We start from the raw sequence: 57,096 nt of genomic DNA, 5'->3' as shown, positions 1-57,096 counted from the left end.
CCAGCGATCCCACGGCAATCCAGGCAATGGCGCTCATCCGCCGCAGTCTGCCCCACCCCGGCGCCGCCGCAAGGGCGGTCGACTATGGTGACCGGGTGAAGATCGCGCTCATGGACTCGGGAATCGGCCTGCTCGCAGCGGCCGCCGCGGTACGTCGGCTGCGGCCCGACGCCGATCTGGTCCTCTCCTCCGATCCCGGCAGCATGCCCTGGGGGCCGCGTACGCCGGCCGACGTCACCGCGCACGCGCTCGCCGTGGCGCGGGCCGCCGCCGCGCACCGGCCCGACGCGCTGATCGTGGCCTGCAACACCGCTTCCGTACATGCCCTGCCCGCGCTCCGAGCAGAGCTGGAGCCCGGTATTCCGGTCATCGGCACCGTGCCCGCGATCAAGCCGGCCGCCGCGGGCGGCGGCCCCGTCGCCATCTGGGCGACCCCCGCCACGACCGGCAGCCCCTACCAGCGCGACCTCATCCGCGACTTTGCCGGCGGCGTCGACGTCACCGAAGTGCCCTGCCCCGGACTCGCCGACGCCGTGGAGCAGGCCGACGAGGAGGCCACGGACCGGGCCGTCGCCGCGGCCGCCGCCCTCACCCCCCGCGAGGTAAGGGCCGTCGTCCTGGGCTGCACCCATTACGAACTGGTCGCCGAACGCATCCGCACCGCCGTCCGGTCGCACGGTCTGCCGCCCGTCGTGCTCCACGGATCCGCCGAAGCCGTGGCCGCCCAGGCGCTGCGCCGCATCGGCGCGCAGCCCGCCCCCGCGGCCGCGCCGGGCGCCGGTCTCACCGTGCTGCTCAGCGGCCGGCACTCCGCACTGCCCGGCCCTGCTCTCGCGTACGCCGAAGGCCGTCTGCTCGACACGGCCGACGTCGCGCGCTGACCCCCACCGGGCCCGGGGGCCCGGTCCGGCGCTGCCCCGAACGCGGAACGTCAGTACGCTGCTCGTATGAGTGACCACTCCCGCGGCACGGTGCGCAGGGCAGAGCCCACTCCCGTGATATGGAGCGGCCGCGCGACCAACCGCGCGCAGTGGCTGCTCGCGGTCGCCGGCGGCGGCTGCCTCGCCCTCGGTGTCCAGCTGGCCTTCGGCTCCCCCTGGAGCGCCCCGCTGCTGATGTCGGTCGTGGGCTGCCTGGCGGCCGGCCTGCTCATCCTGTTCGGGACCCTGGCCTTCGTCCATGTGGCGGTCAAGATCGACAGCGACACGTTCGAGGTGCGCTGCGGCCACATGGGCCTGCCCCGTCGGCGCATACCGCTCGCCCATGTGGTGGGCGCGGAATTCGCGCCGAGCGTCACGCCACGGCAGTGGGGCGGCTGGGGCTACCGCTGGCGCCCCGAGAAGGGCATGGCCGTGATCGTCCGCAGGGGCGAGGGGGTCGTCCTGCGCCTTGGCGACGGCCGGATCTTCACGGTGACCGTCGACGACGCGGAAACGGCGGTACGCGTCGTCCGCGCGCGCCTGTGCGCCGCCGCGACCAGCAAGACGCCGTAAGCCCGGCAAGACCCCGTAACCGGGTCCGGAACCGGGGGAGGGCCGGGGAGGAGAGCACCGCCGGGCGGGCTCTGCGGCGGACGGCTGCGCGCCCGCGCCTTCGCACCCGCAGCGGCTGCGCCGCTCCCGGCGACCAGACGGCGCAGCCACCGAGGATCACGACGCCGGCGGCACCGGTGAGGGCGCCGCGTTCGGGCGCCGGGGACGGCACTACCGGTGCAGCCGATGCAGCCGTCCCGTCGCCCCCCGACCTGAGACGGATCCCGTCGGCCACGGCCCGGACCGGCCGGGTGCCAGGGACTGGCGCACACGGCAATGGCAGGGACGGTCATGTGTGTACGGGTTGCGCAGGAACGTTTCCTCAGCTGCCGAGGTCGCCCACTCCGGACCCCGCCCCGCCACCGTAGACTCCGCTGCGTGAGCGCCACCCCCACTGCCGTGGACCAGCCCGCAGAACAGCTGGCCCCGCACTCCGATGCCCCCTCGCGCGGGAGAAGCATGCTGACCCGGCTCGCGGCCCCCGCGGCAGCCGTACTCTCCGGCCTGCTGCTGTACGCCAGCTTCCCGCCCCGTCCGCTGTGGTGGCTGGTACTGCCGGGCTTCGCCCTGCTCGGGTGGTGTCTGCACGGGCGGCGGGCCCGGGCCGCGTTCGGTCTCGGCCTCCTCGCCGGTCTCGGCTTCCTGCTGCCGCTGCTCAGCTGGACGGGCGAGGAGGTGGGCCCGGTGCCGTGGCTCGCGCTCGCCGCAGCCGAGGCCCTGTTCGTCGCCGTGTGCTGCGTCGGTATCGCCGTGGTGACCCGGCTGCCGCTCTGGCCGGTGTGGGGCGCCGCCGTGTGGGTCCTCGGCGAGGCGGCACGCGCGCGCGTGCCGTTCGGCGGTTTCCCCTGGGGCAAGATCGCCTTCGGCCAGGCGGACAGCGTCTTCCTGCCCCTGGCGGCGGTCGGCGGCACGCCCTTCCTCGGTTTCGCGGTCGTGCTGTGCGGCTTCGGGCTCTACGAAGCGCTGCGGCAGTTCCAGACGTACCGCTCGACCCGCCGCGTACCGCGCGGGGGAGCGGCCCTTGCGGCACTGGGTGTCGTCCTACCGGTCACGGCCGCCCTGGCCGCCCTGCCGCTCGTCGACAACTCCGCGCAGGACGGCACCGCGACGGTCGCCGTGATCCAGGGCAACGTGCCGCGGCTGGGCCTCGACTTCAACGCCCAGCGCCGCGCGGTGCTGGACAACCACGCACGGCGTACGGAAGAGCTCGCCGAGGACGTCGCGGCCGGCAAGGTGCCCCGGCCCGACTTCGTCCTGTGGCCGGAGAACTCCTCCGACCTCGACCCCTACCGCAACAGCGACGCCCGCATGGTGATCGACCGCGCCGTGCGCGCGATCGGCGCCCCGACGGTCGTCGGAGCGGTGCTCACGCCGGACGAGGGCAAGCTGCGCAACACCCTGATCGAGTGGGACCCGGAGCGCGGCCCTGTCGCGACGTACGACAAGCGGCACGTCCAGCCGTTCGGCGAGTACATTCCGATGCGTTCCTTCGTACGGCTCTTCAGCTCCGACGTCGACCGCGTCCGCAGGGACTTCGGTCCCGGCGACAAGGTGGGCGTCTTCGACCTCGCCGGCACCGAGGTGGGGCTTGCCACCTGCTACGAGGCGGCCTTCGACTGGGCGGTGCGGGACACCGTCACGGGCGGCGCCCAGCTCATCACCGTACCCAGCAACAACGCCACCTTCGGACGCAGCGAGATGACCTACCAGCAGCTCGCGATGTCGCGGGTGCGGGCGGTCGAGCACAGCCGGGCCGTCGTCGTTCCCGTGACCAGCGGGGTCAGCGCCGTCATCCGGCCGGACGGCAAGGTCGTGCAGAAGACACGGATGTTCACACCGGACGCACTGGTCGCCGAGGTGCCGCTGCGTTCCTCGCTGACCCCCGCGACGCGCCTGGGTACGCTTCCCGAGGGCGTACTGGTGGCGCTCGCCGGAGCCGGTCTCGGGTGGGCCGTTCTCCGTGGTGTACGGGCCCGCAGGCGTACGTCGGAGTGAGCTCCGGGTGAGCTCAGGGTGAGTTCCGTCCCGGGAACGGCCCGTTAGGGTCGGATCATGGCAACTCCCGAATTCATCCGCGAGCTCCGGGCGACCGCGGGTCACCAGCTCCTCTTCCTGCCGGGCGTCAGCGCCATCGTCTTCGACGAGGCGGGCAGAGTGCTGCTCGGACGCCGCACCGACACCGGGAAGTGGTCGGTCATCGGCGGCATTCCCGAGCCGGGGGAGCAGCCGGCGGTGACGGCCGTGCGGGAGGTGTACGAGGAGACCGCCGTGGAGTGCGTGGCGGAACGCGTCGTTCTCGTACAGGCCCTGAAGCCGGTCGAATATCCGAACGGCGACCGGTGCCAGTACATGGACATCACGTTCCGGTGCCGGGCCGTCGGCGGTGCGGCGCGCGTCAACGACGACGAGTCGCTGGACGTGGCCTGGTTCTCGGTGGACGCGCTCCCGGACCTCAACGAGTTCTCCCTCCTGAGGATCAAGCAGGCGCTCACCGACGAACCCACATGGTTCGAGCCCACCACGCAGTTCTGAAGTATGGGCCGCGACCACATGGGTGGTGGGGTGAGCACTGCTTAGTGTCGTGACTATGACCGCGCCCACCACACCCTCACCGCACGCACCCGGACCCGACCTCGGCGGCCGTACCGCGCTCGTCACCGGGGCTGCGGGCGGCATCGGCCGCGCCTGCGCGCTGCGGCTCGCGGCCGCCGGCGCCAAGGTCAGAGCCGTGGACCGGGACGCGGAAGGGCTCCAGGCCCTCACCGGGCAGGCACAGGGCCTGGCGGGCACGGTGGAACCGCGGGCCCTGGACCTCATCGACCTCGACGCGGCGGAGCAGGTGGCGGCGGGCACGGACATCCTGGTGAACAACGCCGGACTGCAACTGGTCCGCGCCATCGAGGAGTTCCCCCCGGACGTCTTCCACACCGTCCTGACCGTGATGCTCGAAGCGCCGTTCCGGCTGATCCGGGGAGCGCTGCCGCACATGTACGGGCAGGGGTGGGGGCGTATCGTCAACATCTCCTCCGTGCACGGGCTGCGCGCCTCCGCGTACAAGTCGGCGTACGTCGCCGCCAAGCACGGCCTCGAAGGGCTCTCCAAGACCGCGGCGCTCGAAGGCGCCGAGCACGGCGTGACATCGAACTGCGTCAACCCCGGGTACGTCCGCACCCCGCTCGTCGAGCGGCAGATCGCCGACCAGGCCGCCGTCCACGGGCTGCCGGAAGAACGCGTGCTCGCCGACGTACTGCTCAAGGACACCGCGCTCAAGCGTCTCCTCGAACCGGAGGAGGTCGCCGAGGCCGTGGCGTATCTGTGCGGCCCCCAGGCGTCGTTCATCACGGGAACCTCGCTGCCCCTCGACGGCGGCTGGACCGCTCACTAGCTGGTTGAGTGTGCCCATGTTCCACGACCAGCCACAGAGCGGCAGCGAAACCCCGTACCTGGAACTCCTCGCGCGCGGGGCCGCCGCCGACGCCTACGAGCGGCCCGTGCTGGTCGCCCGCGCGGACGGCGCGACGCCCGAGGCGCTCGCCGCACTCGAAACCGCGAAGCTCCACGCGCTGCGGGTGCGCGCCGAACTGGAGGGGCGGCGGCGCCGCGAGGCCGAGCTGTCCGCGCTCTACGAGACCGCCCACGACCTCGCCGGACTCCGTGATCTGGACGCCGTACTGGCGGCGATCGTGCAGCGGGCACGGTCGCTGCTCGGCACGGAGGTCGCGTATCTGAGCCTCAACGATCCGGTGGCGGGCGACACATACATGCGGGTCACCGAAGGGTCGGTGTCGGCGCGCTTCCAGCAACTGCGCCTCGGCATGGGGGAGGGGCTGGGCGGGCTGGTCGCCCAGACCGCCCGCCCCTACGCGACCGAGAGCTACTTCGACGACCCCCGTTTCCAGCACACCTGGACCATCGACTCGGGCGTACGCGACGAAGGGCTCGTCGCGATCCTCGGCGTACCGCTCACCCTCGGCAGCCAGGTGATCGGTGTGCTCTTCGCCGCCGACCGCCGCGCCCGTGTCTTCGAGCGCGAACAGATCGCCCTGCTCGGGTCGTTCGCCGCGCATGCCGCTGTCGCCATCGACACCGCGAACCTGCTGGCGGAGACGCGTTCCGCGCTCGCCGAACTGGAGAAGGCCAACGAGATCATCCGTGACCGCAGCGGCGTCATCGAGCGCGCCTCGGACGTGCACGACCGGCTCACCGAACTGGTGCTGCGCGGCGGCGGCGTCGACGACGTGGCGCGCGCGGTGTCCGAAGTACTGCACGGAACCGTGGAGTTCGCGGACGCGGACGGGGAGCCGGCGGGAGCGGACGGCCATGCGGTACGGCGCGGCGACGACTGGGTGGCCACCGTATCGGCCGGCGGGGAACTCCTCGGCGCGCTCGTCCTGCACGGCCACCCCGCCCTGGACCCCGTCGACCAGCGCACGCTCGAACGCGCCGCCATGGTGACGTCGTTGCTGCTGCTGGCCAGGCGCTCGGCGGGTGAGGCCGAGCAGCGCGTACGGGGCGAACTCCTCGACGACCTCCTCGACGCCCCCGACCGCGACCCCCGCCTGCTGCGCGAACGCGCCGCCCGGCTGCACGCCGACCTCGACGCCTCTCACGTGGTGCTCGCTGCCCGCGTCGAAGCGCCGCGGACGGCCGGCGTCGAACGGGAGGGCGCGGACCGCAGGCGGCTCTGGTCCGCGGCCTCGCACCTGGCGGCGACCGGGCAGGGCCTCGCCGCGGCCCGCGACGGCGGCACCGTACTGCTGCTCCCGCTGGACAGCGGTGACAGCGCCGCGGCCCTCGCACGCCGGACGGCGAAGCACCTGGGAGGCGCCCTGCGCGAGCCCGTCACGGTCGGAGCCTCGGGACCGGTGGAAGCGCCCGCGGCCCGCCCCGGAGCGGTGGCGGGGGCGTACGAGGAAGCACGCCGCTGCGTCGACGCGCTGCGGTTGCTCGGCCGCTGCGGGGAAGGCGCCGCAGCGGAGGATTTCGGCTTCCTGGGCCTGCTGCTCGCGGACAGCGGGGACGGCCGTTCCGGCGGCGCCGTCGAAGCGTTCGTACGCCGCACGATCGGCGAGGTCGTCGCGTACGACCGGCGGCGGGGAACCGACTTGGTGCGCACCCTGGACGCCTACTTCGCGTGCGGGATGAGCCCTGCCCGTACGAAGGACGAACTGCACGTCCACGTCAACACGGTGGCGCAGCGCCTGGAGCGCATCGGCAGGCTGCTGGGTGCGGACTGGCAGTCGCCGGAGCGGGCCCTGGAGGTCCAGCTGGCGCTGCGGCTGCACGGACTGCTGTCGGCGATGACGCGCTGAAAGCCACGCGCGGGAACGTCCGAAGACCGTTCCCGCGCGTGGCTGTTCTGCCGTCGCTCGCGTCTGCCGCGTTCGCGTCTGCTCCGTTCGCGGCGGCTCAGACCGTACGAGCGTCGGCGGTCCGTACGGCGGGCCCTTCCTCTTCCTCGCCCGCCCCGGCCTCGATGTTCCCCAGATCCCGGTTCCGGGTCTCCTTCGCGCATCCGATCGCGACCACCGTGACCAGCGCGGCGGCGATGACGTACAGGGCGATCGGTGTGGAGCCGCCGTAGTGGTGGAGGAGGGCGGTGGCGATCAGCGGCGCCGGGGCACCGGCCGCGACCGAGGAGAACTGCGCGCCGATCGAGGCACCGGAGTAGCGCATCCGGGTTGCGAACATCTCGGAGAAGAAGGCCGCCTGCGGCGCGTACATCGCCCCGTGGAACACCAGCCCGACCGTGACGGCGAGGAGGAGGTTGCCGAAGCTCTTGGTGTCGATGAGCATGAAGAACGGGAACATCCAGAGACCGACCCCGACCGCACCGATCAGGTAGACGGGCCTGCGCCCGAGCCGGTCCGACAGGGCGCCCCAGGCGGGGATCACCGCGAAGTGGACGGCCGAGGCGATCAGTACCGCGTTGAGCGCCGTCTGCCTGCTCAGCTCCGCCGCTGTCGTCGCGTAGACGAGGATGAAGGCGGTGATGACGTAGTAGCTGATGTTCTCCGCCATACGGGCGCCCATCGCGATCAGCACATCGCGCCAGTGGTAACGGAGGACGGCGACCAGCGGCATCTTCTCGGCGACGGCGGAGGTGCTCTTACGGGCCTCGGCCTGGGCCAACGCGGCCTTGAAGACGGGGGACTCATCGACAGAGAGACGAATCCACAGGCCGACGATCACCAGTACACCCGAGAGCAGGAAGGGTATGCGCCAGCCCCACGCGAGGAAGGCGGAATCCGACAGCAGGGCGGTCAGCGCGGCCAGCACTCCGGTGGCGAGCAGCTGTCCGGCGGGCGCTCCGGTCTGCGGCCAGGAAGCCCAGAACCCACGCCGCTCGGCGTCCCCGTGCTCCGAGACCAGCAGCACCGCCCCGCCCCACTCGCCACCGAGCGCGAAGCCCTGGACGAGCCGCAACACGGTGAGCAGGACGGGCGCGGCGGTACCGATCGAGGTGTGTGTCGGCAGCAGACCGATGGCGAAGGTGGCACCGCCCATCAGCAGCAGACTCAGGACGAGCAGCTTCTTGCGGCCGAGCCGGTCGCCGTAATGCCCGAAGACAAGTGCCCCGAGCGGCCTGGCGGCGAAGCCGATCGCGTAGGTCAAGAAGGACAGAAGAGTTCCGACGAGGGGGTCGGACTCGGGGAAGAAGAGCTCGTTGAAGACCAGCGCGGCTGCGGATCCGTAGAGGAAGAAGTCGTACCACTCGATGGTGGTCCCGATGAGGCTCGCGGCGACGATGCGCTTGAGTGAACTGGGCGCTGGCGGGGCGGATGCTGGGGCGGCCATGAGTACCACTTCCGGACAGTTGGCGGGGACGTTTCCGTGTCGCCACACCGTAGGAACACGCAGGTCAGTGGCACATGTGGCGGGACACCATAGTTCCGGGGGCAGCTGTGCCCGCGGCCACCATGACAGGCACTTCGACGCTGTTCCGGCCGGCCGCGGCGGTGCCCGGTCACGTGCCTGCCGGCCGGCGGCGCGAAAGCGCGCTCCGGCGCACTCCCGGCGGCGGCTGCCGGGACGGGGAGCAGGCCGCCTGTCACCCGCCGTCCACTCGGTCCGGCGGGATCTGACACGACCGCGCCGGTGGGTGCGGGCCGTTCGCGCCACTCGCGGGGATACCCCACCGGTAGCTCCCCGAAGCGGGCGCCTCGCGCAAGGTGGTTCGCGGGATGTGCGGATGGCCGTAAACCATCGCCGTCGCGCGGAAGTGGCGTCGGGGATCCTGGCGGGGTGACGCCCGGTGGCGCTGACGCGAGCCCGGCACCAGGCTTCACAGCCGGCGTGGGGGGCGTAGGGGGCGGGTCGAGGAGGTACTCGTCGGTGCACACCACACCGGTGCTGTGAGCGTAAGCCAGGCCCTCTTCGCGGGTGGCGTGCCCGGTCGGCAGGAAGCTGCAGTCGTAGAGGAGTCACCACGGCATCGCCGAGGCGACGGCCCGGCTGAGGGACGCCGCCCCTACCCGGCTCCACCTCGCCCGCCCACTGGCCGAGGAGCTGCGCCGCCCCTGGGAACGCCCCGCCGAGCCCCGCCACCTCACCCGCCTCCACTCCCGGCCGGGTGCGCCGGGGGTTTCGCGACGTCCGCGAACAAGCACAGCGTCCAGCGCCATGACATCGGCAAGACGGTCGGACGCGCCGCATCGGTCAAGGAGCACCAAGTCCGGCGAGGTCAAACGCCAAGCCAGTACCCACGGGAGGGGACCCTGCACGCAGGCACCAGTACTGGTGACGCACAGAGCCATCCGGCGGGCAGGTGGATCGTTGCACGCACGATGATCAACATGCAAGGTCCTGTGTCATTTGACACTGCGTCAAGACCCCTAATTTTACGATTCGATGGCGCATCTGTATGCCGGCCGATGCTTTGAGTCTCATCACTTGGGACTCACCTGCCAATGCTTGACATGATCCATTGGCGCCGACCTAAATTTGCCCGAGTGTCAGCACTCCGGTCTCCGGCCGACAGGCCATCCAGGTGACCGCCCCGCCCCAATGACCCGGACACCTATAGGGATTGACGATTGCTCAGGTACGCCCGACTATTCAACACGGCCGACGTGGGACCACCTGAAGCAGATTCCCGCCGAGACCGACCTTGCCTGCCGGCAGCGGCTCGCCGCTTTGTCGGCACCCGCCTGACCAGGAGCAATGACACGAACGACAGGAGGAGGGCCGCCCCGGCGCGGTCGGAGCCGGAGCACACCCGGGCACACCCGTACACCCCGACGGAAGGAGAAACGGACATGGAGTCCAAAAACAGACTCCAGCGCACATCGGTAACCAGGCCCCAAGGTGCCTGAACGATTGAGATGAACAGGGCCCAAACACTGCGACAACCCTAGCCGTTAGTGCCGAAACGGACAGAAGAGCAGTATTTTCACGGACCACCATTCTGGGCGCAGTCAAGAGAGACCAGATTGAATACCGCACGAGTCGTAAAGCGGATGAATGCCTTCCGCATTGACGATCTGAGGCAGTTCGGAGGCGAACGAGCGCATGATGGAGATGGCCGACTACCTGCGGGCGGGGAACGCCGTCACGTGAACCCGCTGACGTACTCACCACGCCTGGTCAAGGCGCTCCCACCGCTGGATGTGTCCGGCCGGGTTCTGAAGGTGTACGGGATGTTCGCGGAGCCGGAGCGCTGCTCCACCCTCCCGGCGCCGGAGCGGCTGCAGCAGCAGGTCGCCTCGGTACTGCGCGAACCCCCGCAAGAGGGGGACCACCCCGTCGGCTTCCTGATCCTGCACTACGGAGAGGAAGGCGACTACCTGCTGGTGAGCCAGTGGTACGACGCCAACATGCTCAAGCACTGGGTGCGCGGCACGGCGGTCGACGCCGAGGGGAACACCACGGTCGCTCCCCTCGCCCAGCGTGACCTGATCGCCTGCGTCTGGGAGCTCGAGGTCATCAAGTTCGAGCGCGACGCCTGGGTCAACACCGTGCTGGCGCAAGGCCGTCTCGACCAGGCCTCGCTCGACGCGTACCTGGCCACGACCTTCTCGGGGTGGGTATGAGCCGCGACATCAAGGTGCAGCCGATCGAGCCGTGCCACCTGGACGCGCTGCTGGCGCTGTGTCGCGAGCACGCGGCATACGAGAAGGCGGACTTCCGTGAGAACGGCCAAGTCGAGCGCTGGCGTGCGGCGCTGTTCTCGGAGCGGCCGGCGCTGTACGGCTGGGTGGCGACGGACGGCGAGGAGCCCTGCGGCTTCATGACCGTCACCATCGACTACGCCACCTGGAGCGCCGAACCGTTCGCCTACATGGACTGCCTCTACCTCCAGGAGCCGTATCGCGGGATGGGGCTCGGCCGCATGTTCTTCGAGCGACTGCGGGAGTTCGCCGTCGCCCGTCGATGCGGCTGGGCCGAGTGGCAGACCCCTCCGCACAACGAGCTCGGCATCGGCTTCTACCGGCGGATGGGCGCCGGGGCCAAACCCAAGGTCCGCTTCCACTACGACGTTGAAGGGAAGGGTGTCTCGTGACGGATACTTCTCTGCCGGTGGCGTTGCCGACACCGCTGCCCCCATGGTCGCTCGACCCCGCGGACCAGGCGTTCCCGCCGCCGGCGCTCGGCGACATCGTCCGAGCGGCGGCGAGCAACTGGCCGGACCGCCCGGCGGTCCACGACGGACGAAGCGGTCTCACCTTCGCCGAGCTGGAGCGGCAGGCCCGAGCGCTCGCGGCCTGGCTGAGCGAGCAGGGCGTCGGCCGCGGGGACCGGGTCGCGATCCTGGCCGAGAAGTGCGCGATCATGCCCGTCCTGGCCATCGGGATCTGGAAGTGCGGCGCTGTCTATGTCCCGCTCGACGCCGCGCAGCCGGTCCCCCGGCTGCGCAGCCTGCTCGGCCGCCTGCGGCCGCGTGTCGTGATCGCGCTGGACGAGCGGGAGCCGGCGGTCGCCGACGTCCGCTGGGTGGGCCGGACGCAGCTTGACGCGGCCCTGTCGGGACCGGCCCCGGAACGGCCGGCCGTGGCGCATCGGCCCGAGGACACGGCGTACATCATCTTCACGTCGGGGTCGACGGGAGAGCCGAAGGGCGTCGAGATCAGCGTCGCCAACCTGGTCGCGTACTTCGGGAACCACAACGAGGTGCTCCGGTTCACGCCGGCCTCACGGGTCTTCAGCCTGTCGCCGTTCCACTTCGACGTGTCGATCGAGGACACGCTGCTGCCCCTGTCGCTGGGCGCGTTCGTCCACCAGTTCCGCGGCGTCCATGCCGGCGCCATCATGCGCGCGATCATCAAGCGCGAGCGGATCACGCATCTGATCGCGGTGTCCACGCTCCTGACCATGATCACGGAGAACGGGCGTCACGTCACAAGGGAGAACTTCCCCTGCCTGCAGATGGTGATGACGGGCGCGGAGGTCTGCGACCCCGGTGTCATCAACGTCTGGAAGACCGGCCTCCCCGAGGTACGCGTCATCAACGCCTACGGGCCGACCGAGGCGACGATCGTCTGCGTCACCCATGAGATCGAACGGGCCGACGCGGAGCGGACGAGCTCGTACCCGATCGGCCGGCCCCTGCGCGGCGTGGCGGCGCGGATCGTGGAGGACGGGGCCGAGGTCCACGAGCACGGCCGGGCCGGCGAGTTGTGGATCGGTGGCGAGCAGGTGATGCGCGGCTACTTCGGTCAACCGGAGGAGACCGCCCGCCGCGTGGTCGAGGTGGACGGCGTCCGCTACTACCGCACGGGCGACATGTGCAGCTATGACGAGGACGGCAACATCGTGTTCCGCGGCCGGAACGACGACGAGGTGAAGCTGGCCGGCCGTCGGATCCACCTGGGTGAGATCCGGCAGATCGTGCTGGGCTCCCCGGGCGTCGAGCGGGCGGCCGTCGCGCTGGTCCCGCGCCACGGCCACGACGTGATCGCCCTCGTGGTGATGGCGCCGGACCGGGCGGTGGTGGAGGACGTCGAGAAGCGGCTGGTGGACCTGCTGCCCGCGTACATGCGCCCGGCCCTCGTCGCCTGGTCGCCCGTGCTCACCGTGTCCTCGACGGGCAAGACGGACGAGAAGCTGCTGATGCGGCGGCTCGCCGAGGCGGCTCGGGGGTCGACCGCGACCCACTTCGCGTTCACGCCTGCCGGGGACGTCGAGCCCGTCGACGGGGACGGCGATGTCTGACACGCAAGTGCGGTCCTTGAACGCCGAGTTCGGCCGCCTGGCCGCCGCCAGGAAGATCATGGCGGTGAGGACGTCCACGGGCTCGCTCGCGGACGACCGGGTGAACGCCGAGCGTTGGATCTCGCGCTTCGGAAGCGCGGACGAGCCTGACGACGGCGCGGCGATCGACGCGGGTGAGCATTCGGTGATCATCCGGCCGGCACAGGAGGACGCGGCCGCCCCGTATGTCATGTACATCCATGGCGGCGGGATGGTCTACTACTCGACGGCCGTCTTCCGGCCTTTCCTGCGGGACTTGGCGAACACCCTGCACGCACCCGTGGAGGCGTTCGAGTATCCGAAGGCGCCGGAGCACACCGTCGAGGAGGCGGTGGAGCGGCTGGGGAAGCACATCGCGGCACGGTGTCGCGCGCTGGGGGACCGGCAGCTCGTCCTCGCCGGTGACAGCGTCGGCGGACTGCTCTCGCTCTACCTGGGCTTACGAGTCCTGCCCGGGGTCTTCTCGCGCATCGTGCTGATCTACCCGGTCCTCGACCTTCGGACGGAACGCGAGTCCTACCGGACGTTCGGCGAGGGCCACTTCCTCGACGGCGCCGCCATGCGGCTCTTCAAGTCGCTGCTGAACCCCTTCTTCTCGGAACGGGCCTTCGATCCGTTCGCCCTGCCGGAGAGCGATCTGACCCGGTTGCCGGCCTGCTCGATCGTGACGGCCGGCTGCGACGTACTCCGTGACGAAGGACTCGCCTGGGTGGAGCACCTGGCCGGTCGGTCGGTCGGGCTGCGGCATCAGCACTTTCCGGATCTCCCGCACGACTTCTGCCTGTACGCCGGCAAGCTGAATTCAGCCAGAAGTGCCGTGGCCGAAATCGCCGGGGCCGCATTTCGTCTTGAGGAGGGACATGTCTAGTCACTCATCGAATTCGCGGCGACGGTGGAGTTATGGATTTGCTTGACGGACGATCTTGCTGGTCAATAAAATTAGTACAAGAAATGCGAACGGAAGGGCAGGATTGAGAGTGGTAGTAAAAGCTGAGGCGGTAGCACTACCACCCTGGTCGATCGATCCTGCCGACGAGACCAACCCGGCGCCCGCTCTCGGTGATCTGCTGGTGGCTCCGGCCCTCAGGTGGCCGGACCGCGTCGCGATCAACGACGGCGACGTCGACTACACGTTCGCCCAGCTCGAACAGGGTGCCCAGGCGGTCGCGGCCTGGCTGTCCGGGCAGGGGGTCGGCGCCGGGGACCGCGTGGTGGTCTTGGCCGAGAAGCGCGCGGTCATGCCGGTACTCGCCGTCGCCATCTGGAAGTGCGGGGCCGTCTACGTCCCCCTCGACGCCGCTGAACCGGTGCCCCGGCTGCGAGGGCTGCTCACGCGCCTGCAGCCGGCGGCCGTGATCGCGCTGGACGACCGGGATCCGGTGGCTCCCGTCGGCTGCCGGCTGGACAGGGAACAACTGGCCAAGATTCTTTCCGGACCGGCGGCGACCCATTCCACTGTGGCCCATCGACCGGAGCAGGCCGCGTACATCATTTTCGCGTCCGGTGCGACTGGTGAGCCGCAAGGGGTCGAGAACAGCGCCGCCGGCCTCGTCGCCTATTTCGGCAACCACAATCAGGTGCTGCGGTTCACATCGGAATCTCGCGTTCTGAGCCTGTCGCCGTTCAATGTGGATGTTTCGATCGAGGACACGCTTCTTCCCTTGTCGCTGGGAGCCTTTGTCCACCAATTCCGCAGCCTCCCCGCCGGCGCCGTCATGCGCGCCGTACTCGGCCGGGAGCGCATCACGCACCTGATCGCGGTCTCGATGCTCTTGGCCATGATCACCGGGGACGGGCGTCAGATCACCCGGGCCAAGCTGCCCAGTCTGGAAACGGTGATGACGGGCGCCCAGGTGTGCGACCCCGCCGTCATCAACACGTGGAAACAGCAACTGCCGGAGACCCGTGTCATCCACGCCTTCGGCCCGCCCGAGGCCACGATCTTCTGCTTGACCCATGAGATCGAGCACGCGGATCCGGAACGCACGACCGCGTATCCCATCGGCCGGCCCCTGCGGGGCATGGACGCGAAGATCATGAAGGACGGGGTCGAACTCCATCAGCCCGGCGTGCAGGGGGAGCTCTGGGTCGGCGGTGACCAGGTCATGCGCGGCTACTTCGACCACCCCGAGGAAACCGCGCGTCTCGTCGTCGATCTGGAGGGGACGCCCTACTTCCGGACCGGGGACGTATGCAGCTACGCGGAGGACGGCACCATCGTGTTCCACCGTCACGGCGACGAGGAGATCACGTGGTTGGCGGGCCGCCGTACCCACCTGAGTGAGATCCGCCGGGCTGCGCTGAGTTGTTCCGGCGTCGACCGGGCGGCTGCCGCCGTGATCCGGCGCAACCAACGCGACGTGGTCGCTCTCGTCGTCACGTCGGAGGAACGGCAGGTGGTGGCCGACGTGGAGGCGCACCTGCGCGGTGCGCTGCCCGACTACATGCGTCCGGCCCTGATGGCCTGGTCGCCTGCTGTATCAACCCCATCGACTGCGCAGACCGATGAACGTCAACTGATCGAGCGGCTCACGACAGCAGCTCAGCAGTCGAACTCCAACTATTTCGCACTGTCGGCCGATGGCGCCGTCGAGCCTATTGAGAAGGTGTAGCGATGTCTGTAGCGGTGAAGGACAAGGTCGCCGAGAACTTGGAGGCGGCGCTGGGCAAGCCGGTGGACCTCGACCCGCTGCCCGACGACACGCCCCTCAGCACCCTTGGTCTGGACTCCCTCCTGACCATCAGCGTCCTGGTCACGCTCCTGGAGGACTGCGGCGTCGACCTGGGAGAGCACGCGGACTCGCTGGTCACTCCGAGCACCCTCGGCGATCTGTATGCCATAGCCGGCCGGTTCATGGGAGACGAGGACTCGGCCCCGAGCGAGAGCGGCATGTCCCGAGAGCAACGATCCCAGTTGGACTACTACCAGGAAAAGCTGGCCTACGAGATCGACTCCGCGGATCTGAAGGCGGCTCTCGAAGAAGGCCAGGAGCTGGTCGTCGTCGACGGCCGCAGCACCGAGTCCTACGAGAGGGAGCACATTCCCGGCGCGATCAGCATTCCTCATCGCTCGATCTCCCAGGATTCGCTGGCCGGCCTCTCCAGGACACCGCTGTACGTCGCCTACTGCGACGGCATCGGCTGCAACGCCTCCACCAAGACGGCAATCAAACTGGCGACCTCGGGCTTCCGGGTCAAGGAGCTGATCGGCGGCCTGGACTGGTGGAAGCGTGATGGCTATGCCACCGAAGGACACGCGTCTCGACACGATGCCCACGCCCACGTCGACTGCGGGTGTGCCGGCTAGGCAGCGGGGAGAGAGTCAGCCCGAGCAGAGAGATGGTAGTCAACCTGTGAGTAATCCGAAGTTCGACCAGTCGCAGTTGGACGTGGCGGTGGTGGGCGGGAGCATCGCCGGCTGTGCCACCGCGATCCGCTTCAGCCAGATGGGTTATCGGGTCGGGATCTTCGACAAGAAGGCGATGAACGACCAGTCCCACAAGCGGCTCTGTACCCATTTCATCCAGCCGCACGCGGTGCCGCTGCTGGCCGAGCTCGGGCTGGCCCATCTTTACGAGCCTGCCTGGTCCGTGCCCACCAAGGCCGTCTTCGTCACGCCCGGGGGCGTGGTCGAGGGACCCGGGGGCTACGTCCCCGGGCCTCCGGATTCATACGCGCTCAATCTGGAACGGCGCGTGCTCGACCCCGCGCTGCGAGCAGCCGCGCAGAAGCAAGGCGTCCAGTACATCGACTCCACCACCGTGGAGAGCATCGAAGAAGACGAATCCGGCTGGAGCCTCGATACGCGCGGTGAGACCGGTCCCCACCGCTTCCGGGCCCGTCTGGTGGTGGCTGCGGACGGGCGCCGTTCGCGGCTGGCCAAGGAGCTCGGCAACCCGACCGAACATCATCCGAACGAGCGGGCAGCCCTCTTCGGCTACTTCTCGGGGATCAAGACCCGAGAGGACAATCGCTCGGTCTTCATCATGAACGACCGGGACCTGGCCTGCGTCTATCCGCTCGTCGAGGGCAGGACCCAGCTCGTCCTCTTCGCGGACAAGTCACGGGTCGAGGGTTGGCACGGGGCGGACGGCCGGCTCCAACAGTTCTTGGACTACTTCGGTGAACTGCCGGACGCGCCCTCGGTGGCCGATGCGGTCCCGGAGACGGGCCTGCTGGGCTACAGCGACTATCCGAGCCAGATTCGTCAGCCGGTGGTGGGCTCGGTTCCCTTCGTCGGGGACGCGGCCCTGTCAGTGGACGCCATGAGTGGCGTCGGCTGTGGATTCGCGTTGGTGTCGGCCGATCTGCTGGCTCGCTCGTTCACCGACCGGTCGTTGGACAAGGCTGATCTCGGAGACGGACTGGCCGAATACCGGCAGCGGTTCGAAGGCGCCATCCTCCCTCACGTCGAGGGCATATGCGGGGACTCCCTCGTCGACAAGAACGAGGCGTCCCGGCAGAGGATGTTCCAGACCATCAGCGGCAATCAGGAACTGAGCCAGAAATATCTGGCCCTCACCGGCCGCATGCTGATGCCAGGAGAATTCCAACGAGACCTCATGCGTGCACTGATGACCCGGGGTGCCGCTGGTCTCAAACGCTAGCCCGGCCCATACGCCCCGTAGAGTCAAGAAACAGTGATATTCGTATGAAACAAGCTCCGTCACTTCTCATCGGGGTGCTGTGCGGCGTCAGCGCCAACCTGATCTGGGGGCTGGCATTCCTGATGCCGGTACTGCTCCCCGACGCGGACGCTGTCGCACTCGCGCTGGGACGGTACCTCGTCTTCGGACTGGTCTCGCTCGGCATCGTGCTCTTCACACGCGGCGCCGGGATGCGCGGCCTGGGCCGGCGAGTATGGTGCACGGCCCTGGCGTTCGCCTTCGCCGGCCACCTGGGCTACTACTTCTTCCTGGTGCAGGGGATCAGGCACACCGGGGCGCCCATCACCACCGCGATCATCGGAACGCTCCCCGTGACCGTCGCGCTGACGGGCAACTGGGTCCGCAAGGAGTTCCCGTTCTCGCGCCTGCTGATTCCTCTCGGATTCATCACGGTCGGTCTGGTCCTGGTCAACCTCGTGGAGGTCGACTGGGGAACTGCCCTCAGCGGTCACTCCGGAACGACTTGGGTGATCGGCATCGCGTCGGCGCTGACGGCGCTCGGCCTGTGGACGTGGTACGCGGTGTCCAATGCCAGCTTCCTCAGAAGGCACCCGGAGATCTCGTCGTCCGCCTGGTCCACGCTCATGGGCGTGTGCACGCTGGCGCTCTCGTTGGTCGCCCTGCCGATCGCCGCCGTGTCCGGCGGAGTGCACATCGAAGGAACGGGCTCGCTCCTTCCTCTGGTCATCGGCAGTCTGGTTCTCGGCCTGCTCGTCTCATGGGTCGGAACAGTGCTCTGGAACCGTTCCTCGGGACTGGTGCCGATTTCCATCGCGGGGCAGCTCGTCGTCATCCAGGTGATTGCCGGACTGCTCTATGTCTTCACGTGGGACGGCCGCATGCCACCGCCGTTGGAGCTGGCCGGAATCGCACTGCTCATCGGTGGCGTGCTGTTGGCCATCCAGCGTACCCGCAGAAATCCGCCGGCCGCTGAGACCCGACTCACCGAAAAAGCCGAGGTGAGTTCATGAACCGCGGGGCGCTGCGACGGTGAAGAGCGACCTTCAGGGCCGAAACCCGGCCGGGTACACACAAGGGGAGGACAGAGACTGATGTCGCGCGTCGCGTTCACGACTTTCGCCATCCTGAAGAAGCCGTACGGGAATCCCGAGGTTCAGGAGTTCGACGACCTGACGCCGCCCACGTTCGAAGAGGCGGAACGCAGCCCGGGATTCATCGCCCGGGCGAAAGAGGACCCCGACCAGAGTCATCTCACCAACTTCGAGCGGGACTGGGGCGACTGGGGCAAGTTCGACGTACCGCGCTTCTACACGGGCGGCCGGACCAACGAGACCGACAGCCGTGCTTCCACCCTGTCACTGTGGAACGATCTGGAGTCCGCCTTCTCCTTCGTCTACACCGGCCTGCACCGCAGCACGTTGCGCAAGCGGCACGAGTGGTTCCTCAAGCCCGAGTGGCCCTCCTACGCGATGTGGTGGGTCTCCGATGACACCATCCCCACCTGGTCGGACGCCTGCCACCGGCTGGAGCACCTGCACGACCACGGTCCGACTCCCGAGTCGTTCAGCTTCCGCCGGCCCTTCACCGCCGACGGCACTCCGACTCGGCTGCGCGGCATGGCCGAGCGGCGTGGGGCCGATGCCTGATCGTCCTCCCGGTCCGCGCCCATGACGCGCTCGGCTTCCCGCACGGCATGACGCGTGCGGAGATCGAGCTCTCCTCGCGCGGACCGGTGGTGATCGAAGCGCTGCCGCCGGCCCGGGTGGGCACCGAGTCTCGCCGTCCACCCGCCGAGTACACGCCACGCTTCGCCCACCGTGTCGCCGCAGGAGCCGGCCTCGAAGACCGCACGGCTCATCTCGACCGTCGACAGGCCGTCCGCCTGCTCAACGCGCCCGCGGTCCGCATCGCCGGCGCGCTGATCCACCTCATCCACTCCACACCACCCAGGGATTTTCTGTGATCACGCGTGCCTTCGACAGATCGGCGATGAGCTGGTCCTATGAGATGCACCTCCAACCCATGCTGTCCGCCACCGACATCGAGGGGCTGCCGTTCGGGTCCGTCTTCGGCAGTGTCCCCGCGCACACCGTCTCGAAGCGACACGCCCACCAGGACGGCGAGATGTTCATCGTCCTGGCCGGCAAGGCCGCCGTAGTGCTCGGAGACGAAGAGCGCGAACTGGGACCCGGCGAGGTCGTCTACCTGTCGCCCTTCGGCTACCACGAGATCCGCAACGAGTCCGACGAGGCGTTCGACATCGTCTCGATCTACTGGGAACACATCCCGAGCGCCGTCAAGGCCCTCGAGCAGGCCCCCCCGCGCGACGGGTTCCCCGAGCGGATGCTGGTCTTCTGCCCCCCGCCCACGCCCAACGGCGGCTTGCACCTGGGCCACCTCGCGGGTCCGTACGTCCGGGCCGACATGCTGGTGCGCGCGCTGCGCAGCATGGGCCGCGACGCCCGGTACGTCACCGGCACCGACGACCACCAGTCGTATGTCGCCGCCGCCGCGCGACTGCGCGGTACGGGCCCGGCCGACGTGGCCACGGCCGAAGGCGACGCCATCCTGGCGACCCTGCGCGCGGCCGGCATCGGCTGCGACCGGCTCACTCGCCCCGCCGGAGACCCTGAGCACGCCGACCGGATCCGGGAGCTGTTCGCCCGGGTGGCGGCCTCCTCCGCCGTCACGGAGGAGGAGCGGGAGACGGCCTACTGCACGACGTGCGACCTCTCGCTGCACCAGGCCTTCGCCCGCGGGGCCTGCGGGCACTGCGGCGCGGCCAGCGACGGGGAGATCTGCGAGGCCTGCGGCCGGCCCAACGAAGCCCGGGAGCTCACCGGCCCGCAGTGCCGGATCTGCGGCGCCCCGGCCGTCACCCGCCCGGAGCGGGCGCTGTGGCTGGACCTCAACGCCTACGCCGAGCAGTTGCGGGACTACCTGCGGGACTCCTACACCTCGCCCGACCTGCAGGCCCTGGTGGAGAGGCTGCTGGACGAGGGGCTGCCCCCGTACCGGCTCGCCCGAAGCAGCGAGTGGGGCGTCGCCGTGGGGGACGGCCAGGCCGTCGACGCCTGGGCGGACCTCGCGCTGACCTTCCTGGACGCTGCCCGAGCCGAGTCCGAGCAGGGAGGCCCGGCGAGGATCACGCTCTTCCTCGGCTACGACAACAGCTTCTACTACGCGGTCCTCCTGCCGATCCTGGCCTTCGCGGCCGAACTCACCGAGCACCTGCCCACCGCGTTCGTCACCAACCAGTTCCTGCACCTGGAGGACGAGAAGTTCTCCACCAGCCGGGGCCACGCGGTCTGGGCCGACGACGCCCTCGCCGCGGCGGGCCCGGACGCCGTACGCCTGGCCCTGCTGCGCAACGCCCCGGAAGGACGCGTCACGCGGATCACCCAGGAGCGCGCCGGCCAACTCGCGCGGGACCCGCTGTATCTCGACGCCCAGGAGTGGCTGGCCGGCTTCGCGGCCCTGACCGAGCAGTCCGGCGGCCAGGTGCCGGGTACCGGTGCCTGGACGGACGCGCACCGCGAGTTCTACCGGTACCTCAACCTGGCCACCCGGCAACTTGACGGCCTGCTGCTCCCGGAGTCGTTCAGCGCGCGTGGATACGTCCGCCTGCTGGAGTCCTTCGTGGCACGCTCCGCCGAGTTCCGGGCGACGGAGGAGGCGCTGCGCCAGGTCCCGTCACTGGCGGAGGAGGCGCGCACGAGCCTGGCCCTGGAGTACCTGGCGGCCAAGGTGTTCGCCGCGCTGGCCTGGCCGGTCGTCCCTGAGCTGTCCCAGCGGGTCTGGGACTGGCTGGGCCTGCCCGCGCAGCCGGTCCGTGAGGCCGACTGGTCCTTCCTGCCCTCCGGCACCCGGTGCGTGTCGGCCGCTCCCGGCCTCGCGACGGCTGCCGTCTCTTCCGCGGACGGACGAGCGTGAACCAGGCCGGCACGACAGCGCATCCTCGCGGTGGGGACGTGCCCGCCCGTGCGGACGTCGTGGTGGTGGGCGCCGGGATCACCGGTGCCTCCGTCGCGCACCACCTGGCACGCCGGGGTGTGTCTGTCGTCGTGATCGAGCAGTCGCCGCGGTCGGGTGCCGGGGCCACCGGCCGCTCCGGCGGCATGGTGCGTGCTTTCGACCCCGACACGGCGATCGCGGAACTGGCGCTGCCGAGCCTGGCCGCTTACCGGGACCCCGGGCGCTGGGCGTCGGGGCAGGCTCCGCTGCACGCCGTCGGCGCCGTGACCGCGGCCGACCGTGCCCAGGAGCCCGCCCTCCGGGAGGCCGCCGGGCAGATCAACGGCGCGTTGCGTACCTCGGCGCACGTGGTGGCAGAGCGTGAGGAGGTGGCGGGGATACGCCTGGCCGGCGGCGTTGCCCTCGTCGAGCCGGAAGCGGGCTGGGTGGCGCCGGCGGAGGTCACCGCGGACTGGCTGGCACAGGCACGCGCCGACGGCGCCGTGGTCTGCCACGGAGTCCGCGTGCTCGAAGTGGAGGAACGCGGCGGACGCCCGGCGGTGCTCACGGACGCGGGCGTGGTCAGTGCCGGGGCCGTGGTCGCGGCAGTCGGGCCCTGGGCGGCCGACCCGGTGCGCGGATTGCGGCCGGCTTCGCCGGTCCGATCGCGATCGATCCAGGTGAGCACCGTCGAGCGCCGCCCTCCTGCGCCGCCCCACGCGACCTTCGTCGACCTGCGCACCGGGCTGTACGCCAAGCCGGTCGGCACGGACCGGACACTGATCGGCATGCCGCACCTCGTGTGGGACGCCCCCTTCGACGCGCAGCCGGACCCCGCGCACGCGCAGGCCACCGTATCCGCCCTCACCGCCCATTTCCCGTGGCTCACGACAGCGGTGCACCTCAGCACGGTCCGCGCCACGGACGCGTACGGCTCACCCGGGGACGGCGGGCCGGCGACCGGGCTGCTGGAGGGCACCGGGGTGCCGCACGTGTGGTCGGTACGGGGCTGGAACGGCGGCGGCGTCAAGACGGCACCGGAGGCCGGCCGCCGCATCGCGGAGGCGTGCGTGGCCGACGCCTTCTGCGAAGTCGCCTGACAGCCGCCCGCCCGGCGGCACAACACCTGCTATCGACTCCCTCCCACCACAGCAACGAGGTGCCCCATGCCGGACGCAGCCGCTCCACGCTTCCTCATCGAGCGCGTGGACGCGTCCAATTTCGAGGCGATCCTGCCGCTCGTCGCCGAGTACCAGAGGTTCTACGGCCGAGAGCCCGACGACTCCGGGAACCGGCGGTTCTTCGGTGAGCTGCTGGGGGACAACCCCCACGGACTCCAACTGGCCGCGCGCCAGGGGCCGCACGTGATCGGCTTCGCCACCCTCTACTGGGCGCGCGTCTCCACCAGGGCCGCCACCGTGGCCCTCCTCAACGACCTGTACGTCCGTCCCGACCACCGGGGCGGTCGGGAAGCCGGCGTCGGAACGGCGCTGCTGCGCGCCGCCGCACGCGAGGCCGGCGACCGTGGCTTCTCCCACCTCACCTGGGAGACCGCGCCCGACAACCGATCGGCGCAGGCACTGTACGACCGCTTCCTGCGCGAGGCCCCGGAACCCGGGGCGCCCTCGACCTGGATCCACTACTCGTATCCGCTTTCCACCAAGGGGGAACAGTGACCCACTGCCACGATGTGCTGGGCATAGGCTTCGGCCCGGCCAACCTGGCCCTGGCCATCGCCTTCGAGGAAGAAGGCCACGATCTCGACGTGCGCTTCCTGGAAGCCAGACCGGGCCCGTCCTGGCAGAGCGCCATGATGCTCCCCGGGTCGGACATCCAGAACCACCCCGTGCGCGACCTCGTGTCGCTGCGCAATCCGCGCAGTCGCTACAGCTTCATCAACTACCTCTTCGAGAACGGGCGGCTGCTCGATCACCTCAACCTCCCGGTGGAGTTCCCGCTGCGCAAGGAGTACGCGCAGTACGTCTCCTGGGCCGCCGGCCACTTCAGCCACCTGGTCGACTACGGCGTGCACGTCACCGGCGTCACCGTCGACCGCGATGCCGAGGGCCGTCCGCTCTACACCGTCACCACCTCCGCCGGAGGCACCCTCCAGGCGCGCGCTCTCGTGGTCGGCACCGGGCGTACCCCCTTCATCCCGGAACCGTTCGACGCGGTGGACTCCCCGCGCGTCTTCCACCTGACGCGCTACCTGCCGGCTCTGCGGGAGCTGGAGGAGCTGGGCGTGGCCGGAGAAGGCGACCGGTCGCCGCGCGCGGTGACGGTCATCGGGGGCAGCCAGAGCGCGGTGGAACTCACGCTCGACCTCGCGCGGCGCTTTCCCCGCGCCCGGGTGACCACCCTCGTACGGTCCCTGACGCTCCGTCAGAAGGACACCAGCCCGTTCAGCGAGGAGGGGTACTTCCCCGGCTTCACCGACTACTACTACCGGGCCTCCCGCGAGCGCAAGCACGTCCTCGACGCGTACATGCGCCCGACGAACTACTCGTCGGCCGACGGAGATGTGCTGCACGAGTTGTACCGGCTCATCTACGAGCAGCGCCTGGACGGCGACCAGAAGGTGTTCGTCAGCGGCAGCCGCCAGGTGCAAGACCTCGACGTGCGAGAGGACGGCGTCCACCTCGGTGTCGAGGAGCTGAACACCGGGGAGACCGAGGAGCACCAGGCCGACTTCGTCGTCCTGGCCACCGGATTCCGCGATCTCGGCCCGGCTGCCCACCAGGACCGCGTCCCCGCTCTCATGCGTGACATCGCCGACGACTTCGTCTTCGACAGCCACGGGTACCTGGCCGTCGGCCCGGACTACGAAGTGCAGCCGCTGGACGCCGGCATGCCCGCGCTCTTCCTCAACGGCCTGTGCGAGTCCTCCCACGGAATCGGTGACGCCGGCTCGTTCAGCCTTCTGTCGCTCAGAGCCAACGTCATCGCAGAGGGCCTCCGGAAGCGTCTTCCGTAATGGAGCCGGCAGGCACCTCTGTCCCCGGCGCGGCGGTCGCGCCGCGCGGACCGGGAGCGGATACGGGCGGCCGAACGGCGCGAAGGCCGGAGCTGGAGATCGCCGCACACGTCTCCAGCGGTGTCCTCGGCGCCGGGATGGTGGTCATGCCGTCCGTCGTCGCGGCCCTGACCGGCGGGCGCAGCCTCCTCGTCTGGTCGGCCCACATCCTGCTCGGCGGATCGGTCAGCCTCATGCTGGCCATGGTGGTCCGCGCGAGGGTGCGGTCGACCTCGTTGGCGGGTGCCGTCGGGGCCCTGCTGGGCTCGTGGGCGGAACGGGCGGTGGACGGCGCCTTCGCCATCGCCTTCACCGCCGGGCAGGCGGCGATCGCATGGTTCGCCGCGACCTGTCTGCTGACGGCCGCCCACGGTTCTCTGCCGCGTCCGGGGGCGGACGGTCTCCTTCTCGCCCTCGGCATTCTCGCGGCGGCTGTGCTCGCGGCGCTCAGTCCGCTTTCGCTGCCGGCCGCCGTGCTCCGGCTGCGTCTTTGGATCGCCGGGGCCGTGGCGCTGGCCTGCGCCGCGTGGGGCTGGCCCGCCGCGCTTGCGGTGGGTTCGCACACGCCGCTCGCACCGTCGGGACTCTCTCCCGAAGGCGCCCAGTGGCTGGCCCTCGCGGCGCTGTTCTTCGCCGGTGTCGGATGGGAAGCGGTCACCGTCGTTGTCCCCGTCGCCGCCGTCGGGCCGAGGCGCACCGCCGCGGGCGTGGCCCTGGGAGTGGCTGCGGTGGCTGCCGTCTATCTGGGGCTGGCCACGGTCCACCGTCTGGCCGCCGGGACACCGGCGGCCCAGGACCCGGTTTCCGCACCGCTGCGCTGGGTGCTCGCCGGGGCGACGGTCGCCGTGCTGACCTCCTACATCTTCACCAACGTGCGCACCGCCGCCCGGATCGCCGTACGGCTGCGCCCCGGCGAGCGGAGCCCCTCCGAACGAGGCCCCGGCAAGGCCGTCATCGCGGCCGTCGGCATCGCGTGCTGCGCCTTCGCCTGGGCGGGGGCTCTGGACGGTGCCGTCCCCCTCCTGCTGCTGGGGCCGGCCGCGGCCGCGCTGATCGGCTACGCCCTGGCAGCCGCCGCTGCCATGCGCTGCGGCGGGCCGCTACTGCGGTGCGCCGGAGCCTCGGTACTGCTCGTGCTCGTGGGCATGGCGGTCCTCGCCGTGCCTTTCCTGCTCGGTGGATGAGTGATGGCCAAGCTCCTGCGCAGTCGTTCGGCAGGTCTCACCCGCCCCATCGCCATCGTGACCCCGGGTGTCCTCGTCACCGGAACGGGAGGATTCCTCAGCCTCTTCCGCACCGTCGTCCTGGCCGGCCGCGGGCACCGGTCCCGTGAGATCACCGCCGCCCCGGCGCTCACCGCGGTGACCGGCGTGGCGGGAGCCGGGTTCTCCGGCCGGGTGGCCCGCAGGGTCAGCCGGCGCGGCGCTCTCCGGCTGAGCGCCGGCTCCACCGCGGTCTGCGCGTACGCGGCGTCGGCCGTCCGTGGACCGGCTGCCCCCATGCTGGTGGCCGCGGTGCTCAGCATAAGAGCCCAGGCTTTCGGGCCGGTGGCGCAGACGCTCGTCGGCAACGGTGTGGCCGCGGCCTCGGTCACGCTGCTCCTACCGGCCCTGCCGCTCCTGCCGCTCCTGCCGGTCCTGTTGGCCTCCTCGGCCGAGACGCGGGGCGGGGCTGAAGCCGGCGAGCCGTGCGGACCGCACGGGAAGCAGGGGCAGCAGGCCGGTGCTTGCGCCCTGAGCACGCACGACTGCGGCGAGAAAGGTCAGCTCCACGGGTGGCTGCTCACGCTGAACGCGCTTGTCGTCCTTTTCTTCAAAGTACCGATGACCGGGGCCACCCGCCGATGGCAGCGGCGCACCGTCATGGGCATGGCGCCGCGTGCGCCGGCGGAGGCTACGCCGTGAACGCGCTCGGTATCGGCGGGGGCGTGCTCTTGTGCGGTGTGTCGACCCGGACACCGGGCGAGATGCCGCTGGCGCCGGTGGCCGCAGCAGACGCGAGCGAGGCCGCTCCGCCCGGCGGTGGCGCCTGTGGCCAGTCATTGCCGGAGCTGTGCCGGCCGGTGGGCATGCCGGTGCGCCCAGCGGCCGGCGTCCTCGCCTTCGGCCCGGACCACCGGTTCACCTGGCTGCTGTGCGCAGCCGCGCTGCTGATCACCGCACCCTGCCTGTACGCCCTCATCCCCCCGCCCCGCGCCGCCGTCGCCCACGACGGCCATGGACACCCCTGCGCGCCTTCTCCGTCCACTACGGCTCCCTTTTCCGGCTCCATCTCCGAGGAGACATCATGATTGCCCCCACAATCGAATCCGAAGTCCGCAGTTACTGCAGGAACTGGCCAGTGGTGTTCGACCGGGCGCGCGGCAGCCGCATGTTCGATCGCGACGGCCGTGCCTATCTGGACTTCTTCGCCGGTGCCAGCGCCCTGAACTACGGACACAACCACCCCGCGCTCAAGCGGGCGCTGCTCTCCTACCTCGAGCAGGACGGGGTTGCCCACAGCCTGGACATGCTGACCGCCGCCAAGGAGGACTTCCTCACCGCGTTCGCGGCGCGGGTGCTCGACCCCCGCGGACTGGACTACCGGGTGCAGTTTCCCGGTCCCACCGGTACCAACAGCGTGGAGGCCGCGCTCAAACTGGCCCGCAAGGTGACCGGGCGTCAGACGATCGTCGCCTTCACCGGTGCCTTCCACGGCATGTCGCTGGGTTCACTGGCCGTCACGGGAAACGCCGCCAAGCGCGCGGGTGCCGGCGTTCCGCTCGGACACACCCTGCGCATCCCCTACGACGGCTTCTCCGGAGGCCAGGTGTCCGGGCTGAAGCTGCTGGACAGCATGCTCGCCGACAGCAGCAGCGGCTTGGACCTCCCCGCAGCCGTCATCGTGGAGACCGTACAGGGTGAGGGCGGCGTCAACCCGGCCGGTGCGACCTGGCTCGCCGACCTCGCGGAGCTGTGCAGCCGCCGGGAGATCCTCTTGATCATCGACGACATCCAGATGGGCTGCGGCCGCACGGGGCCCTTCTTCAGCTTCGAGACCGCCGGGATCACCCCGGACATCGTCTGCCTGTCCAAGTCCATCAGCGGATACGGCCTTCCGATGTCCCTCACGCTCTTCCGCACCGAGTTGGACGTATGGCAACCGGGCGAGCACAACGGCACGTTCCGCGGTAACAACCCGGCGTTCGTGACGGCAGCCGCTGCCCTGCGGGAGTTCTGGGCGGACAGCACCCTGGAGAAGCAGACCGAAGAACGGGGCGTCCTGTTCGAGGAGAGGCTGGGCGAACTCGCCGGTCGGCACGCGGAGCACGTAGCGGCGTCGCGTGGTCGTGGTCTGGTGTGGGGTCTGGACTTCCGGGAGCCGCACATGGCCAGGCGGGTCGCTGACGCGGCATTCGCCCGCGGGCTCCTGGTGGAGACGTCGGGCTCCCGCGACGAGGTGGTGAAGCTCATGCCGCCCCTGACCTCCACGGACGAAGAACTGGCCGAGGGGCTCGGCATCCTGCGGGACTCGGTGGCGTCAGCCGTGGGTGGCTGAGCACGCACCCAGAGCCATCAGCGGGGCTGCCGACGGATCCCCGCTGTGGCTCGTACCGGACGGGCGGATCGCGGCTCTGACCGAAGCCGCAAGGGGTGCGAGCCGATCTGGTGCCGGAGCTGGTGCGCGATGCCCGGTTCGTACAGCGTCCACTGCGGAGGTCCTTCCGCCGGACAGCTGCCGGGCGGCCGCCGCCCGCGCATCGCTCCTGCCTGATGGAGGTGTGGCACTTTGACGACGACTCCTGAGGCTGTGCCCTGCGGGGCGGGTTCGAGGAGTCGTGTGCGGCAGCGGGCGGCTGCGGTGAGGATCGTGTCTCGTTCAGGACGTGCGTCTCGGAACCCGGCCCGCCCCGGTCCACGGGTTTCGGGCCGGTGAGTCCGCCCCTTTTCCAGCCCCGACCTGGGCGGAGCCCAGGAGTGCACGGGAGAGGTCGAGCAGGCCGGCGTCGGCCCGGCGGTGCGGGATCTCCTCGTACGGCCGGCCCCGCACACCGGCCCTGGACCAGATCAGTACCTGCGGTGGGCCGTCGGCTTCGAGATCCCGGGGCACGGCGGCAGGGCCCGTCAGGCGCATCCACTGACCAGAACGTGGACGATCGCCGCGAACAGCGGCTCATCAGGCGTGTCCGCGTCCCCCTGCATCCTCCCCCTCCTGCGTCCTCCCGCCCTGCGGCCGCACTCTCGACGGCGGGATCAGCGGCTTCGCGACCTCCCACAGCCCGTCCGGAACCATCCAACTCCGCGTACCCCGGCCCATGATCGGCCGGTGACCGGCCTTCACCTCTTGACCTCTGTGACCCCAGCCACTACTTTGCGGTAGACGCCGACCCATGACGACCGAAAGGAGGCGACCAGCGGATGTACACCAGCTCTGATCTTGGTCGCCTCGCCCAGTGCACGGTCTGGGTTCCGGGTCAAATCGCGCACGGCTGCTGAGCACGCCGTTCTGATGTGCCCGTCTGCGGCACATTTGTGCCCGTCTGTGGCACCTTCCGGGTTTCCCGTCACCATCTTCCGACACGTCGCTGTCGCATGCCGTTTTGCGCCCGCTTCTCTCACGTGGCGCGTCTGAACACAGAAAGCTGCCCGAAATTGGCGAACATGATGAATCGACCCGTCACGCACCGAAACGAAGGTCTGTCGTGGTAGCGGCGCGGATCACGGTCAATGGGAAAGAAGCACCGATTTCACCGGCTGCGCCCCACACCACAACACTGGATTTCCTGCGCGAGCGTGGCCTCACCGGCACCAAGGAGGGCTGCGCCGAGGGTGAGTGCGGCGCCTGTTCGGTCCTGGTGGCCCGTCCTGGGGTGAACAAGCCCACCGACTGGGTGGCGGTCAACGCCTGCCTGGTCCCGGTCGCGGCGCTCGACGGTCAGGAGATCATTACCTCCGAAGGTCTCGCCACCGTCGGAGAACCCGGCACGCGGCCCTCCCTGCACCCGGTGCAGGAGGAGATGGCGGTCCGCGGCGGCTCCCAATGCGGTTACTGCACGCCGGGATTCGTCTGCAGCATGGCGGCCGAGTACTACCGGCCCGACCGCTGCGCGCACGCGGACCCGGCCGACGGCGCGGACCCGGACGACAGCACCGACGCCGAGCACGGTCCGAACGGTTTCGATCTGCACGCACTGAGCGGAAACCTGTGCCGCTGCACCGGCTACCGCCCGATTCGCGATGCCGCGTTCGCCGTCGGTACGCCCACCGACGAGGACCCGCTGGCGCAGCGTCGCGAGCAGTCCCCGCCCGCACCGGTCGCCACCGAATACACCCAGGACGACAGCGCGTTCCTGCGGAGGAACACCCTGGCCGAAACACTGGAGTTGCTGCGCGAACGGCCCGACGCGGTGGTGGTCGCCGGCTCCACCGACTGGGGCGTCGAGGTCAACATCCGTTCCCGCCGGGCGGATTGCGTGGTCGCCGTCGACCGGCTGTCCGAACTGCGGGAGCTGCGCGTCGAATCCGACTCCATCGAGATCGGGGCGGCGCTGACGCTCACCGAGATCGAACGCCGCCTCGACGGCGACGTCCCGCTCCTTGCCGAGCTGTTCCCGCAGTTCGCATCCCGGCTCATCCGCAACGGGGCGACCCTCGGCGGCAACCTGGGCACCGGCTCGCCCATCGGCGACAGCCCGCCGGCGCTGCTCGCGCTGGAGGCGTCGCTGGTGCTCGCCGACGCCGACGGTGAGCGCGAGGTCCCGCTGGCGGAGTACTTCACCGGTTACCGGCAGAGCGTGCGCCGTCCCGGCGAGCTGATCCGCGCGGTGCGCGTCCCGCTGCCGCTGTCGCCGGTCACGGCCTTCCACAAGATCGCCAAGCGGCGCTTCGACGACATCTCCAGTGTGGCGGTCGCTTTCGCGCTCGACATCGAGGACGGGATCGTCCGCAAGGCACGCATCGGCCTGGGCGGCGTGGCCGCGACACCGATCCGCGCGCTCGCCACCGAGGCGGCTCTGGAGGGCAAGCAGTGGTCGGCGGAGACCGTCGAGGCCGCGGCCCGGGTGCTGCGGGGCGAGGGCACGCCGATGGACGACCATCGCGCCAGCTCCCTCTACCGTTCCGCGATGCTCGGCCAGAGCCTGCTGAAGCTGCACGCACAGACCCCCGAGGCGGTGTCGTCATGAGTCATCTGTCCGAGCGTCCCGAAAAGCCTGTCGTCGGCGTTCCGATGCCGCACGAGAGTGCCTTCCAGCACGTCACCGGTACCGCGCTCTACACCGACGACCTGGTCCAGCGCACCAAGGACGTGCTGCACGCGTACCCGGTCCAGGTCATGAAGGCCCGCGGCAGGATCACCGCGTTGCGCACCGAGCCCGCGCTCGCCGTGCCGGGTGTGGTCCGCGTGCTGACCGGTGCCGACGTGCCCGGCGTCAACGACGCCGGCATGAAGCACGACGAACCGCTGTTCCCCGACGAGGTCATGTTCCACGGCCACGCGGTCGCCTGGGTGCTCGGCGAGACCCTGGAGGCGGCCCGGCTCGGTGCGGCGGCCGTCGAGGTGGAACTCGACGAACTGCCCTCCATCGTCACGCTGCAGGACGCGATCGCGGCGGGCAGCTACCACGGCGCCCAGCCCCTGATGGTGCACGGCGACACCGACGCGGGCTTCGCCGACTCCGCGCACGTGATCACCGGCGAGTTCCAGTTCGCCGGTCAGGAACACTTCTACCTCGAGACGCACGCGGCGCTGGCCCTGGTCGACGAGAACGAGCAGCTGTTCATCCAGAGCAGCACCCAGCACCCCTCGGAGACACAGGAAATCGTCTCGCACGTGCTCGGTGTGCCCGCCCACGAGGTGACCGTGCAGTGCCTGCGGATGGGCGGCGGCTTCGGCGGCAAGGAGATGCAGCCGCACGGGTTCGCGGCCGTTGCCGCGCTCGGCGCCAAGCTGACCGGTCGGCCGGTCCGGTTCCGGCTCAACCGGACCCAGGACCTGACCATGTCCGGCAAGCGGCACGGGTTCCATGCCAAGTGGAAGATCGGCTTCGACGCCGACGGCCGCATCCAGGCCCTCGACGCCACCTTGGTCGCGGACGGCGGTTGGAGCCTGGACCTGTCCGAGCCGGTCCTAGCCCGCGCGCTGTGCCACATCGACAACACCTACTGGATCCCCAACGCGCGCGTCGCCGGTCGCATCGCCAGGACCAACACGGTCTCCAACACCGCCTTCCGCGGCTTCGGCGGACCGCAGGGCATGCTGGTGATCGAGGACATCCTGGGCCGCTGCGCGCCGCAGCTCGGCCTGGATCCAATGGAGCTGCGGGAGCGCAACTTCTACCAGCCGGGCCAGGGGCAGACGACGCCGTACGGCCAGCCGGTCACCCAGGCCGAGCGGATCTCCACCGTCTGGCGGAAGGTCAAGGAGAACGGCGGCATCGCCGACCGCAAGCGCGAGATCGCCGCCTTCAACGCCGCGCACCCGCACACCAAGCGGGCCCTCGCGATCACCGCCATCAAGTTCGGCATCTCGTTCAACCTCACCGCCTTCAACCAGGGCGGCGCGCTGGTGCTGATCTACAAGGACGGCTCGGTCCTGATCAACCACGGCGGCACCGAGATGGGCCAGGGCCTGCACACCAAGATGATGCAGGTGGCCGCGACCACCCTGGGCATCCCGCTGCACAAGGTGCGCCTCGCCCCGACGCGTACCGACAAGGTGCCCAACACCTCCGCCACCGCCGCCAGCGCCGGGGCGGACCTCAACGGTGGGGCGATCAAGAACGCCTGTGAGCAGTTGCGCGAGCGGCTGCTGCAGGTGGCCGCCTCCCAGCTGGGTTCGAACGCCTCGGACGTGCGCATCGTCGAGGGCGTCGCGCGGGCCCTGGGCAGCGACAAGCAGCTGGTCTGGGACGACCTGGTGCGCACCGCGTACTTCCAGCGAGTCCAGCTGTCGGCATCCGGTTTCTACCGGACCGAGGGGCTGCACTGGGACGCGAAGACGTTCCGGGGCACGCCGTTCAAGTACTTCGCCCACGGCGCCGCGGCGACCGAGGTGGAGGTGGACGGCTTCACCGGTGCGTACCGCATCCGGCGCGTGGACATCGTGCACGATGTCGGCGACAGCCTGTCCCCGATGATCGACATCGGCCAGGTGGAGGGTGGTTTCGTGCAGGGCGCGGGCTGGCTGACGCTCGAGGACCTGCGCTGGGACACCAGCGACGGCCCGAACCGCGGCCGGCTGCTGACCCAGGCGGCGAGCACCTACAAGCTGCCGAGCTTCTCGGAGATGCCCGAGGAGTTCCACGTCACGCTGCTGGAGAACGCCACCGAAGAGGGCGCGGTGTACGGGTCCAAGGCGGTGGGCGAGCCTCCGCTGATGCTGGCGTTCTCGGTGCGGGAAGCGTTGCGGCAGGCCGCCGCCGCGTTCGGGCCGAGCGGTGCCGGTGTCGAGCTGGCCTCGCCCGCGACGCCGGAGGCGGTGTACTGGGCGATCCAGGCGGCTCGCCGGGGCGATGCCTCCCGGAACGGTGACGCCGGCGACGGGCTCGCCACCGCCGGCCACGCCGGAAACGGGCTCGCCGGCGGCACGATCCGTACCGACGCCGAAGCATTGAGCGGTGCCTGACATGACATGGGTCGCCGCGGTCGCACGGTTGCGGGCACGCCGGGAGGCCGGCGTGCTGGTGACCGTCGCGACCGTGCGCGGCCATGCCCCGCGCGATGCCGGTGCGAAACTCGTGGTGGGACAGACCGGGACGTGGGGCTCGATCGGTGGCGGCAATGTCGAGGCCGTCTCGATCGACCGGGCCCGGGAGATGATCGCCGCGTCCACGCCCGAGCCGGAGCTGATGGATTTCGCCCTGAACGACAAAGTGACCAACCAGCATGGCGTGCAGTGCTGCGGCGGCACGGTCTCGGTGCTGCTCGAACCGCTGCCGGTGGTACGGGCGGTGGCGATCTTCGGCGTCGGACACGTCGGGCTGGAACTGGCGCGCATCCTGGCACGTCAGGACCTCGACCTCCATCTGATCGACACCCGCTCCGACCTCCTCACCGAGGAGCGGCTCGACGCGCTGGCAGACGCGGTGGCGCAGGTGCACGTGCATCACACGCCGCTGCTGCCCGAGGAGGTGCTGGAGGAGTTGCCGCGCGGCACCCACGTCCTGATCATGACCCATGATCACGCCGAGGACGCCGCGCTGTGCGACGCCGCCCTGCGCACCACCCATCTCGGCTCCACCGGGCTGATCGGGTCGGCGGCCAAGTGGGTGCGGTTCCGCAAACGCCTCACCACCGAGGGCGGCCACGATGAGGCCACTGTCGACCGGATCAAGACCCCGATCGGGCTGGCCGACATCACCGGCAAGGAACCCGCGACCATTGCCGTAAGCGTCGCTGCCGATTTGCTGCGCACCTTCGAAACCGAGGGGAACTGACACTCCCGCCGGATCAACAGGGGTGCCCCGCGCCCGTGCGAACGCACCCGTGCGGGGCACCCTTTCGGCACGACCACGCCCGCCACTTCAACAGGCATCGGCCTCACCGGGGCAGGAACCAGCTTGCGCCCTTCGACGCCCCGAACGTCATCCTGGGCTCAGCACTCCAGCCGTAGGAAAGGGATCCAGCGGATGGCCGCCCCGACCAGCGGCCGAGGTGCAGCAGCACGGACGCCAGCCGGTACTCGCTGTCCTCCGCGATCGTGTGCGGGTCAGGCGCGGCGTGCGGCCCACACGGTGCGTTCGGTGCGGACCGCGAGGTCGCTGCGGCGCAGGATGCTGAGAGGGCTGTCGGTGTCGAGCAGCTGGTCCAGGGCGCCGAGGTCCTCGGCGGCAAGGGTGCGGGCGGCGCTGCCGCGCAGGCGCTTCAGGCTGCTGAGCGCGTAGTGGCCGACCGCCGTGCTGCGGGAGCCGTCCACGTTCGCGGTGATCCTGCGCTCGCCCTCGACGGTGAACCCGGCGGCGGCCAGCTTGGGGCCCCAGTCGGCACCGCGGTGTGGTAGGCGCTCGGCGTGGTGGTGCGCGAGGGCGGCGTGGCAGCGCTCCTCGAGGCCGGGCCGCTCCTCGGGGGCGTCGGCGGGCAGGAAGCGCGGGAAGCCGGCCAGCTCGACGACGGCGAACAGGCCGCCGGGCGCGAGCAGGTCGTGGACCTTGCGCAGGGTGCGGCCGGGGTCGGCCATGTGGTGCATCGACGCCGACGCCCACACCAGCTCGGGCCGGCCGAGCTCGGGCCAGTCCGCGTCGAGATCGGCCGGCACCGTGCGCACCCGGTCGGCCACGCCGAGCTCCTCGGCCCTTTCCCGCAGGCGGCGCAGATGGCCGGCCGACGCGTCGACGGCGGTCACCTCCGCTTCGGGGAAGCGCGCGAGCAGGGCGAAGGTGCCGGCCCCGGTCCCGCACCCCAGGTCCACGATGTGGCGCGGCCCTCTCTCGACGGGCAGCCATGCGGTGATGGACGCGATGTGCCCGGCGAGCACTTCCGCGTCCAGGTCGAGGATCTCGGCCTGGTCTTCGGAGTCAGGGGTGTGCGGGTGAGCGGAGTGCGCGCCATCGTGTGCCGCGTGCGGGGAGGCATGGGTCATGGCAGCCACGCTAAGAGGGTCATGCCGTCGCGGCACCATGGTTCCCGGTGTGCGCAAGACGATGGCCGGATGCACTGCCGAACGCGCAAGCGGCTGTCTCTGGGGAGAGCGGTACATGCCTCACCCCCGGCCTCGACACCGTTGCGTTTGGGCTGTGAGTCGTACGTCAAGCCCCACCCTCGACCGTCCCCTCAGCCGAAGACGACGGCATGGCCGCTGGCGATGCTCGACCGGCATGCTGCATAGAGCTGGGCCCAGGCGAACTTCTCGGGCTCGAAGGGGTCGGTGCGCGGGATGTCCACCAGCTTCGCCTGCTCACCACGGGAGAGCGTTCCGTCCTCGTCGGGATGGATGTCGATCCCCGGTGCCAGCCAGACCAGCTCGGACTGCAAACGCTGGCTGGACCCGACCATTCCGTACCCCAGGACCTCATCCTCTTCGGGCAGGAACAGCGGCTCACTTATGTCGACCGGCACGTAGTAACCCCCGTTGTCGGCATGGCAGAGCAGGTGTGACGAAAGCATGGCCAGCTCGTCGTGGACCTTCTCCTGGTCCCGGGCGTACTGCTCATCGTCCACGGCGTGAGCCGGGGTGACAGTTTCCCCGCGCAGCCGCAGGACGAACGCACGGCGCAGGTGGCTCAGACAGCTGTAAGGAAAGCCTCCGGAGTAGAAAACATCGCCAGCGGGATCCGTGCCCGGTTCGCGCCAGTCGATGCTCTGCCCGGCAAGTGCCCGGTTGAGCAGGGCGAAGGCGCTCAGGTGGTGTTTCCATCCCTCGGGGTCGTTGCGGGCCAGGCCGTTCAACAACCCCACTGTTATCGAGAGTCCCATGCCCGCGAGGTTAAGTGGAGGGTCTGACACGTGAGCTGTAGTTCATGATCGCTTACGTGTCCGTACTGCAACACCGTTGCGTTTACGTCCGTGAGCGGGTCGCGAGCCCGTGCTCGAAGAACATGACGGCGGTGCGGACGGTGTAGTTCTGGCTGACGTGGAGCGTTGTCCGGCGCTCGGTCCGTATGTGCTGGTGGGGTTCTTGCGTGTGCGGGCCTTGACGCGGTGCCGGTGGCGGGCGGGGTGCAGGGCGTCGGGGACGGCCCGGCCGATGGTGCCGAGGAGCTCGGCGGGTCCTGCCGGGGGCAGGATTCCGGTCGCGGTGGTGACGGTGTCGGCGACGGTGGTCCGCAGGACGGTGAAGCTGATGCGGTCCGTGTCCGGGCCGGGCCGGGTGCAGGCAGTGTCGGCGGCGCGGATCAGGGCCTGGTAGGTGGTGAGCAGGGCGTAGACCTCCTGGTCGAGGCCGGTCAGGCTGCGGGAGCGCAGGACACGGCCATCCAGCATGGTCGCCTTGACCGCTGCCTCAGTCGTCGTCGCGCTGGTGGCCGCGGCGGGCGTCGCGGTCGAAGATGCCCAGGATCTCGCAGGGTCCGCCCTCGGCGCCGATGGCATGCGGCAGCATCGTGGGGAACTCCGCCGCCTGGTTCGTCTCCACGCGAATGCGCCGGTTGCCCAGCAGCAGGACCGCGGTGCCGGACAGGACGACGAGCCATTCGCGGCCCGGATGGGCGCGCATGCGCGAGGGGCTGTCGGGCGGCGGGTTCGTGATGCGCCGGCGCACGACGCTCGTGTCGGGCTCCGCCTTCATGGACCAGCGCATGAGCCCATGGGCTCCGTCGATCGCCGGGCTGGTGACGACGTCGTCGGTGGCGGTCTCGACGAGCTGGTCCAGGGAGGTGTCCAGGGCCCGGGCCAGGGTGACGAGCTGGTCCAGGGCCAGACGGCGCTGACCGGTCTCGATGCGGCTGAGCGTGGACTGACTGAGATGGGCGCGGACGGCCAGTTCCTCCAGGGACCAGCCCTGCGCCACGCGCAGGGCCCGGATCCGTTGACGTACCAGGCTGTCCAGCTCACCACTGTCTTGCGCCATGGGCAACATCGTATGCCACACGCGCAAGACATCCTTGTCGTCGTGACCGAGGGTGACACCCGCGCAACGGACCCGCCGACGGCGTGCACGGCCTGGTCGTGACCGGGCAAGCGGCTTCCGCTGCCCCGGCCGGCCCCTCTGCCGAGGGAGACCTGCGCTTCACGGCCCCCTCGCCGACGGCAGCACCCTGCCGGCGCGCCGCCGGCTCATCGCCACCGGGCTGCGCGAAGTCCTGCCCGAGGTTCACGGGCCTGCTGAGCACTGGGGGCACGGTGTGGTGCACTGCTCGTACTGCTCGTACTGCCACGGCTGGGAGGCGCGCGACGAGCCCACCGGGGCCTGGCCGTAGGCCCGCCCCCGGTCCACCACGCCCTGCTTTTCCGCCAGTCGACCGGCAGCCTGATCTGCTTCACTCGCGGCACCGAACCCGGCGAGGACACCCGCGCGTGCTTCGCCGCCCGCAGTGTTCAGGCCCTGCCACGACTCCTGCGCGTCCGACCGCGCCGCCGCCACCCGCGGCAGCGCCGTGCTCCCCGCGCCCGGGCCTCGACGAACCAGTCGCCGACGCCTCCACGCAAAGCAACCCGTCGGCGAATGGCCGGAAAGGACAGCATCTCCCACGCCGTGACAGCAGCATGCTGTTGGAGCCCGTACGCACACCGGACCCGCGGCAGGAGTCGGAGCATGCGCATCGGCGTTGTCGGCGGAGGGCTCGCCGGGCTGTCAGCGGCGCGCAGGGCCCTCGAACTGGGCGCCGACGTGGAGGTCTTCGAGAGCGCCGGGACCGTCGGCGGGCTGGCTTCCTCCATCCGGGCGGGCGGTCTGACCTTCGACCTGGGCCCGCACACCCTTTACCCGGGAGACGCCGCCGTGGTGCAGGACGTCGAGACGCTGCTGGGCGCCAGGCTGCGGCGGGTCTCACCCACCCGTGGCATCTGGAGAAGTGGCAGGATGTACCGCTTTCCGTTCCACCTGGGGGACTTCGTGCACGTCTCGGGAGTGCGCGCCGCAGCGCGCCCGGTGCTGAGCTATTTCGCGGCCAGGGCGCTCGGCGTGCTCCGCCCGTCCGCCACTGCGACGGACCTCGAGGAATGGGCGGTACGCCGGTTCGGACGCCCACTGTACGAGTTCTACGTTCTCCATCACGTCAGCAAGAACGTGGGTGTCCCGCCCTCCGCGCTGCCCGCCCTGTGGGGCCGGCAGCGCATAGCCGTCCCGGACGCGGGCACCGCCCTGCGGCAGTTGGCGGGCCGGGCGGCCCCGTCGCGGACGTCGTACTACCCGCAGGGCGGTATCGGCCGCATCGTCGCAGCACTGGCCGTCGCGGTGCGGCACCGCGGCGGCTCGGTCCGCACCGACACCACCGTGGTGTCCTGGGGACGTACCGGCGACGGAGTCGAACTGCGGGCACGGACGGCCGGCCGGCGTGTGGTCCACACGCTGGACGCCGTGATCAACACCGGTCCGGTGGACACCTTCCTGCGGTGTGCGGACGAGGGAACGGTCCCTTCCGCCGTCCACCGCGCAGCGGGCCGGCTGCGCTACCGGGCCACCGTCTTCGTCTACCTGTCGACCGACGACGCCACAGCAGGTATGCCGTGCGACCTCTGCTACTTCCCGCAAGGGCAGGTCTTCACCCGCGTCTACTCACCTACGGGGTACACGGGGGCGGGGGCGCCGGGATCGCCGGCCGGCTTCTGCTTCGAGATCCACTGCGACCCCGGCGACGGGCTGTGGGACCTGCCGGATACGGATCTCGGACGGCGGACCGTGCGGGACGCGGCCGCCCTGCCCTTCTTCGGTGCAGCCGCGCGGCTGCGTGTCGAGCGGGTGCTGCGGATCCGGCGGCACTATCCGCTGTCCGCTCCGGCCTCGCCGGATCTGACAGCCGTCGACGACTACCTGGACGGGGCGTCCCCGTCCGTGGTCAGTGCCGGCCGGCTCGGCTCGCACCGCTACGTCAACATGGACAGCGCCATGAGGATGGGGGCGCTGGCCGCGGAGGTCGCGTACGGCTCGCGCGCCCCGCGCGATGTCCGGCGGGTCGCCGACGATCCCGTGTTCGTGGAAGACGGACGGAGGCGGTCATGAACGCGGCAGCCCGGCACGTCGGGGTCATCCCCGACGGAACCCGCCGCTGGTCCAGGCGCCGTGGTGTCCCGCTGGCGGACGGTTATCTGCTCGCGATGGAGAACCTCGCACGCGTCGTGGACGTCCTGTACTCGGCAGGCGTGCCCGTGGTGTCCCTGTATCTGCTCAGTCTGCGCAATCTGTCGCGGTCCCAGGCGGAGCTCGGGGCGGTGTTCGAGGCCGAGACCCACTTCTGCGCACGCTTGCTGCCGCAGGTCCTGGCGAGACACTCCGCCCGGGTGTCGGCCGTGGGCGAGCTCTCCCGGATTCCCGCCGACTACCGGCAGGCACTGCATGCGCTCGACGGTCCGGCCGCGGGCACCGAGCGCCGCCTGTACCTGCTGGTGGCCTACGACGCCTGGGAGGAGCTGCGGGCGGCATGCGCGCACCCGGCCCCCCAGGCGCCGCCGGCTCGACGGCTCGGCGTGCGCGAGGACGTCGACCTGGTGCTCAGGACCGGTGGGGGGAACCTGCTCAGCGGCTTCTTGCCGCTGCAGAGCCAGTACGCACACCTCCACACGGTCGAGACGCTCTTCAACGACCTCACGCCCTCGGACGTACGGTCCGCCCTTGCCGACTTCGCCGGTCGCGAGCGGCTTCAGGGCAGCTGACCGGGTTCCAGCAGGGCGGCGATCCGGTCCGCCCGGCGCGAACCCAGATCACGGAACGCCCGATGCGCGGCGCTGAGAGCAGCGCGCGCCCCCGCCCCGTCGCCGGCACTCCGCAGAAGGAGGCCCCGTTCATGGGCGGCATACGCACTGCCGGGCCGGTCCCCGAGCTCGGCGAAGCCGGCGGCGGCCGCTTCGAGGCACGCATGCGCCGGCCCGGGACGGCCGGCCCTGCGGTGGACGGTGCTCCGGTGCAGGTGCGCGATGGCTTGCCACCGCCTGTCACCGAGATCGTCGAACACGGGTACGGCCAGGTCGAGGCGGGCCTCCGCCTGTCGTTGGTCGCCCAGATCGGACCAGCCGGCTGCTTGGTGCACGGCCGTGATGCCGACCCAGCTGCGGTTGTGACGGCTCTCGAAGACCGGTATCAGGCGCTCGTGGACCGCAAGGGCGTCACGGGCGTGACCCTGGCCCCGCAGCACGGCACCGACCCGTACCAGAGCCATTGCCTCGCGGCCCGTGTCACCGGCGGTACGGAACAGGCGCACCGCCTCGGAGAGGAACCCCATCGCCTCCTCCCAGCGTTCCTGTGCCTGACGCACGGTGCCGAGGCCGCGCACCGCGAAGGCCGTGCCCCACGGGTCGTCGACGCCGCTCAGTATGCGACGGCTGTCCTGGAAGCAGCGCCACGCCGCCTCCCAGGAGCCCTCGTTGCGCAGCGCCACGCCGATACCGCCGAGTGCGTATGCCGTTTCCCTGCTGGGCGGTCGGCCTTGCTGCAGGGTCAGGGTCTCCTCCAGGGCGTCCACGGCTTCCGCCCAGCGCGCCTGCGACCTGCGGACGCCCGCGAGGGCGAGGAGCAGTGTGACCTTCGTGGTGGCGTCGCCGCCCCGGTCGACCGCCTCGGCGGCGATCGCGTAGGACTCCTCGGCCGTGTCCCACATGCACCGGGTCTGGAAGAACGGCATGAGCGCGCCGCCGAGGGCGGCAGCGTCTTCCCCACGCCCGGCCTCCGAGGCCCGCCGTGCCATGAGCAAGACGTTCGGGTACTCCGCGGCGCACCAGGCGTCGACCTCGCGGATGCGCAGCAGACCCGCCTCCGCGAGGTCGACGATCAAGGGGCCGGCGCTGCCGCCGCTCGTCGGGGACAGTGCCTGGCCCACCACGGCGGTGATCCGTCGGTAGGCCCTGACCAAGCGGTCGTCGGAATCGGCCGAAGGCCCCTCCAAGGCGCACAGTTCCTGCGCGAAGTCCCTGATCAAGTCATGGAACTGGTAGAGCACGTGGTCGCAGCCGTCCGGGACGGCCGCCGTCCGGACGAGGTTCAGGTCGTACAGATGGGTGAGGATCCGCTCCGCCCGGTCGTGGCCGGATCCGCAGAGCGCCGCAAGGTGCCAGGTGGCGAACCTGCCGCCCTCTACCCGCGACAGCAGCCGAAACGCCCGCTGCTCCTCGTCGGGAAGCTGCCGGTAACTGGCCTGGAAGGATGTCCGCACGGCAAGGTCTCCTGCCGAAAGCCAGTTCAGACGCCGTTTCTCGTCGCCCAGCAGGTCCGCCATCCGCGTCCCGGAAGAGAGGGGCAGTACGTTCATCCGTGCCCCGGCGATCACGAGGGCGAGCGGGAGTCCCGCACAGTACGAGGCGATGAGCGACAGCGTTTCGTCCGAGGCGTCGGCGGCGTGGTGTGCCACGAGGCGCAGCAACTCCGTCGCCGCCTCATGGCGCAGGCTCCCGACGTCCAGCAGCCGGGCCCCGGAGAGGCCGGCGAGGCGTCTGCGGCTGGTCACCACCACGGCCACCGCCGCGCCGGCCGGAAGCAGGTCCCTGACCTGCTCCTCCTCTGCCACGTTGTCGATCAGCACGACCAGGCGCGCGTCGGCGGTCATGGTGCGGAATTGATTACGCCGGTCCTCGAACGTCACGGGGATGCGCTGCGCCGGCAGGCCCAGAGCCAGCAGGAACTCCGCCAGCACGTCGGAGGTCCGGCGCGGCCGGCCACCGAATCCACCGACGTCCGCGAAGAGAGCACCGTCGGGATGGCTCTCCGCCAGGGAGTGGCACAAGTGCACGGCAAGCGTCGTCTTGCCCACGCCGGCGGAGCCTGTGAAGACGATGACAGGTGACGGGCCGGTGTTCCGTGTCAGACCGGCGGCCTCCGCCAGTTCGGCCACCCGGTTGACGAAGTCGGCTGTGTCACGCGGCAGCAACCGGGGGCGCGGCGCGGGCGCGGTGTCCTGCGCTATGTGGATGTCCCGCCCTGCCACGTAGCCGCCGGACACGTTCAGGTCGCCGTGCACGGTCAGATCGCTGCGCAAGTCCACGTGGGGGTTGTCACCGACGGCGACGACATCAGCGGTGACATGGGAGACCGCGTCACCACCCGCCTGGACAAGGTCCCCGTCCACGGCGACGTCCCGGACACTCTGCTCGCCGGGTGCCGCGCACCCGTGCCGCCGTCGAAAGCTCCACCTTCTAGGTGCCATCGGCCTCCTCGCCCTGACGCTGCGTCAGGCCGCCGCCCAGCCGGGAGTCGGAGACGGACTGCTCACCGGGTTCCGTCAGCCGCTGGGTCACCGATCCGCCGACGACGGTGTTGTCCACCCGCTGTCGGGCGGTGGGGCGCTCTCCCAGGGTCACCCATGCCTGCAGGCCACCGCCGACGATCACCAGGACCGCGAGCGTGAGCCACCACGCGGCCGACCACTGCTGGGTGAGGATGCCGGTGACGACGTTGACGGCCGCGGCAAGGGCGAACGTCGCTGCTGCGGCCCAACCGCGCCGAGTGCCTGTGCTCATGGCTGTCTCCGTCCTGCCCCGGATGCGTCATGGCTTTACGTACGGCGACGACCGGCGCGGCCGCTGAAATCGTACCGGGACGACTCCGGCGGCGTCCGCGTTTCACAGCACTCCGGCCGCGTTCTTGTCCGCGTGACCGCCGCGTCTTACGCGTCGCCTGCACGGGGGCCCGACAGTTCCTCCGCCGGTCGCCAGACACGTCGGCGGGCATGTCCCTCGCCCCTCACCGCGTCTCGGCGTGAGGTGGGAAAAGCTCCAGTGGCGCAACCACCGGCCCAGGCGCGAGGGCGGGGCGGGGCGCTACGGGGGGACTGCCGGACACGCCCGGGCGGCAGGCGGCGACCGCGGGAGCGACGGCGATGTGGGTCTTGCCCGCGTCGGAAGTGCTGGACGAGGTGCTCCGCGGACTACACCTTCCAACCGCCGCCCGTGGTGGCTCGTCGGGCCTCCGCCGCGTCCGGGTCCGCCGTCTGCGCCAGGGTTCTGCATCCGGCTTCCCTGAGCGGGAAGCCGGTGCGGTGGGCGGCTGCGGGCGCCGCCTGCGGATGCGAAGTCACGCCGGGCATCCGGTGGCACGAACTGATCGGGATGCTCGCCCGGCACACCACCACCTCCGAGCGGTGCTGGTTCGCTCTGCGGGGCCGGAGCGGACCGGCGCCCGCCGGACCGGCAGGCGTCCGGGCACCCGCTGGTAAACTGGGGGCACGCTTCGACACCGCCGGGGCCCGTACCGAGGGGTACGGGCCCCGGCGCGTTCCGGGCGCCAGATCGAGAGAAGGTTCCCCCATGAACGCGAAGCCGCCGGCCTCCGGACTCTCCCGTACCGGCAAGCCCCGGCGGGCGACAGCGCCGCGGGGTGAACTCTCGACGCCGCAGACGGCGGCCCCGGGCCTGCCGCCGGCCGAGTCCTTCGACGCGCTCGGGCTGCCGCCGGAGCTGATGACGACGATGGCCGGCCTCGGGGTGAAGGAGCCTTTCCCGATCCAGGCGGCCACTCTGCCCGACGCGCTGGCCGGCCGTGATGTCCTCGGCCGCGCGCGGACCGGCTCGGGCAAGACGCTCGCTTTCGGGCTTGCGCTGCTCGTCCGGATCGCCGGCCTGCGAGCGGAGCCGAAGCAGCCGCTCGCACTGGTCCTGGTGCCGACCCGTGAACTCGCGCAGCAGGTGAGCGACGCGCTGACGCCGTACGCGCAGGCGCTGAACGTGCGCCTGGCGACGGTGGTCGGCGGGCTGTCCATCAACCGGCAGGTGGCGCTGTTGCGGACCGGCGCCGACGTGGTCGTCGCGACGCCGGGGCGGCTGGCCGACCTGGTGTCGCGTCGGGACTGCCACCTGAACCAGGTGCGGATCACGGTGCTGGACGAGGCGGACCAGATGTGCGACCTGGGGTTCCTGCCGCAGGTCTCGGACATCCTGGACCAGGTCCGCCCCGACGGGCAGCGGCTGCTCTTCTCGGCCACGCTCGACCGCAACGTCGACCAGCTGGTGCGGAGCCACCTGCACGACCCGGTGCTCGCCTCGGTCGACCGGGTGGCGGCCTCGATCACCACGATGGAACACCATGTGCTGAACATCCACGCCGCCGACAAGTACGCGATCGCGACCGAGATCGCCGCGCGGGACGGCCGGGTACTGATGTTCCTCGACACCAAGGCCGGCGTCGACCAGTTCGCCCGTCATCTGCGGGCCGCCGGCGTAGAGGCCGCCGCCCTGCACAGCGGGAAGTCGCAGCCGCAGCGCACGCACACGCTCGCCCGGTTCAAGGACGGTGAGATCACCGTGCTGGTGGCCACCAATGTCGCGGCGCGGGGCATTCACATCGACGCGCTCGACCTTGTCGTCAACGTCGACCCGCCGGCCGACGCCAAGGACTACCTGCACCGTGGCGGGCGCACGGCACGCGCCGGGGAGTCCGGGAACGTGGTCACCCTGGTCACCCCCAACCAGCGGCGCGATGTGAACCGGATGATGACCGACGCCCGCATCCGGCCGACTGTCACACAGGTGCGCTCCGGCGAGGAGCAGCTGACCGCCATCACCGGGGCGAAGCGCCCGCCGGTCGAGGCGAAGAGCAACAGCGGCAACGCCCCCTTCCGCGGCCTCGGCACTCGTCCGGGCCGCCCCGCGAAGGAATCCCGCAAAGCCGCCGAGGCCCGCAAGACGGCGGAAGCCCGCGCGGCGGCCCGGGTGCGCAAGGGCCGCTGACGCCGGACGGACCTGCCGCATCGCCGCCGCGAGCTGTTGCGGGAGGTGGCGAAGCGGGCGAGGCCGGATGTCAGGTGACGGGTGTCAGACCGGTCGTACGGCTGTCCGCTCCGGTCCAGGTGCCGGATGGATGCCTCGGCCGGCTCCTGGGTGCGCGGGCCATCCTCCAGGGCCAACTCCTTGGCGTACGTACGGAGATGAGCGCTCGGTGCGGGCGGGGCAGGCGGAACCGCGGCAGCGGAGGCGGTGGTCGGGCCTGGGGACTTCCGGCTCCGCCTCCTCACCGTCGGCCGTGCGTACGGTGAGCGTGCGGATGCGGCTGACGCCCGTGTGCGCGCAGTCCGCGTCCCTGGTGCGTCGGGTCCGCGAAGGCTTCCGCGATCCTGTGCTCGCCGATGGCGCCGGGGTGGGCACCGCCTTGGGGTTCCGGCCGCATTCCACAACCGGCCAGAACCTTGCCAGTCCAGCGGACGCCACCCTATGCTCACGAATGGAAAGCGCTTTCCCCCTTCGCGGGGACCGTTCCGGCGGAGGCGGCCGTCGCGGCACCTGCCGCGGCTCTGCGTATGAGCCGCCACCGATCCGGCGTGAGGGCTTCACCCGGGATGCCGGCGCGCCATGGAGCGAAGGGTGTACGCCATGACGGAGACGTATCGCGTCGTCCGGCGCGGTTTCGACGGCGACGGCTTCTTGTAGCGGCCGGCTGTTCGCACCGTCGGCTCCAGCGGTCGCTGCGCAGGTGACGCCGTGGCCGCCGGTGCCGGCGGTCTCGAAGGTCCGGGCCGCAGCGGAACCGCCGACCCGATCCGCATCGAGAAGGGCGCCCACGTCCGGGCGCCGGCCTCGACAAATTAGTGACATGAGCACGACATTCGGCGGCATTACTCAGGATTCGAAGACGAAAGGCGAGGCGAAGATGAGACGACCAGTCGCACTGCGGCTCTATGCGGCGCTGGCCACGACGGCCCTTGCGGCCGCGACCGGTGTGGTTCTGTCGGTACCCGAGGCGTCGGCGGCGACCGGCACCGCCACCGGTTACGCGACCCAGAACGGGGGGACCACCGGCGGTGCGGGCGGGCAGACGGTGCGGGCCACCACGGGGACCGCGATCCATGCGGCCCTGTGCGGCCGGGCCAGCAGCAGCACTCCGATCACCATCCAGGTCGAGGGCACCGTCAACCACGGCAACACCAGCAAGGTGTCGGGCGCCAGTTGCAACACCGCCGACGGCGTGATCGAGCTCAAGCAGATCAGCAACGTCACGATCGTCGGGGTCGGCAGCGGAGCCGTCTTCGACCAACTGGGCATCCACATACGCGAAGCCAGCAACATCATCATCCAGAACGTGACCGTCCGGAACGTCAAGAAGTCGGGCTCGCCCACGTCCAACGGCGGTGACGCCATCGGCATGGAGAGCGGCGTCCGCAACGTCTGGGTCGACCACGTCAGTCTGGAGGCGTCGGGCGGGGAGTCGGAAGGGTTCGACGGCCTCTTCGACATGAAGGACAACACCCAGTACGTGACCCTGTCCTACAGCACCCTGCGCAACTCCGGCCGCGGTGGCCTCGTCGGGTCGAGCGAGAGCGACCTCTCGAACAGCTTCATCACGTACCACCACAACCTGTACGAGAACATCGACTCCCGCGCGCCCCTGCTGCGGGGCGGCACGGCCCACATGTACAACAACTACTACCTCAGGCTCAACGAGTCCGGCATCAACTCCCGGGCGGGGGCCCGCGCCAAGGTGGACAACAACTACTTCAAGGACTCCAAGGACGTCCTGGGCACCTTCTACACCGACGCGGCCGGGTACTGGCAGGTCAGCGGCAACACCTTCGACAACGTGACCTGGTCCGGCCGCGGCACCGAGAACAACCCCGCCGGCCCCGACCCGAAGTCCAACACCACCGTCGGCATCCCCTACCCCTTCAGCCTCGACGCGGCCGGTTGCGTGCCGGACGTCGTGAGCCGGACGGCGGGCGCCGACAAGGGTCTGCAGGTGTCGAACGGCAACTGCTCGCCGCAGACACCGGCCCCGACCCCGACCGGTCCCACGCCACCGCCCACCACCCCCACACCGGGACCCACCACCCCCACCCCCGGACCGACCCAGCCCAGCGGGACCAACCTCAGCATCGGGGCCGGCTCCGACGGCTCCGGCAAGGCCGACGGGACGAGTTACGGCAACGTGCGGGACGGCGACATGAGCACCTCCTGGTCGCCGGCCGGCTCGACCGGCCTGATCTCGGTCAAGTGGGGCACCGCCACCACCGTATCCAAGATCAACATCCGGGAGGCGTCGGGCTCCGCAGGCAGCATCAGGTCCTGGAGGGTCGTCAACGCCGACACCGGAGCCGTCCTGACCTCCGGCAGCGGTGCGGGCGTCATCACCTTCCCCCGCACCTCGCTGCAGAAGATCACCTTCGAGATCACCGGCTCGGCCGGCACCCCGAAGATCGCCGAGTACGAGACCTACGCCGGGTAGCGGCGCACGGTGTCCGCGAGGGCCTCGGTCAGGTGCCGACGTAGGCCGCGAGGTGCTCGCCGGTGAGGGTGGAGCGGGCGGCGACGAGATCGGCGGGTGTGCCCTCGAAGACGATCTTGCCGCCGTCGTGGCCGGCACCGGGGCCGAGGTCGATGATCCAGTCGGCGTGCGCCATGACCGCCTGGTGGTGCTCGACGACGATGACCGACCTGCCGGAGTCGACGAGCCGGTCGAGCAGGCCCAGCAGCTGTTCGACGTCGGCGAGGTGGAGACCGGTGGTCGGCTCGTCGAGTACGTACACGAGGCGGTCGCCGCCCTTGGTGCCCAGGTGAGTGGCCAGCTTGAGCCGCTGCCGCTCGCCACCGGACAGCGTGGTGAGCGGCTGGCCGAGACTGACGTAGCCGAGCCCGACGTCGACGAGCCGGTTGAGGACGGCGTGGGCGGCCGGCGTGCGGGCCTCGCCGGCGCCGAAGAACTCCTCGGCCTCGGTCACCGACATCGCGAGCACCTCGCTGATGTCCTTGCCGCCGAGGGTGTACTTGAGCACCTCGGCCTGGAACCGCTTGCCCTCGCAGTCCTCGCAGGGGGTGGCGACGCCGGCCATCATCGCCAGGTCGGTGTAGATGACACCGGTGCCGTTGCAGGTGGGGCAGGCGCCCTCGGAGTTGGCGCTGAACAGCGCCGGCTTCACGCCGTTGGCCTTCGCGAACGCCTTGCGGACCGGCTCGAGCAGTCCCGTGTACGTCGCCGGGTTGCTCCGGCGCGAACCCTTGATCGCTCCCTGGTCGACCGAGACGACTCCCGCCCCGGCGGGGACCGATCCGTGGATCAGCGAGCTCTTGCCGGAGCCGGCGACGCCGGTGACCACGCAGAGCACCCCGAGCGGGATGTCGACGTCGACACCCCGCAGGTTGTGCGTCGTCGCGCCGCGGATCTCCAGCGCGCCGGTGGGCTTGCGCACCGTCTCCTTGAGGGTGGACCGGTCGTCGAAATGGCGGCCGGTGACGGTACCGCTGGCCCGCAGCCCCTCGACGGTCCCCTCGAAGCAGACGGTGCCGCCCGCCGTACCGGCGCCGGGGCCGAGGTCGACGACATGGTCGGCGATCGCGATCGTCTCCGGTTTGTGCTCCACGACGAGCACGGTGTTGCCCTTGTCCCGCAGCCGCAGCAGCAGGTCGTTCATCCGCTGGATGTCATGGGGGTGCAGGCCGACGGTGGGCTCGTCGAAGACGTAGGTCGTGTCGGTGAGGGAGGAGCCGAGGTGGCGGATCATTTTGACGCGCTGTGCCTCACCGCCCGACAGCGTGCCCGACGGCCGCTCCAGCGAGAGGTAGCCGAGGCCGATCTCCACGAACGAGTCGAGGCTCTGCCGCAACGCGGTGAGCAGGGGCCCCACCGACGGCTCGTCGAGGCCGCGGACCCACTCGGCCAGGTCGCGGATCTCCATCGCGCACGCGTCGGCGATGCCGATTCCCCCGATCTTCGACGACCGGGCCCCCTCACTGAGCCGCGTGCCGTCGCACTCGGGGCAGGTGGTGAAGGTGACCGCCCGCTCCACGAACGCCCGGATGTGCGGCTGCATCGCCTCCTTGTCCTTGGACAGGAACGACTTCTGGATCTTGGGGATCAGGCCCTCGTAGGTGAGGTTGATCCCGTTGACCTTCACCTTGGCCGGCTCGCCGTAGAGGAAGTCCTGCAGTTCCTTCTCTGTGAAGCTGCGGATCGGCTTGTGCGGGTCGAGGAAGCCCGACTGGGCGTAGAGCCCCACGGTCCACTGGCTGTCCGACTTCCAGCCGGGGATGGTGAACGCGCCCTCGGCGAGCGACTTGGAGTCGTCGTAGAGCTGGGTGAGGTCGATGTCGGAGACCGTGCCCCGGCCTTCGCAGCGGGTGCACATGCCGCCGGTGCGGTTGAAGGTCGCCTTCACCGTCTTCTTCGTACCGCGCTCGACGGTGATCGCACCGCTGGCCCGGACCGAGGCGGTGTTGAAGGAGTACGCGCTGGGCGGGCCGATGTGCGGCTCACCGAGCCGGCTGAAGAGGATGCGCAGCATCGCGTTGGCGTCGGTGACGGTGCCGACGGTGGAGCGGGGGTCGGCGCCCAGCCGCTGCTGGTCGACGGTGATCGCGGTCGTCAGCCCGTCGAGGACATCGACCTCCGGCCGGGCCGGCGTCGGCATGAATCCCTGCACGAAGGCGCTGTAGGTCTCGTTGATCAGCCGCTGCGACTCCGCGGCGATCGTGTTGAACACCAGCGAGCTCTTGCCCGAGCCGGAGACGCCGGTGAAAACCGTCAGCCTGCGCTTGGGGATCTCGATGCTGATGTCCTTGAGGTTGTTCTCGCGCGCGCCGTACACGCGGATCAGGTCGTGGCTGTCGGCAGCGTGCGGCGCGGGCGACTGCGTGTCCGTCCTCTTGGCCATGCTCATCGTGTCTCCATCTGTTGGGCGGGACCGCTGTCGCGGTCACCAGTTGCGTCGCCCGGCTCGATCCGGCCGGCTTCGAGCGGTACCTCTGGTGCTGCTGCGCCGGCCGGGGGCGCGCCCGGCGCAGGAGCCGGGGCAGCCACGCCGCTGCGGTCCGTGACCGCGGTCGCCGGACGGCTCAGCGGAGTTCCTGGATGCGGATCAGGTTGCCCGCGGGATCGCGGAAGGCGCAGTCGCGGATGCCGTACGGCTGCTCGGTCGGTTCCTGGACGACTTCGGCGTCACCGGCCCGCACCTTCTCGAAGGTGGTGTCGAGGTCCTTGGTGGCCAGCAGGATCCAGCCGTAGGTGCCCTTGGCCATCATCTCGACGATGGTGCGGCGCTCGTCCTCGGTGACGCCGGGGTCGGCGGCCGGCGGCGCCAGGAGGATGGAGGTGTCGGGCCGGCCGGCGGGGCCGACGGTGATCCAGCGCATCCTGCCCTGTCCGACGTCGCTGCGGACCTCGAAGCCGAGGGTGTCGCGGTAGAAGGCCAGGGAGGTGTCCGGGTCGTCGTGCGGGAGGAAGCTGGTGTGAAGGGTGAGGTCCATGGTGGTCAGGCTAGGCACGGCCCGGTGACGCGCGCTTCTCGATTCCTGATCGGTCCTGGTCACCGTTTCGTCACGCGCGAGGGCGTCCCCGCCGTCGCACGGCCGACGTCTCACCGCCGGGCCGGGCCGTGACCGCCCGCCCCGGAACCGCGCGGAGCTCTGTGGCTTCCAGCGGTCCGGGGCGGGCGGTCACCGGCGGGCACCGGGGTCCGCCGCCGACCGGTTGCTCCGTTGCTCTACGGCGCCATCTCGTACGCACCGGACAGTGCCTCGACGCGCTCCCAGACGCGCGCCGAGCGGGCGCCGTCGACGACCGGGCGCCGGACCGCGCCCAGCGCCCACTGCTGCTGCTCCACGGTGGCGGAGTCCTTGCCGTGCAGTTCGACGGCGTGCGCGGAGAAGTCACGTACGAGCACGGCGAACAGCTCGTCGAGCACGTCCTCCTCCAAGCCGGTCAGGCGCGCCTGTTCCAGGATCAGCTGACCGTGCACGACCAGGGCGAACAGCTGGCCGACGGCGAGCAGAAGGTCGAGGTCGCGGCTCTGCTCCTCGTCGGGGGCCGCGGTGGTGACGAACGCGCACAGGGCGTCCGCCTGCTCCCGGAACCGGCCGACATTGGGCACACCGGCATACGCGTCGTAGGCGGTGCGCCAGTCGTGGAAGCGTACGGAACCGAGACCGCGGGCCGGTCCCTGGCGGAAGAGGAACGCGTCGTCGGCCGCGTCGAGGCGCGTCGGCACGGGCGCGTACCCGGCCGGGTCCAGCAGGTGGTTGCGCATGAACTTGAGGATCAGCGCGAGGTTGACATGGACCGTGCCCTCGAGCTTCGGCAGCCCCCGTATCTCGACAGCGGCCTGGGCGAAGTAGGTGTCCTTCTCGAAACCCTTGGCGGCGATGACGTCCCACATCAGGTCGATGACCTTCTCGCCCTCCGTGGTCACCTTCATCTTCGTCATGGGGTTGAAGAGGAGGTAGCGGCGGTCGTCGGGGCCGGCGGAGCGGAAGTAGTCGACGGCGCGGTCGCTGAACAGCTTCATCCCGACGAGCCGGACGTACGCGTCGGTCAGTTCGCGGCGCACGTGCGGGAAGGCGGTGACGGGGCGGCCGTAGAGGATGCGGTTGCCGGCGTGCGTGACGGCCTCGTACATCGCGTGCTCGCAGATGCCGATCGAGGCCGTGCAGAGGTTGAACTTGCCGACGTTGACGGTGTTGAGGGCGGCGTCGAAGGCGGCGCGGCCGGTGTGCAGTACGTCGTCGGGGCCGACCGGGTAGTCGTCGAGGCGGAACTCGCTGACGTACTTCGAGGAGTCGACGACGTTCTTCACGAGGTGGTACGCCGGGTGGCGGCTGTCGGCGGCGAAGAAGACGTAGCCGTCGGGGCCCTCGACGTCGGTGCGGCGGCCGAAGACGGAGACGAGCCCGGCGGCGTTGCCGTTGCCGATGTAGTACTTGGAGCCGCTCGCCCGGAAGCCGCCGTCGCCGTCGGGCTCCAGCAGCATGTCGGTGGAGTAGATGTCGGCGCCGTGGGCCTTCTCGGACAGGCCGAAGGCGAACACCTCGCCCGCCGAGAGGAGTTCCGCCGCGCGGCTGCGAGCGGCGGCGTTGCCGCTCTGCCAGACCGGGCCGAGGCCGAGGACGGTGACCTGCCACGCGTACCAGTAGTCCAGGCCGTAGAAGCCGAAGATCTCGTTGAGGGCGGCGATGCGCGCGGTGTCCCAGCGCTGGTCCTTCTGCCCGGCGGCGGAGGCCGGGGTGAGGAAGGTCGCGAACAGCCCCTCCTCGGCGGAGAACGCGAGGAAGTCCGCCAGCCAGGCACGGGAGCGGTAGTCCTCGATCAGCCTGCGCTTGCCGCGGTCCTCGAACCAGTCGACGGTGGCGCGCAGCAGCCTGCGGGTCTCGGGGTCGAAGTGCGCCGGGTCGTAGGTGCGCGGGTTGAACAGCAGCGGGTCGGCCATGGTGGTTCGCCTTTCCGGCTTGGGGGTCGGGGGTTGGGGGTTCAGGAGCGGGGAAGCTTCCGGTGCGGAGGGGTGAGCGGAGAGGCCGGGACGGACGGGGCCCCGTCGGCGCCGGTTCAGCGCGCCGGACCGAGCCGGCGGAGGGTGGCGAGCACGTCGTCGAGCCAGGCGAGCGTCATCCGCTCGTACGCGATGCCGCCGCGCAGCACGACATGCTGGAGCTCCCGCCCCGCGTCGGGCGTCCGGGGAGCCCCGGGCCCGGTGAAGTCACGCCACTCCCCGGCGAGATAGTGCGTGAGCCGGTCGGTGTGTGCCTGATGGTGCCGCTCGACCTCGCGGATCAGCGCGGCGGGGTCGTCGAAGGCCGCGCCCCGGATCTTCACCGCGAGCTCGTGCCGGACGCTCTCGAGTCCGATCGGCTCGTGCAGCCACTGGGAGAGGGCGGCCCGGCCGGGGGCGGTGACGGAGTACTCCTTCTTGTCCGGCCGGGTCTGCTGCGGCATCTCGCGGACGTCGATCCAGCCGTCGCCCTCCATCCGCTTGAGAACGCGGTAGATCTGCTGATGGGTGGCGGTCCAGAAGTAGCCGATGGACCGGTCGAACCGCCGGGCCAGCTCGTACCCGGAGCCCGGCTTCTCGAGCAGGGAGACAAGGATCGCGTGTTCGAGCGCCATGCCCCGATCTTTCTATGCAACTTGTTGCATAGGCAAGCGGCAGGGCCCGGGTGAGACACGGCTCACCCGCGGCCGGGCGGAGCCGCGGCGCCCGCTCCTCGCCCCAGGTGCCGTCCTGATCGATCGTCGTCGTGAGGCCGGCGACGACGATGCGCTCGACCGAGCCGGGCGCCGGCGGGGCGGGCGGACTGCGTCACGGGCTGTCGCTCGTACGTCGGTGACGACCATCTCCTCGGAGGAGCCTCCTGGCCTTCACCGGCGAGATGCTGGAGACCGGTACCGCCGTCCGCCCGCACAGGGATCTCGCCGCGGACATCGGCTGGTCCCGCCGGTCCGTACGGACCGGCGGGGGGACCGCCGCGGAGCCGGGGTGGTCCTCTTCGCGGTCCCGGCGGGAAAATGGAAGCCGGACACACCGTCCGGTCCTGACGCGTTCCAGGGAGGTCTCATGGCAGATCACGCACAGGGCCACCAGGCGGGTGACGAGCGCCGGATCCGCCTCCTGTCCGTCGACGGGCCGCGGGCCGAGCTGGCCCTCTCCGGGGAGGTGACCGGAGCCGTCGCCGCGCAGATCGAGGAGGTCCTGCTCGATCCGGCGCTGCGGGGCGTCAGCGAATTGGTATTCGACCTGAGCCGGGTCCGGCAGCTGGACGCGATCTGCGCGTATGCCCTTGTCCGGCCGCTGACGACGACCGCGCCACCGGCCGCCGTACACCTCCGAGGCGCCTCCAAGCAGGCCCGCCGGGCTCTGCACCGGACCGGTGCCGAGCATCTCCTGACGTTCGAGGACTGAGCCCGGCAGCCCGCGCGTGAACAGCGCGTCCCGCCATGGGCGCCTGCCCCCGTCTCGTTTCGGGGCGGATCCGATCCGCTCGTTCGCGGGGACCGGCCGGGCCGGGCTCCGGGCGTGCCGCGGTCAGCCGCCCGCGGCAGTGACAAAGCCTCCCCTCACCGCGCCGCCGCGCGTCCCGGGCGCCTCCCGGCCGGGCGGGCGGGGGACAGGCGACAGACAGGCACGGAAACCGGTCCGACGGCCCAGGTCGGGAAGCGGGTGGACGCGCCACTCACGGGCGTACGCAGGGGGGCGCCCCCCTGCGGAGACGAGGACCGCGACGGGCTGCCGGAGCGCCGCGGCGGCGAGGGCCCGCGGCGTGATGCTCTCGTCGTGACCGCTGGGCTGGCGGGAGGCGCAGCCGGTCCGGAACGCGACCCGGACCGCCTCGTCGCCGCTGATCACACACGGCGGGCGCACACCCTGGGCGCGCAGTTCGGCGGCGATCCGGGTGAGGTCGGCGGTGTCGCGCCGTACCCGGTCCGCCACCCCGTCGACCAGGGCGTACTGGATCGTCAGGTGGCCTGCCACGGCCACGGCGACGAGCCCGGTCGCGGTACGCCGCCACTGCGACCGGGGGCCGCACATCCGGACCAGGCACTGCGCCACGGGCAGGGCCAGCAGAGCGTACGCCGGCAGCAGGAAACGCGGCGCCGCGTACCCGACGGTGAACAGGTACGGCGCCGCCATCACCGCCCCCACCACCGTGGCCAGGACGATCGGCGCGCGGCACCCGGTACGGGCGGCGGCCCGCACACCGCCCGCGACGAGCAGGGGCAGGGCGAAGAACCAGAGGGCCGAGGCAGGGTGGCGCCAGGGCACGTCGCAGGGCCGGCACAGCGCACGGCCGCCCAGGGCCCGCACGTGGTCGTCGACGGCGAAGTACCAGCCCAGGTGGCCCTGGATCTCGCTGGCCCGCCGCAGCCGGGCGGTGAGGCCCCCGTAGTGGGTGTACGCCTCGGCCACCCAATCGGCGCAGCCGAGGGCCACGCCCGCGGTCGCCACGACGACCAGCAGGGCCCGGCGGCGTGTACGCGGCATCACCAGGGCCGCCACGGCGAGCGCCAGGAACAGCCACACCGCGTCGGACGGACGCATCAGCGCGGCGAACGTCACCCCGATGCCCATGCCGATCAGTGCCCAGTGGTCCCAGGGGTCCCGGGCGGCCCGCAGGAAGCACCCCACGGCGGCGAGGGCCCCGTACGCGACCCAGAGGTTGGGCATCGCCTGCGAGGCGTAGAACATCGTGACCCACAGGCTCGCGAACAGCGCCCCGGCGACCGCCGGCACGGGAGCGGGCAGCAGCCGCCGCCATACCCACAGCGCGAGGAACAGACCACCGCCGGCCAGCACGGCCATGTACACGCGGAGCGCCGCCGTCGAGGTCGTCAGCGCCGCGACCGGAGCGACGAGGTAGGTGATGCCCCGGGCCCGGGGCGCGCTGAAGAAGGCCGCCGGTGCCTGTGGGCTGACCTGGCTGACGTACACGCTCTCGTCCCAGCCGAGTCCGAGACCGGGCGCGACCAGGACGAGGTGGGTGACCGCGAAGACAGTGGCGACGGCCGCCAGCAGGGGCAGCGGACGGGCGAACGCTCCGCCGGAAAAGCGGCGCGCGCGCACCTCGCGCGGCACACGCTCCGGCGTACTGACGACGAAACGTATTTCCTGCATGGCCTGGCCTCGCTCGGGATACGGCGGGTGACGGTTCCCCCGCCCTGTCCTCTCCACGCTGCGGGTGGTGGCGCCGGGCCCACCACGCGGGGCAGGGCACTCGGCTGAACGGTTCTCCCGAAGGAGTGAGCGGGCGCATCCCGACGCCCGTGGTTAGCATCCGACCAGGGGGCAAGCCACCGAGGGCACGGAGGCCGTCATGCAGCAGACACCCGTTTCGCGCCTGTCGGCGAACCGTTCGCGTCTCGGCCACAAGGTGCGGTACGCGCTGCGGCATCCGGGGCGCGTGGTGCCCTACCTGCGCCGGGCGGGGCGGGACAGCTGGCTGCGGCTGCGGCACCGGGGAAGCCATGTCGCGTACTACCGGGCCGTGATGGCGTCCGACACGGCCCGCAGTCCCGAGGCGGCGGTCGGCGGCGGCCCCTCGCACGACCGCTGGCTGGCCATCGGGGAGATGCAGTACGACTACCTGGTGGGGCACGGGCTGACGTCGCAGGACCGGATGCTGGAGATCGGCTGCGGCAACCTGCGCGCCGGCTGGCGGTTCATCGAGCACCTGCGGCCCGGTCACTACTACGGGATCGACATCTCGCCCGACATCCTCATCGAGGCCAAGAAGACGCTGGTCCGCTACGGACTGCAGGCCAGGGTCCCGTACCTGACCCCCGTCGAGGACCTGAAGCTGGACTTCCTTCCCGGCGCCTGGTTCACGGTGGTGCACGCCCACAGTGTCTTCTCGCACTCACCGCTCGAAGTCATCGACGAATGCCTCGCGCACGTCGGACGGGTGCTGGCGCCCGGCGGCTTCTTCGACTTCACCTTCGACCGCACGGAGGGAGCCGAACACCAGGTGCTGGGGGAGGACTTCTACTACCGTACGGAGACGCTGACCCGGCTGGCCGCGAAGCACGGCCTCGTCGCGCGCTTCATGGACGACTGGGAGCGGCTGCCGCACGGCCAGTCCAAGCTCCGGGTCACCCACCCCGCGGCCGAGCGGGCGCCCGGTCCGGCCGGGGGCGCCGAAGTGCCGGCGGGGGAGCTCTGAGCGAGCGAACCGTGTCTCACGTGAGCCGGCCCCCGGAGGAGCCTGCCCGGCCTTCCCGGCTTCCTGGGCCGGCATCGGCCCTTCTGCCGTTCCGGCAGGGCCATGATGTCGCTCCGGCACTCGGCTCAGGGCTTGAACGCCGAGGTGACCGGCCAGTCAGGATGCGCGGGCCCCAGCCGGCGTGCGGGCAGCCGCCTCCCCTCGATCACCACTCCTGATCACCAGGGGAGGAAGACGTGCACGGTCTTGCCGCCCGTCTCCGGAACGATGATGGTCTGTTCGGCGAGCGTGTTGATCAGATGCCAGCCCACCCCACCACGGCCGGCGAGGTCGAAGGGCCGGGGCCGGGGTGCGGTGGGATTGACATCGGTCAGGGCGACGTGCACCGTTCCGGTCGTCGTCGCCCGCAAGGTCAGGGTGAAGGGCCCGGGGGCAAAAGTGAACGCGTTCGAAGCCAGTTCGGTGACGACGAGCAGTACGTCGTCGTGCGCATCCGGAGTTGCGGGCGGATGGGCGCGAGCAAGGCTGTAAAGGAAGTCCGAGGCCCGGTCGCGGGCTTCGCTCACGTCGCTCAGCACACCCTCGAAGTGCCAGCTCTGTTGGATATTCATGGTGGTCAGCAGGCTCGTTTCCGAATGATCTCGGTCAGCAGCCACATTTCGCTCCTTCGTCCCGTCGGAACCTGGAGCCTTACGGGCTGCCCGATCTTTCGGTACTCATGCCGATGTCCCGCATCTGCACATGACGCACACAGCCGGTGAGGACGGTCGGAACCAGGCATGCGGCGTGTCAGGCCAGCATGCCGGTGCGGAGCCTGGCCAGGGTGCGGTTGAGGAGGCGGGAGACCTGCATCTGGGAGACGCCGAGTTCGGCGCCGATCT

Annotated in this window: 49 protein-coding genes and 3 pseudogenes (1 of these 52 only partly in view); 34 read left to right on the top strand and 18 right to left on the bottom strand. The window is 70.6% G+C overall.

The window, feature by feature from the left end:
* Positions 1-37, bottom strand: the beginning of a protein-coding gene (locus ACWDZ4_RS22395; protein WP_451510167.1) for a glycosyltransferase. The gene continues 1,148 nt to the left of window position 1, outside the view; the window shows 37 of its 1,185 coding nt (coding positions 1-37); the start codon lies at positions 35-37; its stop codon lies beyond the left edge, outside the window.
* 58 nt (positions 38-95) lie between these two features.
* Between ACWDZ4_RS22395 and ACWDZ4_RS22390 the strand changes: the two genes are divergently transcribed.
* The 6 genes from ACWDZ4_RS22390 (at position 96) to ACWDZ4_RS22365 (ending at position 6,844) form a co-directional block, all read left to right on the top strand.
* Complete coding sequence (locus ACWDZ4_RS22390) at positions 96-881, top strand: glutamate racemase (protein WP_451510214.1); 786 nt, start codon at positions 96-98, stop codon at positions 879-881.
* A 66-nt stretch (positions 882-947) separates the two neighbouring features.
* The gene (locus tag ACWDZ4_RS22385; protein WP_451510166.1) at positions 948-1,493 is read left to right on the top strand and encodes a hypothetical protein; all 546 of its coding nucleotides are present in this window, start codon (positions 948-950) and stop codon (positions 1,491-1,493) included.
* Positions 1,494-1,910: 417 nt separating this feature from the next.
* The gene (gene lnt, locus ACWDZ4_RS22380; protein WP_451510165.1) at positions 1,911-3,527 is read left to right on the top strand and encodes an apolipoprotein N-acyltransferase; all 1,617 of its coding nucleotides are present in this window, start codon (positions 1,911-1,913) and stop codon (positions 3,525-3,527) included.
* A gap of 57 nt (positions 3,528-3,584) precedes the next feature.
* Positions 3,585-4,064, top strand: a complete 480-nt coding sequence (locus ACWDZ4_RS22375; protein ID WP_451510164.1) for an NUDIX hydrolase — start codon at positions 3,585-3,587, stop codon at positions 4,062-4,064.
* Between the two features lie 55 nt (positions 4,065-4,119).
* Positions 4,120-4,917 (top strand): 3-hydroxybutyrate dehydrogenase, encoded by a 798-nt coding sequence (locus ACWDZ4_RS22370; protein WP_451510163.1) that lies wholly within the window; start codon positions 4,120-4,122, stop codon positions 4,915-4,917.
* Between the two features lie 16 nt (positions 4,918-4,933).
* Positions 4,934-6,844 carry a helix-turn-helix domain-containing protein gene (locus ACWDZ4_RS22365; protein ID WP_451510162.1) on the top strand — a complete coding sequence of 637 codons (1,911 nt, stop codon included), beginning with the start codon at positions 4,934-4,936 and terminating at the stop codon, positions 6,842-6,844.
* Positions 6,845-6,941: 97 nt separating this feature from the next.
* Here the strand turns inward: ACWDZ4_RS22365 and ACWDZ4_RS22360 are convergent, their stop codons facing one another.
* Complete coding sequence (locus ACWDZ4_RS22360) at positions 6,942-8,330, bottom strand: MFS transporter (protein WP_451510161.1); 1,389 nt, start codon at positions 8,328-8,330, stop codon at positions 6,942-6,944.
* A 296-nt stretch (positions 8,331-8,626) separates the two neighbouring features.
* Positions 8,627-8,956, bottom strand: a pseudogene (locus tag ACWDZ4_RS22355) (metallophosphoesterase); the annotation flags it as partial.
* A gap of 43 nt (positions 8,957-8,999) precedes the next feature.
* Here ACWDZ4_RS22355 and ACWDZ4_RS22350 point away from each other — a divergent pair.
* From ACWDZ4_RS22350 to ectB, 19 genes and pseudogenes are all read left to right on the top strand, one after another.
* Positions 9,000-9,153: pseudogene (locus ACWDZ4_RS22350) on the top strand (NF041680 family putative transposase); the annotation flags it as partial.
* Between the two features lie 934 nt (positions 9,154-10,087).
* Positions 10,088-10,564, top strand: a complete 477-nt coding sequence (locus ACWDZ4_RS22345; protein ID WP_451510160.1) for a hypothetical protein — start codon at positions 10,088-10,090, stop codon at positions 10,562-10,564.
* Positions 10,561-11,034: an N-acetyltransferase family protein gene (locus tag ACWDZ4_RS22340; protein ID WP_451510159.1), complete on the top strand. Its 474-nt coding sequence runs from the start codon at positions 10,561-10,563 to the stop codon at positions 11,032-11,034. The genes ACWDZ4_RS22345 and ACWDZ4_RS22340 overlap by 4 nt, the downstream gene beginning before the upstream one ends.
* Positions 11,031-12,683 (top strand): amino acid adenylation domain-containing protein, encoded by a 1,653-nt coding sequence (locus tag ACWDZ4_RS22335; protein WP_451510158.1) that lies wholly within the window; start codon positions 11,031-11,033, stop codon positions 12,681-12,683. The genes ACWDZ4_RS22340 and ACWDZ4_RS22335 overlap by 4 nt, the downstream gene beginning before the upstream one ends.
* Positions 12,676-13,590: an alpha/beta hydrolase fold domain-containing protein gene (locus ACWDZ4_RS22330; protein ID WP_451510157.1), complete on the top strand. Its 915-nt coding sequence runs from the start codon at positions 12,676-12,678 to the stop codon at positions 13,588-13,590. Before ACWDZ4_RS22335 ends, ACWDZ4_RS22330 begins: the two co-directional genes overlap by 8 nt.
* Positions 13,591-13,699: 109 nt before the next feature.
* Entirely contained in the window at positions 13,700-15,334 is a 1,635-nt protein-coding gene (locus ACWDZ4_RS22325) for an AMP-binding protein (RefSeq protein ID WP_451510156.1), read from the top strand.
* Between the two features lie 2 nt (positions 15,335-15,336).
* Positions 15,337-16,029 carry a rhodanese-like domain-containing protein gene (locus ACWDZ4_RS22320; protein ID WP_451510155.1) on the top strand — a complete coding sequence of 231 codons (693 nt, stop codon included), beginning with the start codon at positions 15,337-15,339 and terminating at the stop codon, positions 16,027-16,029.
* A 46-nt stretch (positions 16,030-16,075) separates the two neighbouring features.
* Positions 16,076-17,329, top strand: a complete 1,254-nt coding sequence (locus tag ACWDZ4_RS22315; protein ID WP_451510154.1) for an NAD(P)/FAD-dependent oxidoreductase — start codon at positions 16,076-16,078, stop codon at positions 17,327-17,329.
* 44 nt (positions 17,330-17,373) lie between these two features.
* On the top strand, positions 17,374-18,360 hold the full coding sequence (locus ACWDZ4_RS22310) for a DMT family transporter (RefSeq protein WP_451510153.1): 987 nt from the start codon (positions 17,374-17,376) through the stop codon (positions 18,358-18,360).
* Between the two features lie 81 nt (positions 18,361-18,441).
* Positions 18,442-18,996 (top strand): DUF3291 domain-containing protein, encoded by a 555-nt coding sequence (locus ACWDZ4_RS22305; RefSeq protein WP_451510152.1) that lies wholly within the window; start codon positions 18,442-18,444, stop codon positions 18,994-18,996.
* Between the two features lie 47 nt (positions 18,997-19,043).
* Positions 19,044-19,313 carry a hypothetical protein gene (locus ACWDZ4_RS22300; RefSeq protein ID WP_451510151.1) on the top strand — a complete coding sequence of 90 codons (270 nt, stop codon included), beginning with the start codon at positions 19,044-19,046 and terminating at the stop codon, positions 19,311-19,313.
* A gap of 26 nt (positions 19,314-19,339) precedes the next feature.
* Entirely contained in the window at positions 19,340-21,283 is a 1,944-nt protein-coding gene (locus tag ACWDZ4_RS22295; RefSeq protein ID WP_451510150.1) for a class I tRNA ligase family protein, read from the top strand.
* Positions 21,284-21,321: 38 nt separating this feature from the next.
* Complete coding sequence (locus tag ACWDZ4_RS22290; protein ID WP_451510149.1) at positions 21,322-22,404, top strand: FAD-dependent oxidoreductase; 1,083 nt, start codon at positions 21,322-21,324, stop codon at positions 22,402-22,404.
* 66 nt (positions 22,405-22,470) lie between these two features.
* Positions 22,471-22,980, top strand: coding sequence for an N-acetyltransferase family protein (locus ACWDZ4_RS22285; protein WP_451510148.1), 510 nt, complete (start codon positions 22,471-22,473; stop codon positions 22,978-22,980).
* Entirely contained in the window at positions 22,977-24,278 is a 1,302-nt protein-coding gene (locus tag ACWDZ4_RS22280; protein WP_451510147.1) for a lysine N(6)-hydroxylase/L-ornithine N(5)-oxygenase family protein, read from the top strand. Before ACWDZ4_RS22285 ends, ACWDZ4_RS22280 begins: the two co-directional genes overlap by 4 nt.
* On the top strand, positions 24,278-25,501 hold the full coding sequence (locus tag ACWDZ4_RS22275; protein ID WP_451510146.1) for an amino acid:polyamine antiporter: 1,224 nt from the start codon (positions 24,278-24,280) through the stop codon (positions 25,499-25,501). The genes ACWDZ4_RS22280 and ACWDZ4_RS22275 overlap by 1 nt, the downstream gene beginning before the upstream one ends.
* Before the next feature lie 3 nt (positions 25,502-25,504).
* On the top strand, positions 25,505-26,221 hold the full coding sequence (locus tag ACWDZ4_RS22270; protein WP_451510145.1) for a hypothetical protein: 717 nt from the start codon (positions 25,505-25,507) through the stop codon (positions 26,219-26,221).
* The gene (locus ACWDZ4_RS22265; RefSeq protein ID WP_451510144.1) at positions 26,218-26,607 is read left to right on the top strand and encodes a hypothetical protein; all 390 of its coding nucleotides are present in this window, start codon (positions 26,218-26,220) and stop codon (positions 26,605-26,607) included. The genes ACWDZ4_RS22270 and ACWDZ4_RS22265 overlap by 4 nt, the downstream gene beginning before the upstream one ends.
* Positions 26,604-27,854 (top strand): diaminobutyrate--2-oxoglutarate transaminase, encoded by a 1,251-nt coding sequence (ectB, locus tag ACWDZ4_RS22260; RefSeq protein ID WP_451510143.1) that lies wholly within the window; start codon positions 26,604-26,606, stop codon positions 27,852-27,854. The genes ACWDZ4_RS22265 and ectB overlap by 4 nt, the downstream gene beginning before the upstream one ends.
* 250 nt (positions 27,855-28,104) lie before the next feature.
* Here the strand turns inward: ectB and ACWDZ4_RS22255 are convergent.
* Positions 28,105-28,613: pseudogene (locus ACWDZ4_RS22255) on the bottom strand (transposase); the annotation flags it as partial.
* Positions 28,614-28,998: 385 nt separating this feature from the next.
* Here ACWDZ4_RS22255 and ACWDZ4_RS22250 point away from each other — a divergent pair.
* Genes ACWDZ4_RS22250 through xdhC form a run of 3 tightly spaced genes read left to right on the top strand, consistent with a single transcriptional unit; the run spans position 28,999 to position 33,732 of the window.
* Complete coding sequence (locus ACWDZ4_RS22250; RefSeq protein WP_451510142.1) at positions 28,999-30,480, top strand: xanthine dehydrogenase small subunit; 1,482 nt, start codon at positions 28,999-29,001, stop codon at positions 30,478-30,480.
* Positions 30,477-32,921 (top strand): xanthine dehydrogenase molybdopterin binding subunit, encoded by a 2,445-nt coding sequence (gene xdhB, locus ACWDZ4_RS22245; RefSeq protein ID WP_451510141.1) that lies wholly within the window; start codon positions 30,477-30,479, stop codon positions 32,919-32,921. Before ACWDZ4_RS22250 ends, xdhB begins: the two co-directional genes overlap by 4 nt.
* A gap of 1 nt (position 32,922) precedes the next feature.
* A complete protein-coding gene (gene xdhC / locus ACWDZ4_RS22240) occupies positions 32,923-33,732 on the top strand; it encodes a xanthine dehydrogenase accessory protein XdhC (RefSeq protein WP_451510140.1) in 810 nt (269 codons plus the stop codon).
* 272 nt (positions 33,733-34,004) lie between these two features.
* On the opposite strand, the gene ACWDZ4_RS22235 is transcribed toward xdhC, so the two are convergent.
* The 4 genes from ACWDZ4_RS22235 to ACWDZ4_RS22220 form a co-directional block, all read right to left on the bottom strand.
* On the bottom strand, positions 34,005-34,874 hold the full coding sequence (locus tag ACWDZ4_RS22235; protein WP_451510139.1) for a class I SAM-dependent methyltransferase: 870 nt from the start codon (positions 34,872-34,874) through the stop codon (positions 34,005-34,007).
* 191 nt (positions 34,875-35,065) lie between these two features.
* Positions 35,066-35,707 carry a hypothetical protein gene (locus tag ACWDZ4_RS22230; protein ID WP_451510138.1) on the bottom strand — a complete coding sequence of 214 codons (642 nt, stop codon included), beginning with the start codon at positions 35,705-35,707 and terminating at the stop codon, positions 35,066-35,068.
* A 42-nt stretch (positions 35,708-35,749) separates the two neighbouring features.
* Positions 35,750-36,214: a hypothetical protein gene (locus ACWDZ4_RS22225; protein ID WP_451510137.1), complete on the bottom strand. Its 465-nt coding sequence runs from the start codon at positions 36,212-36,214 to the stop codon at positions 35,750-35,752.
* Between the two features lie 19 nt (positions 36,215-36,233).
* The gene (locus tag ACWDZ4_RS22220) at positions 36,234-36,800 is read right to left on the bottom strand and encodes a helix-turn-helix domain-containing protein (RefSeq protein WP_451510136.1); all 567 of its coding nucleotides are present in this window, start codon (positions 36,798-36,800) and stop codon (positions 36,234-36,236) included.
* Between the two features lie 684 nt (positions 36,801-37,484).
* Here ACWDZ4_RS22220 and ACWDZ4_RS22215 point away from each other — a divergent pair.
* Both ACWDZ4_RS22215 and ACWDZ4_RS22210 read left to right on the top strand, forming a co-directional pair.
* Positions 37,485-38,891, top strand: a complete 1,407-nt coding sequence (locus tag ACWDZ4_RS22215; protein WP_451510135.1) for an FAD-dependent oxidoreductase — start codon at positions 37,485-37,487, stop codon at positions 38,889-38,891.
* On the top strand, positions 38,888-39,541 hold the full coding sequence (locus ACWDZ4_RS22210) for an undecaprenyl diphosphate synthase family protein (protein WP_451510134.1): 654 nt from the start codon (positions 38,888-38,890) through the stop codon (positions 39,539-39,541). Before ACWDZ4_RS22215 ends, ACWDZ4_RS22210 begins: the two co-directional genes overlap by 4 nt.
* Here ACWDZ4_RS22210 and ACWDZ4_RS22205 read toward each other — a convergent pair.
* The 3 genes from ACWDZ4_RS22205 to ACWDZ4_RS22195 all read right to left on the bottom strand — a co-directional run bounded on the left by ACWDZ4_RS22205 (position 39,529) and on the right by ACWDZ4_RS22195 (position 42,891).
* Complete coding sequence (locus tag ACWDZ4_RS22205; RefSeq protein WP_451510133.1) at positions 39,529-41,943, bottom strand: tetratricopeptide repeat protein; 2,415 nt, start codon at positions 41,941-41,943, stop codon at positions 39,529-39,531. The genes ACWDZ4_RS22210 and ACWDZ4_RS22205 overlap by 13 nt on opposite strands.
* 67 nt (positions 41,944-42,010) lie before the next feature.
* A complete protein-coding gene (locus tag ACWDZ4_RS22200; RefSeq protein WP_451510132.1) occupies positions 42,011-42,334 on the bottom strand; it encodes a hypothetical protein in 324 nt (107 codons plus the stop codon).
* Between the two features lie 407 nt (positions 42,335-42,741).
* A complete protein-coding gene (locus ACWDZ4_RS22195; RefSeq protein ID WP_451510131.1) occupies positions 42,742-42,891 on the bottom strand; it encodes a hypothetical protein in 150 nt (49 codons plus the stop codon).
* A 229-nt stretch (positions 42,892-43,120) separates the two neighbouring features.
* Between ACWDZ4_RS22195 and ACWDZ4_RS22190 the strand changes: the two genes are divergently transcribed.
* Entirely contained in the window at positions 43,121-44,539 is a 1,419-nt protein-coding gene (locus ACWDZ4_RS22190; protein ID WP_451510130.1) for a DEAD/DEAH box helicase, read from the top strand.
* 916 nt (positions 44,540-45,455) lie between these two features.
* Entirely contained in the window at positions 45,456-47,024 is a 1,569-nt protein-coding gene (locus ACWDZ4_RS22185) for a pectate lyase family protein (RefSeq protein ID WP_451510213.1), read from the top strand.
* A gap of 28 nt (positions 47,025-47,052) precedes the next feature.
* Here ACWDZ4_RS22185 and ACWDZ4_RS22180 read toward each other — a convergent pair whose 3' ends face one another.
* From ACWDZ4_RS22180 to ACWDZ4_RS22165, 4 genes are all read right to left on the bottom strand, one after another.
* Positions 47,053-49,452, bottom strand: a complete 2,400-nt coding sequence (locus ACWDZ4_RS22180; RefSeq protein ID WP_451510129.1) for an ATP-binding cassette domain-containing protein — start codon at positions 49,450-49,452, stop codon at positions 47,053-47,055.
* Between the two features lie 175 nt (positions 49,453-49,627).
* A complete protein-coding gene (locus ACWDZ4_RS22175) occupies positions 49,628-50,038 on the bottom strand; it encodes a VOC family protein (protein ID WP_451510128.1) in 411 nt (136 codons plus the stop codon).
* Positions 50,039-50,274: 236 nt separating this feature from the next.
* On the bottom strand, positions 50,275-51,993 hold the full coding sequence (locus ACWDZ4_RS22170) for an acyl-CoA dehydrogenase family protein (protein WP_451510127.1): 1,719 nt from the start codon (positions 51,991-51,993) through the stop codon (positions 50,275-50,277).
* 116 nt (positions 51,994-52,109) lie between these two features.
* Positions 52,110-52,667, bottom strand: a complete 558-nt coding sequence (locus tag ACWDZ4_RS22165; RefSeq protein ID WP_451510126.1) for a PadR family transcriptional regulator — start codon at positions 52,665-52,667, stop codon at positions 52,110-52,112.
* A 448-nt stretch (positions 52,668-53,115) separates the two neighbouring features.
* Between ACWDZ4_RS22165 and ACWDZ4_RS22160 the strand changes: the two genes are divergently transcribed.
* On the top strand, positions 53,116-53,460 hold the full coding sequence (locus ACWDZ4_RS22160) for an STAS domain-containing protein (RefSeq protein WP_451510125.1): 345 nt from the start codon (positions 53,116-53,118) through the stop codon (positions 53,458-53,460).
* Between the two features lie 123 nt (positions 53,461-53,583).
* On the opposite strand, the gene ACWDZ4_RS22155 is transcribed toward ACWDZ4_RS22160, so the two are convergent.
* Positions 53,584-55,170: a hypothetical protein gene (locus ACWDZ4_RS22155; RefSeq protein ID WP_451510124.1), complete on the bottom strand. Its 1,587-nt coding sequence runs from the start codon at positions 55,168-55,170 to the stop codon at positions 53,584-53,586.
* Positions 55,171-55,369: 199 nt separating this feature from the next.
* Between ACWDZ4_RS22155 and ACWDZ4_RS22150 the strand changes: the two genes are divergently transcribed.
* Positions 55,370-56,215, top strand: coding sequence for a class I SAM-dependent methyltransferase (locus ACWDZ4_RS22150; protein ID WP_451510123.1), 846 nt, complete (start codon positions 55,370-55,372; stop codon positions 56,213-56,215).
* Positions 56,216-56,433: 218 nt separating this feature from the next.
* Here the strand turns inward: ACWDZ4_RS22150 and ACWDZ4_RS22145 are convergent, their stop codons facing one another.
* Both ACWDZ4_RS22145 and ACWDZ4_RS22140 read right to left on the bottom strand, forming a co-directional pair.
* Positions 56,434-56,826, bottom strand: coding sequence for an ATP-binding protein (locus tag ACWDZ4_RS22145; protein ID WP_451510122.1), 393 nt, complete (start codon positions 56,824-56,826; stop codon positions 56,434-56,436).
* A gap of 178 nt (positions 56,827-57,004) precedes the next feature.
* Positions 57,005-57,096, bottom strand: a 92-nt coding sequence (locus tag ACWDZ4_RS22140) for a sigma factor-like helix-turn-helix DNA-binding protein (protein WP_451508667.1), incomplete at its 5' end; no start/stop codon positions are given.

The sequence above is a fragment of the Streptomyces sp. NPDC003016 genome (assembly GCF_053591455.1).
The sequence above is the reverse complement of the archived record's forward strand: the minus strand, read 5'-3'. Positions and strand labels throughout refer to the sequence as shown.

What these genes read in the sequence shown, in the direction of transcription:
- ACWDZ4_RS22235 (WP_451510139.1), bottom strand. Translation starts at nt 34,874, where the DNA reads ATGACCCATGCCTCCCCGCACGCGGCACACGATGGCGCGCACTCCGCT.
- ACWDZ4_RS22175 (WP_451510128.1), bottom strand. Translation starts at nt 50,038, where the DNA reads ATGGACCTCACCCTTCACACCAGCTTCCTCCCGCACGACGACCCGGAC.
- ACWDZ4_RS22300 (WP_451510151.1), top strand. Translation starts at nt 19,044, where the DNA reads ATGACGCGTGCGGAGATCGAGCTCTCCTCGCGCGGACCGGTGGTGATC.
- ACWDZ4_RS22215 (WP_451510135.1), top strand. Translation starts at nt 37,485, where the DNA reads ATGCGCATCGGCGTTGTCGGCGGAGGGCTCGCCGGGCTGTCAGCGGCG.
- ACWDZ4_RS22295 (WP_451510150.1), top strand. Translation starts at nt 19,340, where the DNA reads ATGAGCTGGTCCTATGAGATGCACCTCCAACCCATGCTGTCCGCCACC.
- ACWDZ4_RS22145 (WP_451510122.1), bottom strand. Translation starts at nt 56,826, where the DNA reads ATGAATATCCAACAGAGCTGGCACTTCGAGGGTGTGCTGAGCGACGTG.
- ACWDZ4_RS22385 (WP_451510166.1), top strand. Translation starts at nt 948, where the DNA reads ATGAGTGACCACTCCCGCGGCACGGTGCGCAGGGCAGAGCCCACTCCC.
- ACWDZ4_RS22305 (WP_451510152.1), top strand. Translation starts at nt 18,442, where the DNA reads ATGTCGCGCGTCGCGTTCACGACTTTCGCCATCCTGAAGAAGCCGTAC.
- ACWDZ4_RS22165 (WP_451510126.1), bottom strand. Translation starts at nt 52,667, where the DNA reads ATGGCGCTCGAACACGCGATCCTTGTCTCCCTGCTCGAGAAGCCGGGC.
- ACWDZ4_RS22220 (WP_451510136.1), bottom strand. Translation starts at nt 36,800, where the DNA reads ATGGCGCAAGACAGTGGTGAGCTGGACAGCCTGGTACGTCAACGGATC.
- xdhC (WP_451510140.1), top strand. Translation starts at nt 32,923, where the DNA reads ATGACATGGGTCGCCGCGGTCGCACGGTTGCGGGCACGCCGGGAGGCC.
- ACWDZ4_RS22330 (WP_451510157.1), top strand. Translation starts at nt 12,676, where the DNA reads ATGTCTGACACGCAAGTGCGGTCCTTGAACGCCGAGTTCGGCCGCCTG.
- ACWDZ4_RS22340 (WP_451510159.1), top strand. Translation starts at nt 10,561, where the DNA reads ATGAGCCGCGACATCAAGGTGCAGCCGATCGAGCCGTGCCACCTGGAC.
- ACWDZ4_RS22370 (WP_451510163.1), top strand. Translation starts at nt 4,120, where the DNA reads ATGACCGCGCCCACCACACCCTCACCGCACGCACCCGGACCCGACCTC.
- ACWDZ4_RS22190 (WP_451510130.1), top strand. Translation starts at nt 43,121, where the DNA reads ATGAACGCGAAGCCGCCGGCCTCCGGACTCTCCCGTACCGGCAAGCCC.
- ACWDZ4_RS22375 (WP_451510164.1), top strand. Translation starts at nt 3,585, where the DNA reads ATGGCAACTCCCGAATTCATCCGCGAGCTCCGGGCGACCGCGGGTCAC.
- ectB (WP_451510143.1), top strand. Translation starts at nt 26,604, where the DNA reads ATGATTGCCCCCACAATCGAATCCGAAGTCCGCAGTTACTGCAGGAAC.
- ACWDZ4_RS22270 (WP_451510145.1), top strand. Translation starts at nt 25,505, where the DNA reads ATGGCCAAGCTCCTGCGCAGTCGTTCGGCAGGTCTCACCCGCCCCATC.
- ACWDZ4_RS22225 (WP_451510137.1), bottom strand. Translation starts at nt 36,214, where the DNA reads ATGCTGGATGGCCGTGTCCTGCGCTCCCGCAGCCTGACCGGCCTCGAC.
- ACWDZ4_RS22310 (WP_451510153.1), top strand. Translation starts at nt 17,374, where the DNA reads ATGAAACAAGCTCCGTCACTTCTCATCGGGGTGCTGTGCGGCGTCAGC.
- ACWDZ4_RS22365 (WP_451510162.1), top strand. Translation starts at nt 4,934, where the DNA reads ATGTTCCACGACCAGCCACAGAGCGGCAGCGAAACCCCGTACCTGGAA.
- ACWDZ4_RS22185 (WP_451510213.1), top strand. Translation starts at nt 45,456, where the DNA reads ATGAGACGACCAGTCGCACTGCGGCTCTATGCGGCGCTGGCCACGACG.
- xdhB (WP_451510141.1), top strand. Translation starts at nt 30,477, where the DNA reads ATGAGTCATCTGTCCGAGCGTCCCGAAAAGCCTGTCGTCGGCGTTCCG.
- ACWDZ4_RS22320 (WP_451510155.1), top strand. Translation starts at nt 15,337, where the DNA reads ATGTCTGTAGCGGTGAAGGACAAGGTCGCCGAGAACTTGGAGGCGGCG.
- ACWDZ4_RS22360 (WP_451510161.1), bottom strand. Translation starts at nt 8,330, where the DNA reads ATGGCCGCCCCAGCATCCGCCCCGCCAGCGCCCAGTTCACTCAAGCGC.
- ACWDZ4_RS22155 (WP_451510124.1), bottom strand. Translation starts at nt 55,170, where the DNA reads ATGCAGGAAATACGTTTCGTCGTCAGTACGCCGGAGCGTGTGCCGCGC.
- ACWDZ4_RS22150 (WP_451510123.1), top strand. Translation starts at nt 55,370, where the DNA reads ATGCAGCAGACACCCGTTTCGCGCCTGTCGGCGAACCGTTCGCGTCTC.
- ACWDZ4_RS22200 (WP_451510132.1), bottom strand. Translation starts at nt 42,334, where the DNA reads ATGAGCACAGGCACTCGGCGCGGTTGGGCCGCAGCAGCGACGTTCGCC.
- ACWDZ4_RS22285 (WP_451510148.1), top strand. Translation starts at nt 22,471, where the DNA reads ATGCCGGACGCAGCCGCTCCACGCTTCCTCATCGAGCGCGTGGACGCG.
- ACWDZ4_RS22180 (WP_451510129.1), bottom strand. Translation starts at nt 49,452, where the DNA reads ATGAGCATGGCCAAGAGGACGGACACGCAGTCGCCCGCGCCGCACGCT.
- ACWDZ4_RS22230 (WP_451510138.1), bottom strand. Translation starts at nt 35,707, where the DNA reads ATGGGACTCTCGATAACAGTGGGGTTGTTGAACGGCCTGGCCCGCAAC.
- ACWDZ4_RS22170 (WP_451510127.1), bottom strand. Translation starts at nt 51,993, where the DNA reads ATGGCCGACCCGCTGCTGTTCAACCCGCGCACCTACGACCCGGCGCAC.
- ACWDZ4_RS22275 (WP_451510146.1), top strand. Translation starts at nt 24,278, where the DNA reads ATGGAGCCGGCAGGCACCTCTGTCCCCGGCGCGGCGGTCGCGCCGCGC.
- ACWDZ4_RS22160 (WP_451510125.1), top strand. Translation starts at nt 53,116, where the DNA reads ATGGCAGATCACGCACAGGGCCACCAGGCGGGTGACGAGCGCCGGATC.
- ACWDZ4_RS22210 (WP_451510134.1), top strand. Translation starts at nt 38,888, where the DNA reads ATGAACGCGGCAGCCCGGCACGTCGGGGTCATCCCCGACGGAACCCGC.